We start from the raw sequence: 57226 nt of genomic DNA, 5'->3' as shown, positions 1-57226 counted from the left end.
GCTTGACCGGAATACCCTGGAGCGGCTTCTTCGACGGACGCGACAGGATCTTGCTCTGCAGCTCCTGCGGGGCGACGTACTTCTCGACCTCCCACAGCAACTGCAGGTTGTGGCCGTCCGGGGACTGGAATTCGAAGGTCTTTCCGTAGCCGAACTGATCCTCGCTCCATTTGCCCTCCACGTTGCCCTGCTTCAGGGACGCGACGCGGCGTTCGAGAGCTTCCGACGAGCTGGCGCGCAGCGCAGCATGGCCCATGCCGGGCTCCTGAGCCTCGGTGACCTTCAGGCTCCACTGGTAGGGATCCTCGTACCCGCGCAGGTAGACGGACTGTCCTTCCCGGTGCGTGACGTACATGCCGAGGAACTTCGTGAAGAAGTCGAGGGTTTCCTGAGGCCTCGGGGTGAACAGCTCCGCGCGGGCGAGGTGCGCGATGTCGAAACGGGCGGTCGTGTCCGTCATGATCTCTCCTGATCTGCGCTGGCCGGCGAGGATACCGGCTGTGCTCTTCGTCACGAGCGTGCGCGCACCTCGAGTCCGCTGTGCACGTCGTTCGGAATAGCCGAATCGCCACTCGGGGCATCGGTCCCGCGTTCGAGACCTCCGGACGAGGGGCCGACAAGGGGACCTTCCGCCCTAGCGTGGTCCGCATCACCCCCGAGTTGAGGGAAGGCCCCACAGATGAGTCGTTTGAAAGCCGCGATCGTCGGTTCCGGGAACATCGGCACGGATCTGATGTACAAGCTGCTGCGGTCCGAGCATGTCGAGCCGGTGTACATGGTGGGCATCGACCCGTCCAGCGAGGGACTCGAACGGGCCCGGCAGGCGGGCCTGGAAGCGTCCGCCGAGGGCGTGGACTGGCTGCTGAGCCGCCCCGAACTCCCTGACGTCGTGTTCGAGGCCACCTCGGCAAAGGTGCACGCCGCAACGGCGCCCCGCTACGCGGAGGCGGGAATCAAGGCGATCGACCTGACGCCCGCGTCGGTGGGCCCGTACGTCGTGCCGGCCGTCAACCTCACCGAGCACCTGGACGCGCCGAACGTGAACATGGTCAGCTGCGCCGGGCAGGCCACCATCCCGATCCTGTACGCGATCAACGAGGTCGCCGACGCCTCGTACGGCGAGATCGTGGCGGCCATCGCGTCGAAGAGCGCGGGCCCCGGCACCCGTCAGAACCTCAGCGAATTCAGCGAGAAGACCGGCCGGGCACTCGCGCAGGTCGCCGGCGCGGACCGCGCCAAGGCCATCTCGGTGATCAACCCGGCCGAACCGCCGATGAACATGCGCGACACCGTCTACGCCAAGGTCCGCAACCCCGACCCGGACGCGATCGAACGCGCCGTGATCGACATGGTCGCCAGGGTGCAGCAGTACGTCCCCGGTTACACCCTGCGGCTCGTCGACGTCGACGGCGACCTCGTCACCGTCATGCTCGAGGTCGTCGGCGCCGGCGACTTCCTGCCCACCTACGCCGGAAACCTCGACATCATCACCGCCGCCGCCGTACAGGTCGCCGACGTCCTGGCGCAGCGCAACCTCGTCCAGGGAGCAGCCCAGTGAGCACCACCGACACCACCCCCCACACCGGGCGCCGCAAGGTCACCCTCGTCGACACCACCCTGCGCGACGGCATGTCGTCGGTCTCGCACCGATTCACCCCCGAGAATGTCGCCGACATCGCCCGCGGCCTCGACCGGGCCGGCATCCCCACCATCGAGGTGGCCCACGGCATCGGCCTCGGCGCCTCCTCGATCCAGTACGGCTTCGCCGCCGCCACCGACCCCGAGTACGTACGCGCCGCCGTCAATGCCGTCGACAATGCGGACATCGCAGTGCTGTACGTCCCGGGCATCGCCACCCTCGCCGAACTGAAGTCCGCGATCGACGCCGGCATCAAGACCGTGCGCGTCGCGGTGCACTGCACCGAGGCCGACTGCGCCCAGCAGCCCGTCGAGTGGGCCAAGGAGCAGGGCCTGAACGTGATGACGTTCCTGATGATGAGCCACAAACTCGACCCGGAGCCGCTCGCCGAGCAGGCCGCCAAGCTCGACTCCTACGGCGCCGATGTCGTCTACGTGGTCGACTCCGCCGGCGCGATGGTGCCCCGGCACGCCGGTGAGCGCGTCGCGGCCCTGCGACAGGCGATCTCCGCCGACATCGGTTTCCACGCCCACAACAATCTCGGAGTGGGCATCGCCAACGCGCTCACCGCCGCCGAGAACGGCGCGACGTTCATCGACGGGTCTCTGCGCGGGCTCGGCGCCAGCGCCGGCAACGCCCAGACCGAGGTGCTCGCCGCCGCGTTCGAGCGGGCCGGCTGGGATACCGCCGTCGACCTGTTCCCGCTGATCGACACCGCCGAGCACGTCGTCGCGCCGCTGATGACCGACCCGCAGATCATCGACGAGACCGCGCTGATCCTCGGCTACGCCGGGGTGTACTCGACCTTCTTCCACCCCACCAAGCGGGCCGCGAAGAAGTTCGGCATCTCCACCCGCGAGATCCTGCTCGAACTCGGGCGCCGCGGCGTCATCGGCGGCCAGGAGGACATGATCGTCGACGTCGCCTCCGAACTGGCCGGCCGCACCTACGAGCTCCCGGCCCGCGCCGGAGTCTGACACAGGGAGACTGCCATGACACAGACCCAGAACCCGCCATCGGTCACGCAGGTCCGTCACCTGATCGGCGGCGAATGGAAGCAGGCGTCGGACGGGGCCACCTTCGAATCCCGCGACCCGCACGACGGTGCGCTACTCGGGATCGTACCCGCGGGCACGGCCGAGGACGGTGCCGCGGCGATCACCGCCGCCCGCAGTGCGTTCGACGACGGCCCGTGGCCGCTGCTGTCCCCGAAGGAGCGCGCGAAGATCCTGCACGCGGTCGCCGACACGGTCGACGCCCACCGAGAGGAACTCGCCCTGCTCGAGACCCGCGACGGCGGCAAGAGCATCAATCAGTCCCTGCACGCCGAGATCCCGCGGGTGGCACACAATCTGCGCTTCTTCGCCGACTATGTCGCGATGGCCGCGAACGAGGCATACCCGGACGGGGACCTGCTGTCGTACGTGCTCTACCCACCGGCCGGTGTCGTCTCGGCGATCAGCCCGTGGAACGCGCCGCTGATGCTCGCCACGTGGAAGATCGCTCCCGCCTTGGCATTCGGAAATACCGCTGTTCTCAAGCCCGCGCCGCAGACCCCGCTGACCGCGCACCGCTTCGCCGAGCTCGCCCTCGAGGCCGGGCTGCCCGAGGGGGTGCTCAACGTCGTGCACGGGTTCGGCGGTGAGGCCGTCGCCGGGCCGCTGACCTCGGATCCGCGGGTGGATCGGATCACCTTCACCGGCTCGAGCGCCACGGGCGTGAAGATCCTGCAGGCCGCCGCGGCCCATCACACCCCGGTCTCCGCGGAGATGGGCGGCAAGTCCGCGAACATCGTCTTCGCCGACGCCGACCTCGACGTCGCCGTGCCGATGGCGATCCGGGCGATCTTCGGCGGCAACGGGCAGGTGTGCCTGGCCGGTTCCCGCCTTCTGGTGCACAACAGCATCATGGACGAGTTCCTCGCCCGGTTCACCGAGGAGGCGGACAAGCTCACCGTCGGCGACCCGAAGGACCCGGCCAACTTCCTGGGCCCGCTCATCGAGCAGCGCCACCTCGACAAGGTGCACGGCTACGTCGAACTCGCCCAGGAGGAAGGCGGCAAGGTCGTCACCGGTGGTGCCCGCCTGACCGACGACGCCCGCGCCGCCGGGTTCTACTACCCGCCCACCGTCGTCACCGGGCTGACAAACGACTCCCGCACCGCACGGGAGGAGATCTTCGGCCCGGTCGAGACCGTCCTCGGATTCGATACCGAGGAGGAAGCGCTGCGCATCGCCAACGACTCCCCCTACGGTCTCGCCGGAATGCTGTTCACCCAGAACCTCGACCGCGCCCACCGGATGGCCGCCCGCTGGAAGGCCGGCACCGTGTGGATCAACTGCTTCTTCGAGCGCGACCTGCGCCTGCCGTTCGGTGGCGAGGGCGCCAGCGGCCTGGGACGCGAGGGCGGGCAGTACTCCCGCGACTTCTTCACCGAGCCGCGGGCAGTCACCCTCCGGCTGCGCGGCTGAAACGGAGCAACGGATACGCACGCCGAATCGGAATCCGCCCACGACCATGTCTGGGCGAGTTCCGATTTCGCGTCTCGATTGCGGCCACACCCACGAATCAAGGAGCACAGACATGGCCTCACCCGCACTGTGCGTCGTCGTCGGCGCAACCGGCGCGATGGGCACCGAGTTCACCCGGCGCCTGGTCCGGCGCGGGATGCGCGTCGTCGCGGTCGCCCGAAATGCCGAGGACCTCGACAAGCTCGCGACCGAGGGCGATCTGATCGTTCCGTGTGTCGCCGACATCGCCGACGACAGTGCCATCGGCGCGATCGCCGCCCGTCTCGACGCGCCCGTGCGCCTGGCCGTGTTCGCGGCCGGGCTCCCGGTGCGCGGCTCGGCCGACACCATCGCACCGGGGGACCTCGCGGTAGGCGCGAACATCAAGGTGGGCGGACTGGTGCGGCTGCTGCACGCCGTCCGGGACCACCTCGTACCGGGCTCGCGTTTCGTGACGATCGCCGGTTCGCTCGGACTCGAACCCGGCCCGCTCGACGCCGGGCCGGGGACGGTGAACGCCGCAGTCTTCAATCTCATGCGCCAGCTCAGCGCACTCTACGGCCCGAGCGGCGTCACCACCCACACCATCGCACCGGGACCCGTCGACACTCCACGGCTGCGGAAGTTCGTCGAGACCGAGGCCGCCGAGACCGGGCGCGACCCCGGCGAGATCTGGGATCGCTATCGCGCCGCGACCACGCTCGGCCGGCTACCGACGCTCGACGAGATCGGCTGGACTCTGGAGATGCTCCTCGCTCCCGAGGCCGCCGTGCTGCACGGAAGCGTCCTCAACGTCGACGGCGGGACCCGGCACGGAGTCCAATAATCCTGTACCCCGAAGCGTCACGAAGGAGCATCCATGCCCGTTGCACACTTCCACCTCGTCGACGGCGCCTACACCGCCGGGCAACGACGTCGTCTGCTCGCCGACGCGAGTCGCTGTTATGCGGAGGTCCTCGACTCCCCGATCGAGCGGGTGCGGGCGTTCGTCGTCCGGTACGACCCCGACGACGTCGCGACGTCCGGCACGGTGATCGCCGACGGCGGCACCCCGGCCCCCTACTTCACCGCGATCGTCCTGGCCGGACGCCCCATCGCGCAGCGGCAGGAGCTGGCAGCGCGTTTCACCGATCTGATCGTCGAGATTCTCGGGGCGCCGAGGGAGTCGGTGCGTGGCCGGATCGTGGAGGCGGACCCAGTGAACTGGTTCATCGCAGGCGACCCCGCCGCCGCCGCCCGCGCCGACGAGGTCGCGGCACGGGCGGCAACCACACAGCGGGCGCGCTGATCGCCGCACCTGAGCGAATGTGCCGTCACGTCGGTCTACCCGACACCACGGCACATTCGCTCGGGCGTCCGCCGCGGAGCACTCGCGGCGCCTCCTCCATCCCGCGAGCCACCACGTCCACTTCGGGACACACGACACTGTCGCCGACGACGGTGATCGTGAACCGCCCCGCGTACGAGAACGCGCCCGCACCGAGGCTGGTGTTGCCCACCGGAAGCCGAACGATCATCTGACCGAGCAGGCTTCCGCGGGCCGGCCCCGACTGCTGCCCGTGCAGTGAGACGGGGACGACCGCCCGCAGCACGACGTCGTCGGCCGGTTCGCCCCGGCGACACAGCAGTTCGCGCAAGCCCCCCGGCGAAGACCGAGAGCAGCACGTCGTCGATCTTCTCCTCGTGCCGAGGCGGCGCGGGCGTCAGCGGCACGTCCGGGGCGGCGTCGAGGAGCACGCCGAGCATCGCCACCCCCGCCGGGCCGTCGGCGATCACATGGTGGACCCGCAGGTAGACCGCATGTGAATGCTCTCCGAGCGCCGGGATCACCCACAGCTCCCACAGCGGCCGTGACCGGTCGAGCGGGCGCCGCCGGATCGATTCGACCACCGGGAACAACTCCCCGCCCCGTCCCGCTGCGACCGCACGGATGCGCCCACCTGGCGTCGCGTCCCTCCTGCGAACCAGATGTCCGCAGACAGGGCACGGAGGGATGCCGTCGGATACGCGGGAGGGTGGCCGCGACACCCGCCGCGGCCACCCCCGCTCTACCTCGATCAGAAGCCCCAGGGGTCGTCCCTGCCCTGCAACTCGAGCGACCGGAAACTGCCGGTGTAGAACACCAGGGGGTGCCCGTCGTCGTACCAGAGCTGCTCCACCCGGCCCACGTGCAGCGTGTGGTCACCCGCGGGATGGGAGTCGACCACCGTGCACGCGAGGTGCACCAGCGCGCCCTCGAGGAGGGGCACTTCCTTCCGCCACACGAACCGGACCAGATCCGGCTGGTGTGCCGCACCGGCGAAGTGCAGGGACAACGGTTCCTGGTCCCCGGCGAGGATCGAGATCCCGTACCTACCGGTCTCCCGGATCCGCTCGTTCATCCTGGCGCGGTTGGCGATCGACACGAGCACGAGCGGCGGGTCGAGCGACACCGAGGTGAAGGCGTTGGCGGTCATCCCGTGCACCGAAGCCTCGTCCTCGCACTCGGCGGTGGTGACGATGGTGACGCCGCTCGCGAACCGCCCAAGCGCTTTTCGCATATGTTGTGGAGTGACCTCGAGATCGGCCACAGCAGTGCTCCTCATCGTCTCGCTCCGTTCAGCCCCGGACGATCTTCAGATCGTCGTTGCCGATCAGATCGGGGCGCGTCCAGCCGTCGACGTCGTACTCGGACATGCACTGCTCGGCGAAGCCCTTGAGCTGGTTGTCCAGGCCCTGGGCCTGGTAGGCGAACAGCGTCTGGAAGCGCACGGCCTCGTGGTCACCGCCGTAGTTGCGCTCGTACAACTCGTGCCGGCCGCCGAACTCGGTGCCGACGGCATCCCAGAGCAGCTTGAGCAGCTTGACACGGTCGATGGCCGCGATGCCGTTCGACCCGCGCACGTACTGGTCGAGGTACGGCCGGATGTCGGGGTTGCCCCAGTCGCTCGCATGGGAATTCAGGTAGATCAGACCGCTGCCGAGAGTCTGCTGGATGATCTCCTTGATCCGCGGATAGCCCACACCCATGAAGGTCCGATACGCCAGGCCGTAGTTCAGGTTCGGTTGCACGGCCCCGCCCACCCACGGATCGGGCGTCTTCGCCATCGCGTCGGACAGTCCCCAGAACATGTCGCGCCAGTTGAGGATCTCGCCGACCTGCATCTGCACCCCGCGGAATCCGGCCGAGCCGGTCATCTCCACCGCCTTCATCACACAGCCGGCGATGAAGTCGAGCTTCACGGCGAGACGGGCGCAACCGTGAAACATGAAGCGCGACATGAACCCGGATTTCATGACGAACCCGTTGGTCGTCTCGGCGTCGTAGGCGAAGACGTTCTCCCACGGCACCAGCACCCGGTCGAACACCATGATCGCGTCGTTCTCGTCGAATCGGCTCGACAGCGGGTAGTCGAACGGCGTACCCATGACGGCGGCGTTCATCTCGTAGGACGTACGACAGAACAACTTCAGCCCCGGTGAATCCATCGGAACGGTGAAGATCAGGCCGAACTCCTTCTTGCGGAGCGGCAGGCCGTAGTGCGCGATGAAGTTGGCATTCGTGATCGCCGAACCGGTCGCCACCACCTTCGCGCCCGACACGATCAGACCCGCGTCGGTTTCCTCGACCACGTGCACGCAGATGTCGGCGGTCTCGTCGGCGGGCTTGTCGCGGTCGATCGGCGGGTTGACGATCGCGTGGTTGAGGTAGAGCACCCGCTCCTGGGACTTCTTGTACCAGTCGAGGGCGTTCTGCTTGTACTCGCCGTAGAAGTCGGCGTTGGCTCCGAGGGTGCCGAGGAACGACGCCTTGTAGTCGGGCGAGCGGCCCAGCCAGCCGTACACCTCGCGCTGCCACGTGGCGATCGCGTCGCGGGCGAGGAGCAGGTCGTCGGCGCTGCGTGCCGTCTTGAAGAACGGATGGGTGAAGCCACCGTTGCCGGTGTCGGTCGGCACTGTGAGGATGCCCTTCGCCTCCGGCTTGTGCATCGCGTCGTACATCCGTGCCACCGACCGAACCGAATTTCGGAAGGCCGGGTGCGTGGTGACGTCGTCGACCCGCTCACCACGGAAGTACACCTCGCGACCGTCGCGCAGCGACTCGATGTACTCCTCGCCCGTCATGGGACGGACGGTGTTGGGTGCTCCCACGGCGTCGCCGATGATCGCTGATGTCGTCATGATGTTCACTCCTGGTCTCGGGCGGTGGAGAGTCGTTTCGGGGACCGGCGGGATCGACCGGCGTCGCGCTGCGACGCGGTCGGCACCGATTGCGTTGCCCTGATTGGGGATCCGCTCTCGGATGTCGCCTTCGGCGCGATGTCGGAATATCGTTCCGGACGCCAAGTCCCTGTGATCTGGAACACTAGAAGGCGGAGGTCTGCTGGAACATGGCTGAGCGCGAACAATCGGGTGACTCCGCGCGCAACGGAGCGGCGCCCGCCCTCGTGTCCCTACGCACGCGGGAGCTCGACACCCGCGAAGGCCGCACACAGTGGGCGAGCACCCTCGAGCTGCTGTACGGCGAGATGGACGTGGCGTGGCCCGATCCGCGGCAGCACTTCGACGCCGAGTGGGGTGGACGGCCCTTCGGGGACCTGCACATCAGCACGATCCGCGCCGACGCCCACACCGTGGTGCGGTCCCCCGAGATGATCGCCTCGGACAACTGGGCGGGCTACCTCGTGTGCATCGTGACCGAGGGCCGCGTCGAGGTGCAGCAGTCCGGTCGAGCCACCGTTCTCGAGCGCGGGGGATTCGCGCTGCTGGACTGCTCCGCACCGTTCGTCTTCCACTCCCCCGCGCCGTTCCGGCAGATCGTGGTGCGGTCCCCCGCCGAGCTGCTCACCTCACGTCTACCCGGCCGGATCGTCGAGCACGGCACCGCCCGGTCGATCGGCGGCGACACCGGGGCCGGCGAACTGGTCGGCCGATTCTTCGTCGACCTCTCGACCACGACGGCGCCGATCTCGCCGGGGGCCGCCGTGTCGTTCGCCTCCTCGGCCGTCGACATGCTGGCCACCGCGCTCGCGGAGGGACCGCTCGCGACCAGCGCCTCGCAACTGCATCGCACCGAGGACCTCACCCGCGTCCAGCGGGTCATCGAACAGAAACTGCACGATCCCGAGCTCACGCTGTCGGACGTCGCGGCCGACGCCGGGATGTCGTTGCGTAACGTGCAGAAACTGTTCAGCGCGGCCGGGATCACCCCCCGGGCATGGCTGTACCAGGCCCGCCTCGAACGCGCGCGGAAGTACCTGCTGACGACCGAGATGTCCGTCGCGGAGGTCAGCGAATGCGCGGGTTTCCGGGACGTCTCCCACTTCAGCAGGACGTTCCGCGCCTCCTTCGGCTCCAGCCCCGGTCAGTACCGCAAGGGAAGAACCGACCGCCCACCGGGCCACCGGCACTGACGGCGAACGGCCGGGTGCCCGGGACGAACCCGAACACCCGGCCGCAGAACCGGTCACGTCGGCGACAGCACCGGCGGCGCGGCGCCGACGGTGAACTCCTCCTTGAATATCGACCGGGGCGCCATGCGACGCCGTTTGAGCGCCTTGACCGCCGCGGCGACCATGGCGGGTGGTCCGCACAGGTACGCGCTGCGCCCCCGGCAACTGGCGAAGTCGTCGAGCACGACGTCGGTGACCATGCCGGTCGCGCCGTCCCACTGCTCCTCGCTGAGCACGGGGTGGTAGCGGAATCGGGAATCGGCAGCCTCGAGTGCCCGGAAGAAGTCCACGTCGTACAGATCCGCCTGCCCGCGCCCTCCGTGGTACAGGTCGATGCTCGGGACGAGATCGCTGGAGAGAGCATGGCGCACAATCGACTTCAAGGGGGCTAGTCCCGTCCCGCCGCCGATCAGGATGGCCGGTTCCTCCTGGGGGTGAACCAGGGCGAACTGCCCCAGCGGCCCGCGCAACTCGATCCGGTCTCCCGGGCGAAGCGAGCCGAAGATCCACCCCTCCGTCGCGAGCCCACCGTCGACCTTCTTGATGTGGAACTCGAGCCGGCGCGACTCGGACGGCGGATTGGCCATCGAATATTGGCGTGCCACCACGGAACCCGGCACAACCAGCTCGGCGTACTGGCCGGCGGAGAATTCCATCGGCTCGTCCAGCTCCACGACGAGCCGGCGGGTGCACCGGGCGATGTCGGTCAGCTCGAGCACGGTGCCGGCGTGATCGCGCAACGGATGCCTCGGGCCGACCGGCGCAGTCTCGCTCAACGGCGCGACGGTCAGATCGGTGCGCGGGCTCGCCTGGCAGGCCAGCGCGAGCCCGCTCGCACGCTCCGTCTCGGAAAGGACCGTATCGTCCACCCGCCCGTGGTCCACCTCCCCGCACAGCACGCGGATCTTGCAGGTGCCACACGTGCCCTGCGAGCAGGCATGCGGGAGCCACCGGTTCTCCCGTAGCGCGGATTCGAGGATGGAGCGGTCCGCTGCGGCACGAAAGGGCTGCTCGCCGTCCGAGACGGTCACCGAATGTTCCACTGTCACACCTCCCACCGCACACGCAATCCCTGCGGGCCGCGGAAGGTCCAGCCCCAGAAGTCCGGCGTGTGGTCGAGATCGGGCTCGATGTTCGGGATCGTCTCGAACAGCTCCTCGAGCGCGATGCGGACGATCGCGGTGCCGAGGTAGGTTCCGGCACAGGCATGGTTGCCGGAGCCGAACGCGAGATGCGGCATGACCGGCCGATCCACGTCGTAGGCGTCCGGGTTCTCCCAGGCGGTCTCGTCCCGGTTCGCCGAGCCGTAGGCGAGTATCACGGGTGTACCCGCAGGCAGGTCGACACCGCCGATCGTGACATCGTGGTTCGCGACCTTCACCGCAGCGCTCCAGATCGGCGCCACCCACCGAGCGCCCTCGTTGATCGCGCGCGGCACGAGGGTCGGATCGTCGACGACCCGTTCGAGCTGGTCGGGGTGCTGCAGCAGGCCCGCCAGGGTGGTCGTCATGACGTGGCCCGGCTCCTGCAGAGCACCGAGCAGGAACACGTAGATGTTCGGGTAGATCTCGGCGCGATCGCGCACCTGTCCCTCGGGCATCCCGTCGTGCAGCCAGTGCGAGATGAGGGTGTGGTCGGGGTGGGCGGTCCAGTGGTCGAGCATGGGGTCGACTGTCGCGACGATCTCCTCCTTGACCCTGTCACCGGCCTCGAAGGGTGCCGGATCTGCGAAGTTGCCGTGCTCGTCGACCGCGGCGTTGCCGTAGGACAGGGCGAGCGTCTGGAACCAGCGCACGAGCGTCTCGGACGGGACGTCCGTCAGGCCCATGAGGTCGCCGACGGCGCGGACGCTGACCGGCGCGAAGTATGCCTCCTGGATGTCGGCGGCTCCGAGGTCTTCGATGCGCTCGAGGATCCGCTGCGCCTGCGGCCGGACCAGGGCCTCGACATAGGTGTCGACGGCGGCGGGACGCAGTTGCGGATCGATCCACTCCCGGATCCTGCGGTGCTGCTCGCCGTTGGAGTCGAGAACCGTTCCCTTGCCGAACGTCCGGCCTCCCGAGGGGGCGATCACGGTGGACCACGCCTGCGGGTCCTGCGTGATCTGCAGGCACAACTCGCGGGTCGCCACGACGTGCATCCCCACTGCGGGCACATACGCGACCGGGGCTTCACGGCGGAGGCGCTCATAGATCGGATTCGGGTCGCGATCCAGTTCCTCCATGGTGATCTCGTCGATCCAGGTAGTGGCACTCGCCGTCATGGTCGTATCTCCTTTGTACTCATCCGGATTCGGAGGTAGGAATGCCGACGAGCGGCGGACGCCGTGCGGATTGCCCGTCGCTCGAGCTCTTGTGATCTGGAACACTAGGGTGTGGAGGTGAGTAGGAACATGACCGAGAGTGCACCGATGGTTGACTCCGTCTGCACCGACGATTCCGGCAAGCAGGTCGTGCTCAGCACCCGCGGCCTCGCCTCGACCGAGAGACGCGTGCGCTGGGCGGACACTCTGGAGGCAACCTACTGCGAGATGGATGTCGACTGGCCGGACAAGAAGGGTCCGTTCGAAGCCGACCTGGCGGTCCGGTCGCTCGGGGAGCTGACGGTAAGCCTGGTGCGCGCCGATCCGCACGCCGTGGTTCGCACACCGGCGATGATCAGGTCGGATCCGAGCGACGACTATCTGCTTTGCCTGATCAGGCGCGGATCCGCGGTCCTGCGACAAAACGGGAGGGAATCGGTGCTCGAGCACGGAGCGTTCGCGATCCTCGACGCGACGACGCCGTTCGTGGTCGACGGGACGACTTCGTTCGAACAAGTCGTGGTGCGCAGCCCACGCGAACTACTGGCCACCCGCCTGCCCTCGCACACAATGGACCACATCACCGGGTCCGGCTTCTCGGGACAGGCGGGTATGGGACGGATCGTGTCGCGGCTCCTCGTGGAGCTCGCGACGACCGCCGAGCCATTGTCCCTCCGGTCCTCCCTGTCGGTCGCCGGCTCGGCGCTCGACCTGCTCGCCACCGCGATCGGCGAGTCGGCGCCTCCGACGAGATCCACCAGGCGCGTGCACGCGCAGGACCTGCGGAGCGTGCAGCGTGCGATGGAGCGGCATCTGCACGACCCCGATCACACGACTGCGGAGATCAGCGCCGAGCTGGGGATGTCCGTTCGGTACATCCACAAACTGTTCAGTACCGCCGGCACGACACCGCGCGCATGGCTGTACGAGCTGCGTCTGGAGCAGGCCCGGAACCAACTGCTGACGACCGACCTCACGGTCGCGGAGATCAGCGAGCACGTGGGTTTCCGAGACGTCTCCCACTTCAGTCGCGCGTTTCGCCGCCGCTTCGACAGGAGCCCCGCCCAGTTCCGACGTGACGCTGTCCACGACGGTGGCCCATCGCTCCGTTCGTGATCGATCGACCCTGGCCGGAAGTCGGCCCCCACCCCAATCGAGTGGCGAAACCTCGTGTGGCGGCATCCAGCGAGAAGGCGGGCATACCGCTCCTACCTCGACCGGTTGGTCGGCATGTTCTCGACTGCATCGGCCGTCGTTCGGTAGGCCACCGTCAGTGCATCGCCCTAGCTTCGTCGGCTACCGGTACGGCATCGCGCGAAGATCCCGCGACGGGCTCACTCCGAAAGCTTCCCGATACTCCCCCGCGAAGCGGCCGGCATGTAGAAAGCCCCACCGGCGAGCGATTTCGGTGACCCCCGCCGTTTGCGGATCGGCGTTCACCAGTTCCCTGCGTACCCGCTGCAATCGGATTCGCTTCAGATGCCGCATGGGTGTCGTTCCCAGCGAGGTCTGGAAGCCCAACTGCAAGGCACGGACGCTGACCCCGAGGTGGCGGGAAATCTGCGCCACCGAAAGCGGCTCGTCAGCGTGCTCGTCCATGAAGTCCACCGCTCGCCGCACCACTGCGGGCAGCACCGCTTTCGGTGTGTCAAGCCCGCGTCGATGGTCGTGGTCCGCGGCGACGAGCAACCCGTTCATCAGGCATTCTGCCATCGGAGCGGCCACAATCGGATGCAGTCCTGAGGCCGTCGGGTCGTCGAGGGAGACAGCCAGCGCCCGCACCACCGACAGCCATTGTCGGCCGCGGACGGTGCGTAGATCGAATTCGACACCGAAGGCAATCGGATCGGTGAGCGCGCGACCGATACGCTCGGACAATTGGTCCTCGAGAGCACGCCGGTCGATCTTCACGGCAAGTACCGGTGCCGGATGCGCCGACGACCATCCCCGCAGTATCGTACGGCGATCGCATCGGTACACAGCAGCAACATCCGGGGTAGCAACCATCCGTCCGTCCCCGGAGCCCGTCACCAGCTCACCCCTCAGAGGGATGTTGATCTGATACGCGTCGAGCAGCTCACCCGTGCTGATCTCCACCTCGGTCGAATAGTCCAGCATTCCGAGAGTGATCGGCCCACAGGTCACCGCTCTCAGCTGCATCTCGAATGTGCGCTCGCTCCCGAGGACCCGCACCTCGTGCGGGTAGAACACCCCGCCGCCGATTGTGCGCGAAGCGTCGATGTCGTCCGACCGGAATGCAGTCGTCGCGGACTGCCGGATGCCGGTATCGCTCGATTCCACTGTGCCCATGTTCCGCCCGGATCGTCGCCATGCGTGTGCGCATATTGGCTGTACTTCTACGCGTAGAGGATAGCCGTCGCTGTGACCGAGATCACAGTCTCTTCGAGAAGCTCACGGCAGCTTCGATTCCCGAAACCGGAGGAACCAGATGACCGTCGATCAAGCGCCGCGTGGCGTCACCAGCCCGACCGGATGCCCGGTATCCCGGATGGCCGCCGGATTCGATCCGTTCCAGGGCTCGTATCAGGTGGATCCGTCGTCGTCGCTGAGGCAGGCGCGCGCCGAGGAACCGGTGTTCTACAGCCCCCTGCTCGACTACTGGGTGGTCACCCGTTACGAAGACATCAAGCAGATCTTCAAGAATCCCGAGGTGTTCTCACCGCGGATCACCCTCGATCAGATCACTCCGATCAGCGACGAAGCCCTGCAGATCCTCGGCAGCTACGAGTTCGCTCCCGGCCCGACCATCGTCAACGAGGACGAGCCGATCCACACGCAGCGACGCCGCCTGCTCATGGAGCCGTTCGAAGCCGACAACGTCGCCACGTTCGAGCCGAAGATCCGTCAAGTCGTCAACGCCTACCTCGACCGGGTCGTCAAGACCGGCCGCGCCGACCTCGTCGACGATCTGCTCTACGAGGTGCCCTGCATCGTTGCCCTGATCTTCCTGGGAGTCCCGGACGAGGACATCGAAACCTGCCGCCACTTCGGCATGCAGCAGACATTGTTCACCTGGGGCCGCCCCGACGGCGAAGAACAGGTCCGCGTCGCCACCGGCATGGGCAAGTTCTGGAGGTTCGCCGGTGGACTGGTCGAAAAGCTGAAGGCGGACCCCGACGCCAAGGGCTGGATCCCGCACGCGATCGAGATGCAGCGCCGACATCCCGACCTGTTCGACGACAACTACCTCCAGAACATCATGATGAGTGGCGTCGTCGCCGCCCATGAGACGACCACCAACGCCACCGGCAACGCCTTCCGCACCCTGCTCGAAAACCGCAGTGCCTGGAAGCAGATCTGCGCCGATCCCACACTCGTCCCCAAGGCCGTCGAAGAGTGCCTGCGCTACAGCGGATCCGTCGTCGCCTGGCGCCGTATGGCGGTGACCGACACCACCGTCGGCGGTGTCGACATCCCGGCGGATGGGCGCCTGCTCATCGTCACCGCGTCGGCGAATCGCGACGACGACATCTTCCCCGAGCCGGACGAGTTCGACATCCACCGCGGAAACGCACGCCGGCACTTGACGTTCGGGATCGGTAGCCATACCTGTCTCGGTGCGACACTGGCACGACTGGAGATGAAGATCTTCCTCGAAGAGACCTCCCGCCGTCTTCCACACATGTCGCTCGTACCCGGACAGGAATTCACCTACCTGCCCAACACCTCTTTCCGAGGCCCCGAGCACGTGCTGGTCGAGTGGGACCCTCAGCAGAATCCCGTCCCGGCCGACCGCCCCTGACAACATCGACCAGACAGGACATCATGTACCGCATCACCATCGTCTACAACCAGCCCACCGACTCGGCGGCATTCGACGAGTACTACGCCACCAAGCATCTCCCGCTGGTACGAGAGATACCGAACGTGAAGAAGTTCGCCGTCGGCAGGTGCGAGCCGCTCGACGGCAATCCCCCCGCTGCCTATGCGCTCGCCGAGCTGTACTTCGAGTCCGAAGACGAGGCCGGGCGAGCTTTTGCCTCCCCCCAAGGACAGTCCGCGGCCGGAGATGTCGCGAACTTCGCCACCGGTGGGATCTTGCTGCTGTTCAGCAACGAAGACACGGTTCTGCCCTGACCCACCCGTGGGGTGCCGGGTGCTGCAGCCGCACCCCACGTCACCACCGCTGCATTTTCGTGAAAGAGAGATGACGTGCCTACCGTCACCTATATCGACCCCGATGGAACCAAGCACGAGGTCGAAGTCGCCCCGGGCAAGAGAGTCATGCAGGCCGCCATCGCGGCCGGAATCGACGGCATCGTCGCCGAGTGCGGGGGCCAGGCCATGTGCGCGACGTGCCACGTCTACGTCGAAGGTCCGTGGGCAGAGAAGTTCCCCCCGGTCTCCGAGGAAGAAGACGAGATGCTCGACGACACCGTCAGCCCACGTACTGACGCCAGCCGGCTCTCGTGCCAGCTCGTCGTCACCGACGAGGTCGACGGCCTGATCGTCCGCCTGCCGGAGGAACAGGTATGAGCACCCCCCGCGTCGTGGTGGTCGGGTCGGGACAGGCCGGCTTCGAGGCAGCGGTCAGTCTCCGCGGGCACGGCTTCGACGGAGCCGTCTCCCTCATCGGCGACGAGAGCGGCGTTCCCTACCAGCGCCCCCCACTGTCGAAGGCCTATCTGCGCAGCGAGCCCGATCGCGATTCGCTCGCACTGCGTCCGGCCCGGTACTTCACCGAACACGATATCGAGTTGCGGTGCGGCAAACCCGTCGCGCGACTTCACCGGATCGACCGACGAGTGGAACTGGTGGACGGGTCCACGGCCGACTACGATCACCTGATCCTCGCCACCGGTGCACGCAATCGCCGCCTACCGGTCCCCGGAGCCGACGCCGCCGGCGTCCATTACCTGCGCACCGCCGCCGAGGCCGAGGCGCTGACGGCGCAGATGAAGGCATGTTCGTCGCTCGTGGTCATCGGCGCCGGATTCATCGGTCTGGAGGTCGCTGCCGCCGCCCGCAAGAACGGACTGCCCGTCACCGTCGTAGAGGCGATGGCCCGTCCGATGGCCAGAGCGTTGACCGAAACGATGTCACAGTTCTACTCCTCCCTCCACCTCGCCCACGGTGTCGATCTGCGGCTGTCGACCGGAGTCGAGCGGATCGTGGTGGACGACGGACGCGCCCGGGGAGTGATCACCTGTGACGGGGAGACGATCCCCGCCGATGCCGTCGTGATCGGAATCGGCGTCGTCCCCAATACCGAACTGGCCGAGCACGCCGGATTGCAGGTCGCCAACGGCATCGTTGTCGATGCGCACCTACGTACCTCGGATGAGCGGATTTCCGCCATCGGCGACTGCGCAGCGTTTCCCGGAGTGAGCGACGAAGGGCTCGTCCGACTCGAGTCGGTCCAGAATGCGGTCGACCAAGCCCGCTGCATTGCCGCACAACTCACCGGTACCGAGACGGCGTACCGCAGTGTGCCGTGGTTCTGGTCGGAGCAGTACGAGGCCAAGTTGCAGATTGCCGGGCTCACCACCGGCACCGATACCAGTGTCGTTCGAGGATCGGTCGCGGACGGTGCTTTTTCCGTCTTCTGTTTCCGGCAGGGACGCCTGCTGGGTGTCGAATCGGTGAACAGGCCGCGGGACCACATGGCGGCGCGCAAGATGCTGGCCTGCACGATGCCGCTCACGCCGGAACAAGCCCGCGACGTCGACTTCGATCTCAAACATTCTCTGTCACAGTGCCAGTCACAGACCGATCGTCCTGCCGTCCCTTCCTCCCCGCTGTCGTCGGTCGGTTGACGAAAGGAATGACTCATGTCAGCCGAAGACCGTGAACTCCTCGAGCTCGCCCGCATCTGGCTACCGTATGGGGGTCCACCCGTCGGGGAGATCCTCGTTCGCTTCGGGATGAGCACTACACGGTTCTACGAGAACATCGTTCGCATCCTCCGCAGCCAGGTTCCCAGTCGGCTGTCTCCTTCCGAGCGGGAACAGATCGAACGAGCTGCCGAGCGGTATGTCGGAGCTCAGGTCGCGGCGGGATAGGGCGCGTCCCGGCTCGACCCTGAATCGAGCGGGGACGGCGGAGCTCGAGGCTCGGGCGCACTGTCCATCGGGAGGGGCCGGTCTGATCGTTCGACCAGGTCGCCGGCAAACCGGCACGCCTTACGGTGGAGCCGGCTACCACCGAAGACCCGGGAGGACAGATGCAATCGATGACTGTACGAGGTGCTCCCGTGTGCGATGCGGAGCCGACTGTAGAGCGTATTCCGCGGGCGCAACTCAACATAGGACTGGATACCGATCGGAGACCGCCGCAGTGAGGCAACGGACGGAACGGTCCTGCAGTGGGTAGCCGCTTTCGGATCGAGCGGGTCGACAATCGACGATCACAGCGCTCCGGGCCGCTCCTGTCCGAGCATTGCGAGGCGAACGTCTGGGTGGTCGGCGACGACCGAGATGTGGTGATTGTCGATGCGGGCGGTCGGGCCGTCGATATCGCCGGTGTAGTCGGTGACCGGTGTGTCACGGCAGTGATCTGCACCCAAGGACGCCGAGCCCACGTCTCGGCGGCGGTCGAGGTGGGCATAGGGCTGTGTGCCCCGATCCTGCTGCATCCGGGCGACCACGACCTGTGGCAGGCGGTGCACGGGCAGCGGCAGTACTGGCGACTCGACGACGGGCAACGCATCGCCGTGGCCGGTGACGAGATCCGGGTGCTGCACACCCCGTCGGTGACCGCCGGCTCGGTGGCGTTGCACCTCGCGCGCCGGGGCGTGGTGTTCACCGGCGACGCCCTGCGGCACGGATGTGAACCGCCCGGACATTTCCCGGCACCGGCTCCGGCGCTCGAACCCCTGTCGGGATTGCCGGCCGACACCCGTGTCCATCCGGGGCACGGTGACTGTTTCGTGCTCGGCGAGGCGTTCTCGTCGACCGATCGACGGGTCTCCCGCAATGCATGACCAACACCACGGACCGGCACGTCTTCGACGAGAACGATGTGCAGATCCCGTACTTCCGCCTCCGAAGCGGTCACCATTCGCGTCGAATGCTGTCGAGCGAAGGCACCGGAGCTGTGGGACGAGTGACGACGTGCACTGCGAATCCAGCGTCGACCTGAACCTGAAGTGTCGCTACCAATGTCCTCGACATCGACCCCGCCACGGTGCCCCGGGGCCGGACACCGGCGACCGAATCCAACGTGTCCGCCATCTCCTCCGGCGGGTGCCCGAGAGGGCGTACCTCGGCGCGATCCTGCAAGACACCCACCATTGCCGCGGACGGTCCTGGTCGTCGACACGGCGATCCAGCGCCTTGCGCGGCCCGGTCTTGCTCATGAGCCGGACGGGCTCCTGCGAACGGATCCAGAGCGCCGTCATGGGGCGGCGGTGTCCTAGGCCCACCGCGGTCCATGCACCCTCTGATCTCGGCGGAGGAGTCCGACGCCCCTCATCGGGCTCCGTTGAGGGAACCCGATGAGGGCGACACCTGTCAGCGCGGGTCAGCCTGCCGCATCGTCCGAACCGACGAGTCTCGGACGGACGATGCGGAATCCGAAGTCCTACCCGGTGTGGTCCCGGCCGAAAATCTGCCGGGCGAGCACCCACTTCTGAATCTCGTTGGCTCCCTCGTAGATCTCGCCGATCTTGCTGTCCCGGTAGATCGCCTCGACCGGGCCTTCGGTGTCGTCGGCACCGAGGGACTGCACGAATCCGAGTCCGCCGAACGCCTGCACGGCATCCCGGGCGATGCGCGCCGCCAGGTCGGTGCCGCGCAGCTTTGCCATCGCCGCTTCGGGCTCGGGAAAGTGTTCCCCCGCGTCGAGCCGGAGCGCCGCTTTCAGGTACAGGCTACGGGCGGACTCGAGATCTGCCGCGTAGTCGGCCATCACGAACTGCCAATGCTGTTTGGAGGCCAGCGAACCACCGAACGCGTGCCGCGACTTCAGATGCGCGACGGTCCGGTCGAAGGCGGCCTGCGCCATGCCGACGCCGGCGGCGCCGATTCCGATGCGGCCGTAGGTGAGTGTCCGGAGCGCGACGCGCAGGCCACCGCCGACCCGCCCGAGCACCGATTCCGGCCCGAGCGGAACACGGTCGAGGATCACGTCGGCCGTGATCTGCCCGCGGTTGCCGAGTTTGCGGTCGGGTGTGCCGACGGTGACGCCCGGTGCGGTGGTGGGAACGATGAAGGTGGTGAGGCTGTCGCCGGTCCGGGCGAGCACGACGACGACACCGGCGACGACCGAATTGGTGATCCACCGCTTGCGGCCGGTGAGCACCCACCCGTCGCCGTCCGGGCTCGCGACGGTCTGCACCGCCTCGGGAGACAGATCGCTCGAGGCACCGGGCTCGCTCGTCGCGAACGATCCGACGATCTCCCCGTCGACGACGGCACGCAGCCATCGGCGCCGTTGCTCCTCGGTGCCCTGGTCCAGTGCCGTGCCGGCGAGGATGCAATGGACGTCGTAGATCGCGGCGACGCTGTTGGAGTAGTACGCCAGTTCCTCGACGGCCACTGCGGTGGCCGTGGCGCGGTGCGTGAGTCCGTCGCCACCGACGTCCGCGGTGAAGGGAAGGCGGAACAGACCGTTCGAGGCCATGGCCTCGAACGCGTCCCGGGGGAACCCGTCGAGGCGCTCGTCCCCGCCGGCGATCCGGCCGGCGATCGGCGAGACAGCCCGAGCGGCGAAGTCCCGGACGCGGTCGCGCACCTGTTGCACCTCCGGTGGCGAAAGCAGGTCGTGGTACATCCGGTCCGCCACCCGTTCGCAGCCGGGCTCGGGCTCGGCAACCAGGGTGAGGGCGCGCTGTGGGTTCGACGTCATCGGGTTCTCCAGGGGACGCAGGGGATGGTGTCTCCCTTGTGTATCCCGCTTCCCCGCCCCGATGCGGCTCGATCACGATGCTCGACGTCGTCGCCGGCCGGCGCTGTCGCAGTCCGGGATATCCGGACCGTTCAGGCCCGTGTCTCACGCTCGGCGATCGTCACATCGCCTGCGGCGAAGTGTGTCTTCGGCGTCTCCCGCAGCACCACCCGGATGTTGGGCAGCGGCGCGTCCAGGGCCCGGTGCGCCGCCTGGGTCAGTTCGTGGATCAGCCTCCGGAGCTCGTCCGGGCTGCGCCCCTCCGCGATCGTCACGTCGATGAGCGGCATCGTCAGCCTCCCGCCACGGTGACGGTGCCGAGGGTGGTGAAGTGCGCGGCGATGCGCGCCCCCGGCTGCACCGGCACGGCGTCGGTCATGCCGCCGGTGAGCACCACCCACCCTGCCTCGATGGCGAGTCCCCGCTCGGCCAGGGTGTTCACGGCGAAGGCCAGCGCCTCCGCGGGATGTCCGTGTACCGCAGCGCCCGTTGCCGAATCCACCACCTCGCCGTCGATCTCGAGCAGACACGCCTCGAGGGCGAGATCGAGACCCTCCGGCGCGCGGCCGACCGGACCGGTCACGTACCGTCCGGACGAGTTGTTGTCCGCGACGGCGTCCATCATCGAGAACTGGTAGCCGGAGAAGCGGCTGTCGATGATCTCGATCGCGCCGACCACGTGCTCCACCGCGGCCAGTGCGGTCGCGGCCGAGACGCCCGGCCCCTCGAGCCTGCGGCCCATGACGAACGCGATCTCCGGCTCCGCGCGAGCGTGGATCATCTTCTCGCGCGGGACAGGCTCGCCGATCGGCAGGATCATCCTGTCCGTGAGCCACGCGGTGGACGGCGAGTCCACGCCCACCTGCCGTTGCTTTGCCTTAGACGTGACCCCGAGCTTCACGCCGGTGAGCCGCTCGCCGCGGGCGAGCCGCATGCGCAACGCGATGTCCTGCGCGGCGTACGCGGTCCCCAGGTCCAGTCCGTCCCATTCCGCGAGGATCGACGTCTGCGGGGTCGCCGTGTCCTCCGCCCGCAGAAGCACGTCGGCGACGCGGGCCGCGCTCCACGACTGGTCGCTCATTTCTCGTCCTTTCCGCCGAGCACGGCGGTGACGCTGCCGAGCCCGCTGATGTTCGCCACGATGGAGTTGCCCGCCGCCACGGGAAACGCCCTGGTCATGGAGCCGGGAAGCACCACATGCCCCGGTTCGAGGGTGACCCCGAGCGGGCCGACCGTGTTGGCCAGCCACACCAGCGCGTTGAGCGGGGACCCGAGGACGGCTCCGCCGGCTCCCGTCGCCATGAGTTCACCGCCTATGTGGAGTGTGCATCCGATCAGCCTCAGGTCGACGTCACCGAGGGAGACCGGCCGGCTCCCCAGGATCACGCCGCCGGACGAGGCGTTGTCCGCGATGGTGTCGAAGATGCCGATCTTCCAGTCCCGGATCCGCGAGTCGACGATCTCGAGTGCGGGCAGCACGAAGTCCACGGCCCGCGCAGCTTCGGCGGCGGTGACGCCCGGACCGGCCAGCGGCCTGCCGAGCACGAACGCCACCTCGGGCTCGATCCGCGGCTGCAGGAAGCGGCCGGCGGGGATCGGCTGATGCTCGAGGTGGAACATGCTCGCGGTCAGATGCCCGAAATCGGGTTGATCGACACCCATCTGCCGCTGGATCGCGCGGGAGGCCAAGCCCACCTTGTGGCCCTTGACGACATCGCCGGCCAGCGTCCACTGCTCGACCTGCAGCTGTTGGATCCGGTAGGCGAGTTCGATCGACGCGTCGGGATGATCGGGGGTGAGCGGATCGATCGGCTCCCCCGTGCGATACACCTCGAGCAGTCGGTCTGCGGCCTTGTGGGCGGCGGTGTCCATGGCTCCTCTTTTTCGCTTGTCGTGTTCGTGCAGTCGGATCGTGATCAGGAGGCGCGCGGACTCGCCTCCACGAGAGCGGCGGCACTCGGGTCGTCCCGCAGCGGTACGGGACTGCAGTCGTGGGCTTCGGCGATCGCCCGGGTGATCTCGTGCGCGGCGCCGACCACGGCCCGCTCGAGCTGCGGTCGCCGCTGGGCGAAGCGCGTCGCGGGCACGCTCACGCTCACGGCCGCCACGACGGAGCCCAGGTCGTCGCGCACCGGGGCGGCGACGCAGTGCACCTCGGAGACGGTCTCCCCGAGGTCCGCAGCGAAGCCGGCCGAGCGCACACCGGCCAGAGCGTCCAGAAGTGCCTGGGGGTTCGTGGTGGTCGACGGTGTCAGCCGCCGCAACGGGCGCATGGCCAGATACCGGCGCACCTCGATCTCCTCGAGTTGCGCGAGCAGCACCTTGCCCACCGCCGTGGAATGCGCATCCAGGCGCGTCCCGACCCGGGCGCCCTGCACGGTGATGTTGTGATTGCCGAGGATCTTGTCCACGTAGAGGACGTTCCATCGATCCATGACCGCGAGATGAGTTGTCTCGCCGTACTTCTCCACCAGACGCTCGAGGACGGGGGCGGCACAGGACCGGACGTCGACGGTGCCGCGCAGCGTCTCCCCCAGCTCCACGACGCGCCACCCGAGCCGGTAGCGTCCGCGTGCGCGGCACTGGAGCAGCCCCGTGTCGACCAGGCTCGACAGCAGAGCGTGCGCGCTCGATCGGGGAACGTCGATCGCCGCCGCGACCTCGGAGACCCCCCACTCGGGTTGCTGCACCGTGAACAGGTCCAGCACCGGTCCGATCCTCTGCACCGTCTGCAGTGACGCCACGTCCAGGTCCGTCCTTTCGGTCGCGGCGGAGGCCTCGGATGCGCACGGCCCGCCGCCGGATGCTTGTGATCTGGAACACTAGGTCCCCGGAGTGCGGGCGAACATGGCTGGGAATGCACAGAAGGATGACTCCACGCGCACCGAGGGCGCACATCCCGTGGCGCTGCCTTCGGAATCGGTGCGAGACGTGCGCACGCGCGGGGGCCGGCGGGCTACGCGCCCGACGACATCCGCAGGTGCGACACGACGTGCGCGAGGGTCGGGTCGTCGAGCTGACCGGTGCGCCGCATGGCGACGCCCCCGCGGGCCGTGCGGACCCAGCGCCTCGTCACGGGCACGGCCCTCGGGACCTTCGCGGTGGCGGCGGCCTGCGGCCCGGCGCCGGCCGCCCGGGCGTAGGGCTCAGGCCTCGAGCACGTGCCCCTTGCGCTCCGGCAGCGTGAAGGCGGCGACGGCGGCGAGCGCGAACGCCGCCGCGAACACCCCGAACACGAGGGCGTTGCCGCCGCCGGTGAGCAGCCAGGGCACGAGCAGCGGCGCCACGATCGACGCAATGCGCCCGAACGCGGCCGCCGCGCCGGTCCCGGCGGCGCGCACCGACGTCGGATACAGCTCCGGTCCGATCGCGTAGAGCGCCCCCCAGGCGCCGAGGTTGAAGAACGACAATGCCATTCCGGCGGCGACGATCTCGGTGGGCGTGTCGGCCAGCCCGAACAGGCCCGCGGCCGCGGCCGAGCCGACGAGGAAGCTCGCCAGGGTTGCGCGGCGCCCCCACACCTCGATCAGCCACGCCGCGACGGCGTATCCCGGCAGCTGCGCGAGCGTGATGATCAGCGTGTACTGGAAGGACTTCACCAGGTCGAAGCCCTGGTTCACCAGCAGGCTCGGCAGCCAGATGAAGGCCCCGTAGTACGAGAGGTTGATGCAGAACCACACCGTCCACAGGGCGGCGGTGCGCCGCCGCAACCGCGGCGACCAGATCGACTCGGCGCTCGTCTCCGTGAGCACCGGACGCGACGTCTCCTCCGCGTCCGTCGGCGCCGCGATGCCGGCGGACATCTCGAAGGACCGCACGGCCTTCTCCGCCTCGGCGTAGCGGCCCCGGCGCTCGAGGTATCGCACGGATTCGGGTAGTCCGAACCGCACGACCACCGCGTACAGGGTGGGGACGATTCCCACGGCCAGCGCCCAGCGCCAGCCGTCGTCGCCGAGGGGGATCACGAAGTAGCCGATGAGGGCCGCGAGGATCCATCCGGCCGCCCAGAACGCCTCGAGCGCGACGACCATGCGACCCCGCTGCCGGCGCGGCGCGTACTCACTGACGAGGGTCGACGCGACGGGAAGCTCGGCGCCGAGACCCAGGCCGACGACGAACCGCAACACGATCAGCACCGCGACGGAGCCGGCGAGCGCCGCCGCGCCGGTGGCCAGGCCGTACACCAGCAGTGTCACCGCGAACACCTGGCGCCGGCCGATCCGGTCGGCGAGCAGCCCACCGACCGCGGCTCCGACTGCCATTCCGACGAAGCCGATCGACCCGATCCACGACAGCTGGGTCGTGCTCAGATTCCACTGCACGGCCAGGGCGGCCATCACGAAGGAGATGAGCCCGACATCCATGGCGTCGAGTGCCCAGCCCACACCGGAGCCGAGCAGCAGCCTGCCGTGTCTGCGGGTCAGCGGCAGCTCGTCGAGCCGCTCGGTGCGCGTGGTCATCGACCGAAAGCTATCACCGCCGCCGCGGTGCCCGCTGGGCTCGCCGGTTCAGCCGCGGGCGGCCTCCTCGAGCGGTGCGATCTCGATCCTGCGCATCTGCAGCATCGCCTCGGTGACCCGCCGCCCCACCTCGGGGCCGGTGTCGGAGAGCAGCTCGAAGAGCCGTCGCGGCACCACCTGCCAGGACAGCCCGAACCGATCCTTCAGCCAGCCGCACTGGCTCTCTTCCCCGCCCTCGGTGAGAGCGTTCCAGTAGTGGTCGACCTCGTCCTGGTCGGCGCAGTCGATCTGGAACGACACCGCCTCGGTGAACGAGAACTCCGGGCCGCCGTTGAGCGCGACGTAGCGCTGGCCGTCGAGTTCGAAGTCGACGGTCATGACGGTGCCGGCCGGCTTGGGCCCGGTGTCCTGGTAGTACGTGGTGCTCAGGATGCGCGAGCGGGGAAACACGCTGGTGTAGAACTTGGCGGCCTCTTCGGCCTCGGTGTCGAACCACAGGAACGGGGTGATCTTCGGCATCGCCTTCTCCTTGCTCGGTGGATGACGGCGCCCTGTCGGCGTCACAGATATCGACCCGGGCCGACGCCGGAACTCATCGCGGCCGCGGTCCGGAGCGTGCATCCGTTTCGGGATGCCGACAGCCTTTCCGGCCGGCCGGAACCGGTGTCAGGTTCCGGAAAGAGGTGTCAGGTTCCGGAAAGAGGTGTCAGGTCGCTGCCGTCCGTGAGATCACGGACCTCCGCGTACCGGGCGCGCACGGCCGGGACCGGGTCCGCCTCGTAGCGCCGCACGCCGCCACCCTCCCACCGGGGTGGTTCGGTGCCGCCGGCCAGCACCCAGGCGGCCTGCCGGGCCGCGCCGGCTGCGACGTACTCGCCCGGCTCCGGCACCTCCACCGGGACCCCGAGGATGCCGGGCGCGAGTTCGCGCAGCGCCCGGGAACGGGCGCCGCCGCCGACGAGCAGCACCCGCCGCACCGGCACGCCCTGCGCGGTGATGTGGTCGAGACCGTCCGCGAGCGAGCACAGCAGTCCCTCCACGGCCGCGCGCGCCAGGTGTTCCCGTGTCGAATTCGTCAGGTGCAGGCCGTGGATCGCGCCCGTGGCGCCGGGCCGGTTGGGGGTGCGCTCGCCCTCGAGGTACGGCACCAGCACGAGACCGCCGGCGCCGGGCGGGGCCGACAGCGCGAGCCGCGACAGTTCGTCGTGGTCGACCCCGAGCAGCGCGGCCGTGGCGTCGAGGACCCGCGCCGCGTTGAGGGTGCACACGAGCGGCAGGTGCCGGCCGGTGGCGTCGGCGAATCCGGCGACGAGCCCGGACGGATCGCGGCTCGGGGTGGCCGAGACGGCCGAGACCACGCCCGAGGTGCCGACGGAGACGATCACGTCGCCCTCGTGCGCGCCGAGGGCGAGGGCCGCGGCGGCGTTGTCCCCGGCACCGGGTCCGAGGGCGGCGCCCGCGACCGTCTCCCCGACCCGTTCGGCCGGTCCGGCCACCCGGGGCAGCACGGGCCGGCGGCCACGCAGCGCGAGGTCGAGGAGGTCGGTGCGGTAGGAGCCGTCGGCGGCGCTGTAGTAGCCGGTGCCGCTGGCGTCGCTGCGGTCGGTGACGAGCGCGCCGACGCCGGAGGCTCCCGCGAGCTGCCACGTGAGCCAGTCGTGCGGCAGGCACAGTGCCGCAGCGCGGTCGGCGTGGCCCGGTTCGTGGTCGGCGAGCCAGCGCGCCTTGGCGACGGTGATCGCGGCGAGCGGCACCACCCCCACGGCGTCGGCCCACGCCTGCCCGCCGCCGAGGTCGGCGACGAGGTCGGCGGCGGCCGCGGCCGAGCGGGTGTCGTTCCACAGCAGCGCCGGGCGCACCACCGTCCCGGTCTCGTCGAGGGTCACCAGCCCGTGCTGCTGACCGCCGACCGACACCGCGGCGACGTCGTCGAGCCCGCCCGCGGCGGCGACGGCGCGGTCGAGGGCGTCCGCCCAGGCGCGCGGGTCGACCTCGGTGCCGTCGGGATGCGGGGCACGGCCCTCCCGCACGACGTGACCGGTGCGCGCGTCGCAGACGAGCACCTTGCAGGACTGGGTGGACGAGTCGATCCCGGCGACGAGCGTCACCTCTGCTCCTTCGGGTCGGCGTCCCGCTCCCCGCGGGTCGGCAGGTCCGCACCCGGGCGCGCGACGGTGAGCGCCGCGGTGCGCGCGGCGACGTCGAGGGCCGCGCGCAGCGCGTCCGGTTCGATTCCGTGCAGGCCCTCGCGGTCGCCGAGCAGTTCCTGCGTCCACAGGGCGTCGAGCAGACCGGCCATGAATGCGTCGCCGGCGCCGACGGTGTCGACGACCTCGACGGGGTGCGCGGCGACGTCGACGGCGCCGGACCGCGCGACGGCGACGGCACCGCCCGCGCCGAGGGTCACCGCGACGAGCGCCGGGCCGAGGGCGAGCCACTCCTGCGCGACGTCGCGGGGGTCGCGGTCGGGGGCGAACCAGCGCAGGTCCTCGTCGCTGGCCTTGACGACGTCGGCGCCCGCGACGAAGCGGGTGATGCGGTCGCGGGTGCGCGGGTCGTCGCCGACGAGGGCGGGCCGGACGTTGGGGTCGTAGCTGATGGTCGCGGTGGGCACGTGCCGGTCGAGCAGCGCGGCGACGGCCTCGCAGCCGGGTTCGAGCAGGGCCGCGATCGACCCGGTGTGCACGTGCCCTGCGCCGGGCTCCGGGCGTGGATCCGGCAGTTGCCACTCGAGGTCGAACTCGTAGGTGGCGGCGCCGTTCTCGTCCAGGGTGGCGGTCGCCGTGGGGGTGCGCGGCGCGGTGCTGCTGCCGGCGGCGAGCCGCACCGAGGAGTCGGCGAGGTGGCGAACGATGCGGCGGCCCCGGTCGTCGTCGCCGATGTGGGTGACGAATTCGACGTCGCGGCCCAGGCGGCCGAGGCCGACGGCGACGTTGAGCGGGCTGCCGCCGACGTGTTCGACGGGCCGGGCCGGGCCGCGCCGGACGATGTCGACGAGGGCCTCGCCGAGGACGAGGACGTGCCCGTTCACGATCCGACCCTGCTGCGGAGGGCCTCGAGCGTGGCGCGGGCGCCGTTGCGGTGCAGGGAGTCGAGCGCCCACCGGTAGGCGTCCACGAACCGCGGCTCGTCGGCGAGATCACCGAAGACGGAGCGGTTCTCGAGGAAGGCGGTCGGATTCCCGCGCTGGCTGCGGGCGAGGGGTCCGAGGGTGCCGGCGAGCCGGTCGACGACCTCGATGCGTTCGCCGGCCTCGTCGGTGCCCTCGGCGTAGCGGGCCCAGCTGGCCACGACGGCGGCGGCCAGGCGCACCGACCCGCCCGTCGCGAGGTTCTCCCGCACGACGGGCAGCAGCCATTTCGGGATGCGGTCGGAGGATTCGGCGCACAGCCGGGCGACGGTGTCGCGGATCTCGGGGTTGGCGAAGCGCTCGATCAAGGTGCGCTTGTACTGCGCGAGATCGATGCCGGGCACCGGACGCAAGGTGGGGGTGGCCTCGGCGTCCATGTACTCGAGCAGGAACTCCGCGAACAACGGGTCCTGCGCGGCCTCGTGCACGTAGCGGTAGCCGCACAGGTGCGCGAAGTAGGCCAGTGCCTGGTGACTCGCGTTGAGCAGGCGCAGTTTCATCAGTTCGTACGGGGCGACGTCGTCGACGAGTTGCACCCCGACCTCGTCGAATGCCGGACGGCCGCAGGAGAAGTCGTCCTCGAGCACCCAGGAGGTGAACGGCTCGGCGACGACGGGCCAGCGATCCCGGACGCCGAAGCGGGCGTCGAGTTCGGGGGCGATGTCGTCGGTCGTGACCGGGGTGATGCGGTCGACCATCGAGTTGGGGAACCGGGTGTGCTCGCGCATCCAGTCGGCGAGACCGGGGTCGACGAGCGCGGCGAAGGACGTGAAGGCCCGCCGCGCGACGGTGCCGTTGCCCTCGATGTTGTCGCAGGACATGATCGTCGGCGACGGCAGTCCGCGCTCGCGGCGGCGCGCGAGGGCGGCGGTGACGAGCCCGAAGACGGTGGCGGGCGCATCGGGGTGCTCGACGTCGCGGCGGACGGCGGGGTCGTCGACGTCGAACTCGCCGGTGTCGTGGCGGATGTTGTAGCCGCCCTCGGTGACGGTGAGCGAGACGATGCGCGTGGTGGGCGCCGCGATCAGCTCGATCACCGCCTCGGGATCCTCGGGTGCGTAACGGTAGTCGACGATCGAACCGATCACCCGCGGTTCCCATGTGCCGTCGGGGTGGCGCAGGATCAGGGTGTAGAGGCCGTCCTGGGCGGCGAGGGCGTGGCGCATGCGGCGGTCGCCGGGCATGACGCCGACACCGCAGATGCCCCAGTTGCGGGCGCCCCCGCCTTCGAGCAACCGGTCGACGTACATCGCCTGATGGGCACGATGGAATCCGCCGACCCCGAAATGCACGATGCCGACGCCGATGTCGCGGCGCGGGTACGTCGGGCCGGGGACGGGCAGGGCGGTCAGGGCGTTCTCCCCCAGGTCCATGTCGGGGCTCCTTACGTGTCGTCGCCGGGGTGGACCCGCACGACGGTCTTGATGTTGCCGGGTGTCCGGTCGGATTCGAGTGCTTCGGCCGCCCGCTCGAGCGGGAACCGGGCGGTGACCATCGCGTCGAGGTCGACGCGGCCGGTGGCGGCGAGGGCGACGGCCGTCGGCCAGGTGTGGGCGTACCGGAAGACGCCGGTGAGGACCAGCTCGCGGTTCTGGATCAGCTGGACCGGCAGGTTCATCGTCTCGGCGCCGGAGCCGACGAGGACGACGGCGCCGGCGGGCCGCACGGCCCGCATCGCGGTGGCGACCGCGGCGGGGGCGCCGGAGGCGTCGATGTAGGCGTCGACGTGCAGGTCGGTGACGTCGTCGGTGCGCGGGTCGAGGGCGGTGGTCGCCCCGAACTTCCGGGCCAGCGCGCGACGGTCCGCGTCGAGGTCGGTGACGACGACGTCGGTGGCGCCGAAGGCGCGGGCGACCTGCGCGGTGACGATGCCGATGGGGCCGGCGCCGGTGACGAGCACCCGGGATCCGGCGGTGACGCCCGCCTTGCGGACGGCGGCGATGCCCACGGACAGCGGTTCGCAGAGGGCGGCCGCGTCGTCGGAGACGGCGTCGGGGACGGGATGGGCGAATTCCGCCCCGATGGTGACGTAGTCGCAGAAGGCGCCGTCGACGGGCGGGGTGGCGTAGAACCGCATGTGCGGGCAGAGGTTGTAGCGCCCGCGCCGGGTTTCCTCGGTGGTCGGGTCGGGTCGCTGCGGCTCGATCGACACGCGCTGCCCGATCCGTTCGGCGGGGACGCCGGCACCGACCGCGGCGATCGTGCCGGAGGCCTCGTGGCCGAGGACGAGCGGGGCCTCGACGACGAATTCACCGATGCGGCCCTCGCGGTAGTAGTGCGTGTCCGATCCGCACACGCCGACCGTGGTGACCCGGACGAGCACGTCGCCGGGTGCGGGTTCGGGGACCGGGCGCTCGCGCATCTCGATCCGTCCGGGTTCGACCAGAACGGCGGCGCGCATGCGCTCCGGGATCGACGGGGGTGTTGTGTGGGTCACAGTGCCGATGCTAGCGTACTGAGCAGATGAACGCACCCATGAGCATTTGCTCACGCTCCACCGACTTCGCCGGTTCCCCGGCCCGAGTCCCTCCGACCCAGGAGATGACGTGACCGTCCCCCACGCGACGAACCCGCCCGCGGCCACCGCGGCACCGGAGGATCTGCGCCTGGCGTTGCGCGCCGCGACGCTGTACTACCTCGACGGCCTCACCCAGGCCGAGGTCGCGACGCGCCTGGGCGTCTCCCGCCCGACGGCGGGACGGCTCGTCGCCCGGGCCCGGGCCCAGGGCCTGGTGCGCATCGAGGTGAACGTGCCGGCCAACCTGCGCGACGACCTGCACGCCGACGAGGAACGCGCGCTCGAGGAGCGTTTCGGCCTGCTCGAGGCCGTCGTCGTCGGCGACGGGGTGGACGCAGCCGGCCCGCTCGACGAGGCCGCCAGCTTCGCGGGCGTCGGACGGGCCGCCGCCGCCCTGATCAGCCGGCGGATCCGCGCGACCGACACCCTCGGGTTCACGTGGGGGCCGGAGACCGTGGCCGTCGCGCAGGCCCTCCCGCCGGGCGGGGCCGCATGCGCGACGATCGTCCAGCTCGACGGCGCCGTCACCACCTCCGACTACCAGACCGGCGCCGAGTACGTGCTCGGGCGCTGCGCGGAACAGTTGCAGGCCAAGATGGTCCGGCTCCCGGTCCCCCTGTACGCCGACCCCGCGACGGTCGCGTCCCTGCGGGCCGACTCCATGATCTCCCGCGCCCTGGACGTCGGCCGCCGCGCCGACATGATGATGTTCGGTGTGGGGGCGGTGTCCACGTCGACCACCCTGTTCGAGGGCAGCTATCTCGACACCGCCATGCTCGACACCCTCACCGACCTCGGCGCGGTCGGGGAGATCGCGGGACGGTTCTTCCACGCCGACGGCACGGCCGTGGGCGGGGATCTCGACCGTCGCGCCGTGTCGGTCTCGCTCGACGACATCCGCGCCTGCCCGGCTGCGGTCCTCGTCACCGGCGGGGCCGCCAAACACCAGGCCGCGCTGGGAGCGCTGCGCGGCGGCCTGGTCACCATGCTCGTATGCGACATCGAGTGCGCACGTTGGCTACTCGACCGATGACACCACCGGAGAGACCGGAGAAGAGGCGACGATCGGTGAACAGATCCAGAAGAACCACCCGCATGCTGGCGGCCGGGGCCGGGGCGCTCAGCCTCACGCTCAGCGGCTGCGCCGGCGCCGGCTCGCTCGGCGCCTCCGACCAGACCGTCACCATCGCGATGGTGTCGAACTCCCAGATGCAGGACGCCCAGCAACTCGCCGCCCAGTTCGAGGCCGAGAACCCGGACATCGACCTGCGGTTCGTCACCCTCTCGGAGAACCAGGCCCGCGCGAAGATCACGGCCTCCACCGCGATGGGCGGCGGCGAGTTCGACGTGGTGATGATCAGCAACTACGAGACGCCGCAGTGGGCGGCGAACGGGTGGCTGACCAACCTCTCCGAGTACGCCCGGCAGACGGAGGGCTACGACGAGGACGACTTCATTCCCACCCTGCGCGACTCGCTGTCCTACGAGGGCGACATGTACTCGGTGCCGTTCTACGGCGAGTCGTCGTTCCTGATGTACCGCAAGGACCTGTTCGAGCAGGCCGGGATCGTCCTGTCCCCCACCCCCACCTGGGACGAGGTTGCCGCCGCCGCCGCCCGGCTCGACACCCCCGACACCGCCGGGATCTGCCTGCGCGGCAAGCCCGGCTGGGGTGAGGTGCTCGCCCCGCTGAACACCGTGATCAACACCTTCGGCGGCCGCTGGTACGACGAGGACTGGAACGCGCAGCTCACCAGCCCCGAGGTCGTCGAGGCGGTGCAGTTCTACGTCGACCTGGTCCGCGAGCACGGCCAGCCCGGCGCCGCCACGAGCGGTTTCAGCGAATGCGCCACGCAGCTTGCGCAGGGCCGGGTCGCGATGTGGTACGACTCCACCTCGGCGGTCTCCACCCTCGAGGACCCGGCGTCGAGCAACGTCGTCGGAAAGATCGGGTACGCCCCGGCACCGATCCGGGTCAAGGACGACGCGGGCTGGCTCTACAGCTGGTCGCTCGGCATCCCCGTCGACAGCGACAACGCGGACTCCGCGTGGCGGTTCGTCTCGTGGATGACGAGCAAGGAGTACCTGCGCACCGTCGGGGAGACCCTCGGCTGGGAGCGGGTACCGCCGGGCAGCCGGCTGTCGACCTACGAGATCCCCGAATACCGCGAGGCCGCAGCCGCATACGGGCCGCTCACCCTCGAGTCCATCGAGAGCGCGACGCCGGACGCCCCGACGGTCGAGCCGGTGCCCTACACCGGTGTCCAGTTCCTGGCCATCCCCGAGTTCCAGGACCTCGGAACCCGGGTGAGCCAGCAGATCAGCGCCGCGATCGCGGGCCAGAAGACCGTCACCGAGGCACTGGAACAGGCGCAGGAGTACGCCGACGTGGTCGGCGCCACCTACCGAGAGGATCAGCGATGACAACCCTGGCGGTCGGCGCCTCCACCGCCGACGACTCGGAGCGCATCCGCCGGGTGCGCGACGCCAAGAACGACGCGGTCTCCCGCGCGGAGGGCTGGCGCCGACGCGGGCCCCTGCTGCCTGCCCTGATCTTCATGATCGTGGTGACCCAGATCCCGTTCGCGTTCACCCTCTACTACTCGACGCAGTCGTGGAACCTGGTGCGCCCGGGCTCACGCAGCTTCGTCGGCCTGCAGAACTACGCGGACGTCTTCCGCGACAGTCAGTTCCGCGAGGTGGCGGTCAACACCGTGATCCTCATCGTCGGCACGGTGCTGATCTCCGTCGTGCTGGGCCTGCTGCTCGCGCTGCTGCTCGACCGGGTCTTCCTCGGCCGCGGCATCGTTCGCACCCTGCTCATCACCCCGTTTCTCGTCACCCCCGTCGCCGGCGCACTGATCTGGAAGACCGCGATGTTCGACCCGGTGTTCGGCATCGTCAACTTCGTGCTCTCCCCGTTCGGCGTGGGGCAGATCGACTGGGTCAGCCGCTACCCGCTCGCCGCGGTGATGGCGAACCTGGTGTGGCAGTGGACCCCGTTCATGATGCTGCTCATCCTGGCCGGTCTGCAGTCGATGCCGCGGGACATCCTCGAGGCCGGGCGGGTCGACGGGGCGGGCGCCTTCGCCCTGTTCCGCGAGCTGACGCTGCCGCACCTGCGGCGGTTCATCGAACTCGGCGCCGTGCTCGGCGCGATCCACCTGGTCAACACGTTCGACGCCATCTACATGATGACCCAGGGCGGACCGGGCACCGCGAGTTCCAACCTGCCCTTCTACATCTATCAGCGCGCGTTCCTCGGCTTCGACATCGGCCAGGCCGCCGCCATGGGCGTGGTGGTCGTCGTCGCCACCATCGTCGTGGCCACCGTCGCGCTGCGGCTGATCTTCACATCGTTCACCGGCAAGGAGGAGGCCGCCTGATGAGCACCACCGCCCCCACCGCACAACAGGTTCCCACACCGGAGACCGTCCCGGTTCGAACCCGGAAACGCAAGCACCGCAGGGCCAATCCGTGGGGCGTCGTCGCCTGGATCGCCGCCCTGGGGTTCTTCTTCCCGGTGTTCTGGATGGTGCTCACCGCCTTCAAGCAGGAGGCCGACGCCTATTCCGATCCGCCGAAGTTCTTCTTCACGCCCACCCTCGACCAGTTCCGCGCCGTGTTCGACACCGGAGTCGGTGTCAGCCTGCTCAACTCGGCGTTCGCCACGGGCGTGTCGACGATCCTCGTCCTGCTGCTCGGCGTGCCCGCCGCGTTCGCCCTGTCGCTGCGGCCGGTGCGCAAGACCAAGGACGCCCTGTTCTTCTTCATCAGCACGAAGATGCTGCCGATCGTCGCCGCGATCATCCCGCTGTACGTGATCGTCGCGAACATCGGTCTGCTCGACAACATCTGGGCACTGATCATCCTCTACACCGCGATGAATCTGCCGATCGCGGTGTGGATGATGCGCTCGTTCTTCCTCGAGGTGCCGGGCGAGCTGCTCGAGGCCGCGAGCATGGACGGCGCGAACCTGTGGACGTCGGTGCGGGAGGTGATCCTGCCGCTCGTCTCGCCCGGCATCGCCGCCACCGCCCTGATCTGCGTCATCTTCTCCTGGAACGAGTTCTTCTTCGCCGTGAACCTCACGGCGGTGCAGGCGCAGACCATTCCCGTGTTCCTCGTCGGCTTCATCACCGGCGAGGGCCTGTACTGGGCCCGCCTGTCCGCGGCCGCCACGATGGCGGCGCTGCCCGTCGTCCTGGCCGGCTGGCTCGCCCAGAACAAGCTCGTGCGCGGCCTGTCGTTCGGCGCGATCAAGTAACTCCCCCACTCACTTTCCGAAGGAACCGTCATGGCCGAGATCACCTACCGCAACGCGTCGTGCCTCTACGAGAACTCCGACACCCTCGCCGTCGACTCCCTGAACCTGGACATCCAGGACGGAGAATTCGTCGTCCTGGTCGGGCCGTCCGGCTCCGGCAAGAGCACCGCCCTGCGAATGCTCGCCGGGCTCGAGGACATCGACGAGGGCTCGATCAGCATCGGCGGCCGCGACATGGTCGGCGTGCCGTCGAAGGATCGTGACATCGCGATGGTCTTCCAGAACTACGCCCTCTACCCGAACAAGACCGTCGCCGAGAACATGGGCTTCGCGCTGAAGATGCGCGGCGTCGGCGCCGACGAACGGCGCCGCAAGGTCGAACAGGCGGCGAAGCTGCTCGACCTCACCGACTACCTGGACCGCAAACCCGCCAAGCTCTCCGGCGGGCAGCGCCAGCGCGTCGCGATGGGCCGCGCGATCGTCCGCGAACCGCAGGTGTTCTGCATGGACGAACCGCTGTCCAACCTCGACGCCAAGCTGCGCGTGCAGACCCGCACCCAGATCGCCGCGCTGCAGCGGCGTCTCGGCACCACCACCGTGTACGTCACGCACGATCAGGTCGAGGCGATGACCATGGGCGACCGGGTGGCGGTGCTGCGCGGCGGCAAGCTCCAGCAGTTCTCCTCCCCCACCGAGCTGTACGACCGGCCCGCGAATGCGTTCGTCGCCGGGTTCATCGGCTCGCCCGCAATGAACCTGCTCGACGCGCGGATCGTCGACGGCGGCGTGCAGATCGGCAGCACCGTCGTCGACGTCGAACGCGACCGCATCGCCTCGCTGCACCGCGCCGGCCTCGAGACCGTCACCGTCGGGATCCGGCCCGAACAGCTCGAGATCACGGACGGCGACGGCGTCGAGACCATCGTCGAACTCGTCGAGGAACTCGGCAGCGAGTCGTACGTGTACACCCGCGTCGCGCGCAGCGACACCCCCCTCGTCGCACGCTCGCTCACCCGCACCCCGGCCCGGCTGGCGGACACGATCCGGCTGCGCAAGCGGGAAGGCACGGTGCACCTGTTCCATCCGGGGACCGGCGAACGCGTCGGCGACTGACCCTCCGGCTGTACACCCGCGCCGAAACCGGCGGTGCACCCGCGCCGGAACTGGCGGGGCACCCGCGCCGGAACCGGCGATGAACCCGCGCCGGAACCGGCGATGGTCGGTACGGTCGGGGCGTGCTCTTCTCGACGATCGTTGCCACCTCGCATGCCGTCGGTGCCACCCGGTCGCGGCGTGGCAAGGTGGAGGAACTGCGCGCCCTCCTCGCCGTCCTCGACGCCGGGGAGGTCGAACCCGTGGTGTCGTGGCTGGCGGGTGAGCCACGTCAGGGCCGGATCGGCGTGGGATGGCGCACCCTCGCCGGATCCCGCATCGACCCGTCCGAGGAGCCGTCGCTGACCGTCGCCGACGTCGACCGGACCTTCACCGAGCTCGCCGGTCTGTCCGGGACCGGCTCGACGGGGCGGCGGCGCGAACTGCTCGCCGGTCTGCTCGGCGCGGCCACCGCCGAGGAGCAGGATTTCCTGGTGCGGCTGCTGACCGGCGACCTGCGGCAGGGCGCGCTCGACGGAGTGATGACCGACGCGGTGGCCGCCGCGGCCGGGCTGCCGGCCGAGACGGTGCGCCGGGCGTTCATGCTCTCCGGCCGGTTGCCCGCAACCGCGGCGGCCGGGCTCGGCGGCGGCGCGGACGCGCTCGCCGCCTTCCGGCTGGAGGTGGGCCGGCCGATCCGGCCCATGCTCGCCGCCCCGGCCCAGTCCCTCGCCGGTGCCCACAGCGAGTTCGGCGGCGAGGTCAGCGTCGAGTACAAGCTCGACGGCGCCCGCATCCAGGTGCACCGCCGGGGCGGGACGGTGCGGGTGTTCACCCGCACGTTGCGGGAGATCACCCGCAGCGTCCCCGAACTCGTGGAGCTGGTCGCGACGCTGCCCTGCACGTCGGTCGTGCTCGACGGCGAGACCCTGGCACTCGACCCTGCGGGCCGGCCCCGGCCGTTCCAGGAGACGATGAGCCGGTTCGGTGCCGAGTCCGCGCACGAGCTGATGCTGCACCCGTACTTCTTCGACTGCCTGCACCTCGACGGCACCGACCTGCTCGACGCGCCGCTCACCGAGCGTCTCGACGCTCTGCGGCGGGTCGCGCCGAACCATCGGATCCCGGGCGTGCTGCGGCCGGACGCGGCCACCGCCGACGCCCAGTTCGACGCCGCCCTCGCCGCCGGGCACGAGGGCGTCGTCGTCAAGGACCTCACCGCGCCCTACGCGGCGGGCCGGCGCGGCCGCGCCTGGCAGAAGGTCAAACCGGAGCACACCCTGGACCTGGTGGTACTCGGCGCCGAGTGGGGTTACGGCCGTCGCACCGGCTACCTGTCCAATCTCCATCTGGGCGCGCGGGATCCGGACGGCGGCGAGCCGATCATGGTCGGCAAGACGTTCAAGGGACTGACCGACGCCCTGCTGCAATGGCAGACCGAGGAGCTCCCGCGACACGAACGCAGCCGCGACGCGCACACCGTGTACCTGCGTCCGGAGCTGGTCGTGGAGATCGAACTCGACGGCGTACAGGTCAGCCCCCGCTACCCCGGCGGGGTGGCGCTGCGCTTCGCCCGTGTGCTGCGCTACCGCCCCGACAAGACCGCCGCCGAGGCGGACACCGTCGACGCGGTGCGCGCACTGTTACCGGGGACGGATTCCGTTCCGCAGCAACCACTTCCGTCCCATCACGGAAGTTCGTGACCGGTCAGGCCCGACCCTGGGCGAGTGCGTCGACCGCGGCCGCGTACATGGTGGACTTGATGGCACCGAGGGTGCCGGGGTCCTTCCCCGCGAGCGGGGTGACGAGTTCGACGGCGGCGTCGAGGACGCCGTCCGCGCCCGCCGTGCGGTCGACCAGACCGGCGGCCTCGGCCTCGAGACCGCCGTAGCGGCGACCGGTGGTCATCGCCGTGACCGCGGTCTGCGGGGTCAGCTTGGCCTGGATCAGCGCGGCCATGCCCGGCGTGAACGGGATGTGGATGTCGACCTCGGGGAAGCAGTAGTAGCCCCGGTCCGCGCGCATCACCCGGTAGTCGTGCGCGATCGCGAGCATGGCACCCGCCCCGAACGCGTGCCCGACCACGGCGGCGACCGTCGGCAGCGGGAAGGTGAGGATGCGGCCGAAGAGCGCCTGCACCCGGCCGACGTACCACTGCGCCCGATCACCGTGAGCTGTCAGCCATTCCAGGTCCAGGCCGTTGGAGTAGAACTTCCCCGTCGCCGTGGTGACGAGTGCGTGCGCGTTCTGCTGCACTTCGTCGAGGAGCCGGTCGACGGTGTCGAGCCAGTCGGGAGAGAACCGGTTCTCGTCGTCGCCGAGGTCGAGGACGGCGATCTTGTCCCGGTAGGTCAGAGTGACGGTCATCGCGAGCCTTTCGTGTGGCCGCCGCGCCCGGATGGCGCGGGCGGAGGATCGAGGGCGAGCACCGCGCGGACCGCGGCCTCGAGACGGTGGCGCATGGCCGCGTCGGGGACACGCCCGCGCCGGAGCAACAGACCTGTCGGCAGACCGACGACACAGTCCTCGACGACCGCGACCGCGCGCGCGTCGCCGCGGCCCCACAACGCCCGGGACAGGCGGACGAGCAGCGCGACCACAATCGAATCGAGCCGCCCCAGCTCTGCGGCGACGTCCGCCGGCGGGTCGGACCCGAGCAACTCCTCGCGCCGGACGGTGAGCAGGAGGCGCGAGGACTCGGGGAACAGGGCGGCGAACGCCGCGGGGGCATCGGCGGCGGCGACGACGGCGTCGATCCCCCGGTCCGGCGTCGACGCGGAGCCGAGAACCTCGTCGACCGCCGCGCGCTGCAGGTCGAGGAAGCGGTGGGCCGCGCGCAACCAGGCCCGGCCGACCAGCCCACCGCGGGAGCCGAAGGCGTGATACAGAGCCCCGTTCGACATCCCCGTGGCCGCGGCGACCGCACGCAGCGTCACCGCGCTCGCACCACCGGCCACCACCAGATTCTCGGTGGCGTCGAGAACCTCGTCGAGGTCGTGGATGCGGGGCCGGGGCACAGCGGGACCATAACAGAACGCATGCTCTATTACCAGCGGGTAACCGAACGGGGCGCCCGGCCGGACACGGGACACCGTGCGCCTTCCGGACCGCGGTCCCGGTGAGCGGAACCCGCGCTGCCGTCCCCCGCTTCGGACCGGGAGAATCCGCGTCCGACACCACCGAGGAGGCAAGCATGGAGACCGCCGGCCGTTTCGAGAACAAGGTCGCCTTCGTCACCGGCGCGGCGCGCGGTCAGGGCCGCGCCGAGGCCGTGCAGTTCGCCCGCGAGGGCGCCGACATCATCGCGGTCGACGCGTGCACCGACTTCGCCTCGACCGCCTACCCGGGCGCCACGGAGGAGGATCTCGCGGAGACGGTGCGGTTGGTCGAGAAGACGGGCCGTCGCATCGTCGCCACGACCGCGGACGTGCGGGACTTCGACGCGCTGTCGCGGGCGCTGGCCGACGGCGTCGAGCAGCTCGGCCGCCTCGACGTGGTGGTCGCGAACGCCGGCATCTGCTCGGGCGCGCTGTCGTGGGAGATCACCCTCGAGCAGTGGCGGGAGACCGTCGACGTCAACCTCACCGGCGTGTTCCACACCGCGAAGGCCGCCGTGCCCTACCTGATCGAGCAGGGCGAGGGCGGGGCGGTCGTCTTCACCAGCTCCGTCTCGGGGCTCAAGGGCACCCCCTTCACCGGCCACTACGTCGCGACCAAGCACGGCATCACCGGCCTGGCGAAGACGATGGCGAACGAACTGGGCGAGCACCGGATCCGGGTCAACACCGTCCACCCGGCCGGCGTGGAGACCGGCATGAAGGTCAGCGACCTGCACCCGCTCATCGCGAAGTACGCGACCACCCTGGGCCCGATCTACATGAACTCGCTGCCCTACGAGATCCTGCAGCCCGAGGACGTCGCGGCCGTCGTCGCGTGGGTGTGCTCCGACGAGGCGAAGTACATCACCGGCGCGCAGATCCCCGTCGACCTGGGGAACCTGATCCGCTGAACCCGCTGCCGGTGGGCCGAATGTCACACCGCTTCGATCTGATCGAACGCATGTCACATTCGGCCACCCCCGTCCCCCGGCGGATACCCTCCGGAGGGTGACCTGGTCCCTGGAGTTGGTTCCCACCGCCGTCGGGGTGACCCTGCTCGTCGGGACGACGACCGCGGTGCTGTGGGGCTACCGCGCCCCGCATCACTTCGCGCCGGCGGTCGCGGTGCTGCGGGGCGCCGTGCAACTCGCCCTGATCAGTGTGGTGCTGTCCGGGGTGATCACGAGTCCCGTCTGGGTGGGGGCCGCGCTGCTGGTCATGTTCACCGTCGCCGCTGCCACCGCATCCCGCCGGATCGGCTGGAGCCCGGGGCACGTGGCCCTCGTATCCGGTGCGATGGCGCTCGGGATCGCCGTGACGCTCACGATCGTCTTCGTCACCGGCGCCATCGAGTTCTCCCCGCGGTACGTCCTGGCCATCGGCGGCATCGTCGTCGGCAACGCGATGACCATCGCGACCCTCGCGGGGCGGCGCTTCACGGAACTGACCGGGGACAACTGGGACACGGTCGAGGGCTGGCTCGCGCTCGGTGCGACGCCGCGGCAGTCCACCCGCGAGCTCACGCGACTGGCCGTCCACTCGGCGCTGATCCCGTCGACCGACCAGACCAAGACCACCGGGCTGGTGACGCTGCCGGGTGCCTTCGTCGGCGCGATCTTCGGAGGTGTGTCCCCGCTCGAGGCCGGACGCTTCCAGATCGTGGTGCTCGCCGCGATCATGGCCGCCGGAACGATCACCGCCGTCGTCCTCGTCTCCGGTCTGGCACCGGTCCGTACCCGGCCCGGCCTGCCGGACTGACCTCCCACTGCGCACCCCGGAACCGGAGGCCGGTGGGCGTAGGATCGCAGGCAACCACTCGGTGCACGTTCGGTCGCCGCAGGGAGCGAGGATGGGCACGTCGACGGTGCTCGACCACGCGCGGGCAGCGTTCCACGCGCGGGACTGGACGCGGGCGTTCGACGCGTTCCGCACCGCCGACGCGCACGAGCCCCTCACCGCCGACGACCTCGACCTGTTCGCACGGTCGGCGTATCTGGTCGGCCGGGACGACGACTGCGCGACGCTGTGCGAGCGTGCGTTCTCGGCGCATCTCGACGCCGACGACCCCGAGCAGGCCGGACTCAGTGCGTTCTGGCTCTGCTTCCTGCTGATGAACCGTGGGGAGGTGGCGCGCGCCGGCGGCTGGCTCGCCCGGGCCCAGCACCTGACCGAGCCCGGGCGCCCGGACTGCGCGACACGCGGCCTCCTGATGCTGCCGGCGGCGGTGCAGGACATGCATGCGAACCGGCCGGCCGACGCCCTGCCCTCGTTCACCGCCGCCCAGGCGATCGGCCGAGCCTGCGGCGACGCCGACCTCGTCGCGCTGAGCACCCTCGGCATCGGGCAGTGCCGCATCCTGCTCGGCGACGTCGCCGGCGGTCTCGGCACCCTGGACGAGGTGATGGTCGGCGTGAGCCTCGACGAGGTCTCGCCGGTCGTGGCCGGACTGGTGTACTGCGCGGTCATCGAGGCCTGCCAGGGCACGTTCGAGCTGCAGCGGGCCAGGGAATGGACGCGGGCACTCGGCCGCTGGTGCGACGCCCAGCCCGGCCTCGTTCCCTTCCGGGGACAGTGCCTCGTACACCGCGCGGAGATCCTGCAACTCGAGGGCGCCTGGACGGAGGCCATGGACCTGGCCCGGCTCGCGTTCCGGCGGCTGTCGGACCCACCGGGTCAACCGGCCGTCGGCATGGCCCTGTACGAACAGGGCGAACTGCACCGGTTGCGCGGCGAGTTCGACGAGGCCGAGGACGCCTACCGCCGCGCCGGCCGGCTGGGCCGCGAGATCCAGCCGGGCATGGCGCTGCTGCGTCTGCGCCGGGGCGACACCGACGCGGCGCTCGCCGGGATCCGGCGGGCGCTCGGCGAATCGCTTCCGCTCTATCGTCCGCGGCTGCTGGCGGGCCACGCGGAGATCGCGCTCGCCGTCGGCGACGTCGCGGCCGCGCGCCGCAGCGCCGACGAACTCGCGGCGCTGGCCGGGGAACAGGACGCTCCGGCGTTGAGTGCGATCGCCGAGCAGGTCACCGGCGCCGTCCTGCTCGCCGAGGGCGCACCGCGCGCCGCCCTCGACCGGCTGCGCCGCTCGTGCGGGCTCTGGCGCGGCTTCGAGGCGCCCTACGAGTGCGCGCGGGTGCGGGTGCTGCAGGGCCGGTGCTGTGACGCGCTCGGCGACGCCGAGACGGCGCGGCTCGAGTACGAGGCCGCGGCGGCGACGTTCCGGGACCTGCACGCCGAGCCGGACCTGCGGGACCTCGCGCGGAGGCCGGGGCGCCCGGCCGCGCGGGGCCGGCTGACCACCCGCGAGATCGAGGTGCTGCGGGCCGTCGCCACGGGGAAGACCAACCGCGCCGTGGCCCGTGAACTCGTGTTGAGCGAGAAGACCGTGGCGCGGCACCTGAGCAACATCTTCACCAAGCTCGACGTGTCGTCCCGGGCGGCCGCGACGGCATACGCGTACGAGCACCACCTGCTCTGAGCTGCACAGAACTACCCATCCGGGTCCGCGGACGGCTGCGTACTTCGCCCGACGCGGCCGATGCCGGCGGCGCCTAACGTCATCCGTCCAGTCCCCTCGAGCCCGGGAGTTCCGATGACCACCGACAGTGCACCCCGACGGATCGACACCGTCGTGATCGGCGCAGGCCAGGCGGGGCTGTCCGCCGGCTACCACCTCGCCCGGCACGGGCGCCCCTTCCTGATCGTCGACGCGAACCGGCGGATCGGCGACAACTGGCGCAGCCACTGGGATTCGCTGCGCCTGTACAGCCCCGCCGGATACGACGGCCTGCCCGGCATGCCGTTCCCCGGCGATCCGCACCGGTTCCCGACGAAGGACGACGTCGCCGACTACCTCGAGGCGTACGCCGCGCGGTTCGAGCTGCCCGTTCGCGGCGGCACCCGCGTGCGACGGCTGTCGCGCGACGGCGATCGCTTCGTCCTCGACTGCGGCGAGATGCGGATCGAGGCCGGCAACGTCGTCGTCGCCACCGGCACGTTCGGCCGCACCCCCAGCATCCCGGACTTCGCGGCCGAGCTGGACCCGCGGATCGTGCAGCTGCACTCGAGCGAGTACCGCAATCCGGCGCAGCTGACCGACGGCCCGGTGCTCGTGGTGGGCGCGTCCCACTCCGGCGGCGACCTCGCCTACGAGGTGGCGACGTCCCATCCGACGATCCTGTGCGGCCGCGACACCGGACAGCTCCCGGTGCGGCTCGAGAGCCGCCGGATGCGGGTGCTCTTCCCGATCGTGTGGTTCGCGTGGGGCCACGTGCTCTCCGTACGCACCCCGCTCGGCCGGAAGGTACGTGAACTCGAACGCCGCCACGGCGCACCGCTGTTGCGGGTCAAGCGGGAGGACCTCGCCGCGCTCGGCGTCGAACGGATCACCGAACGGGTCACCGGGGTCGTCGACGGCCGCCCGGTCCTCGCCGGCGGTCGCGTCCTCGACGTGACGAACGTGTTGTGGTGCACCGGCTTCCGTCAGGCCTACGACTGGATCGAGCTGCCGGTGCTCGGCCCGGACGGCTGGCCGCTCGAGGAGCACGGGGTGGTGACCACCATTCCCGGCCTGTACTTCACCGGCCTGTGCTTCCAGTCGTCGTTCCGCTCGATGCTCGTCGGCGGGGCCGGCGCGGACGCCGGGCACGTCGTCCGGCACCTCGTCGAGCACCGCGCGCCGGTCGGCCCGATGTCACATCGCTTCGATCCGATCGAACCGATGTGACATTCGGCCACCCGCGCGGGAGTCAGGCGCGCGGCTGCCGGCGCAGTCCGCTGGCTCGCAACACCCGCCGCCCGACCCCGGCGCGGACCGCCTCCTCGGTGCCGATCAGGCGCACGTGACCGCGCGCCCGGGTGATCGCGGTGTACAGCAATTCGCGGGTCAGCAGCGAGGATTCGGGTGGGGGCAGGATCACCGAGACCGTGCCGTACTGGCTGCCCTGGCTGCGGTGGATCGTCATGGCGTACACCGTCTGCACGGCCGACAGCCGACTGGGGTGGAGCCGGAACGGCTCCTTGCCGCGCGCGAACGCCGCGACGGGTTCGCCGTCCGCATCGACGACCACGACGCCGGTGTCGCCGTTGTAGATGCGGGTCTCGTGGTCGTTGGCGGTGACGAGCAGCGGCTGCCCCGGGTACCAGCGCTCGGTGTCGAGCCGCCGGCCGGTGTCGGCGGCGATCCACTCCATCGCCCGCCGCGCCCACCACTGCACCCCGTACGGCCCCTCCCGGTGCGCGCACAGCAGGCGGTGCGTCTCGAACTTCTCGAGCGCGGTCACGTCGTCGCCCGCGACGGCGGCGGCGGTGACGGTCGCGGCGGTGGAGACGACGTCGCGCCGCAGGGCCTCGAGGTCGTCCGGCGCGTGGAAGGACACCTCGGGGCCACCACCGTCGAGGATCCGCATCACCGCGTCGGCGTCGCCCTCCCGCACGGCGACGGCGAGGTGCGCGATGTCGCCGCCGAACCGCCGGCCGCGGCTGAGCCGGATCACGCCGCCGCGCAACCGGTTCCGCTCACCCGCGGAGAGCGACGCCTCGGCGGGGTCGTCGCCGGCATCGAGGTCGGCTGCGACGACGCGCCCGAGGACGGGGTTTCCCGCCGCGGTCACGGGACGGGCGACGAGGTCGGCCAGGACGGCGCCGGCGTCGACCGACGTCAGCTGGTCCGGGTCGCCCACCAGGATCAGCCGGGTGCCGGAGCGGACGGCCTCGAGCAGCCGGCACATCATGGTCAGCGACACCATCGACGTCTCGTCGACGACCACGACGTCGTAGGGCAGGTGGTTGCCGGCGTGGTAGCGGTACCGGGTGCGGCCGCGCTGCCAGCCGAGCATGCGGTGCAGGGTCATCGCGGTCAGGTCGGCGCGCAGGCCCAGCGGCCCGGCCTGCTCGCGGACGGATTCCTGCAGCCGGGCCGCGGCCTTGCCGGTGGGCGCGGCCAGTCCGATCCGCAGGGCGGGACCGTGCAGCGCGGTCAGCAGCGCGAGTATCCGGGCGACGGTGTGGGTCTTGCCGGTGCCCGGCCCGCCCGCGATCACCGTGGTCCACCCCGTGGCGGCCAGCGCCGCGGCGATGCGCTGCCGGTCCGGTGCGGCGGACGGACGACCGGGGTCGTGCTGGTCGCGGAACAACTCGCGCAGTCCCCGCTCGAGCGCCGGCTCGTCGACGACGGGATGACCGAGCCCGCGGGCGTCGAGGATCCGCCGGACCGCCTCCTCCTGACGGAAGTAGCGGTCGAGGTACAGCAGCGGACCGTCGGCGGTCTCGACCAGGCGCAGCGGACGCAGCGGGCCGCGGTCGCCGCCGACGACGAGCGGGCTGCGCCGCAAGCCGGCGACGACGGCGTCGTCCTCCGGCCACGGCAGCGCCGCGAGATCCACCTCGGCGGACTCGTCGACGGTGATCTCGCGCAGCCGGGTCAGGTCCAGGCACACCGAACCGGCGCGCACGGCGCGCACGGCCAGCGCAGTGGCGAGGTGCACCTCCTCGGCGGTCTCCCCCGCCAGCTGGGCGAGCCGCAGCGCGACGTGCACGTCGGCGGCCGCGAGCACCCCGGCCTCGTTGAAGACCCGCAGGGCACCCTTGCCGCGCTGGGCCACCTGGGCGTTGGTCACGGAATCTCCTTGCCTGCCAACAGATCGGACAGTGCGGCGACGAGGGCGGGCGGCGGCGTCCAGTCGAACACACCGCAGCCCGCCGGGGTCTCCGGACCGACCATGCCGCGCACGAACAGGTACTGCACGCCGCCGAGATGCACCGCCGGGTCGTAGCCGGGCAGCCGCCACCGCAGGTACCGGTGCAGGGCGGCGGCGTACAGCAGCGCCTGCATCGGATAGTGGGCGCGCAGCATCTCCTGCGCCATCCGGTCCCGGGTGTAGTGGGCGGTGGTGAGTTCCTCCGGTCCGAGGCGGTTCGTCTTGTAGTCGACGATCACGAACCGCGGCTCGGTGCCGTGGATCCGCAGCACCGAATCGATGCTGCCGGTGAGATAGCCGCGCAGCGGGGTGGGCTCGAGAGTTGCGACGAGATCGGCGTAGGAGACGAACGGGTCGTCGGCGGGCAGGTGCGCACGCAGCAACCGGGCGACACCGTCGAGGGTGACGGTGGTGGCGACCGGATCGTCCCCACCGGCGAGGGGCAGCTCGAAGTCGAGTTCGGCGAGGCGGTCGGCCGGGGCGATGTCGGCGAGAGTGCCCGCGTCCCCGCCGAGCGGGGTACGCAGGACCGGCAGCAGTGCCGTCGCCAGCTCCTCGGGGTCGACGTCGGAGAACTGTTCGGCGACGGTGTCGCGGCAACAGCGCAGCAGTTCCGCGCCGAGGTCGGCGGCAGCGGTGTCGACGACCTCGAGCACCGCGTGCACGAGTGTGCCGAACACCGCCCCGCCGGGCAGGGAGTTCATCGGGGACACGATGCCGTCACTCGGCACGTCGGCCGGCAGCAGCGGCGGTTCCTCCGGTTCGTCGACGTGCACCGGCTGCTCCGTCTCCGCACGCACCTGGGGTTCGTCGTGGGCGGCGGCGGTGAGGGCGGTGTACGAGGTGCGCCGCCAGGCGTCGTCGAGCTCGCGGTCGAAGCGTGCCGCCTCGAGGTCCACGACGGTCTCACGCGGACGCACCCACGTGACGGTGGGGATCGGCGCCGATCCGACGGCCTCGACGGACACCGATCCGGCAGCGCGGTCGGCCCACGCGTCGAGTTGCTGCGCCACGATCGGGTCCTCGGGCACGCGTGCCTTGGGAGCGATGTCGGACGTGCCGGGTGCCCGGCCGAACAGCAGGCGGTGCAGCGGGGCGCCGGGGGTGCCGTACCCGGGCGCCCACCACAGCACCAGGTGACAGCGGGCGCGGGTAAGCGCGACGTACAGCAGCCGCAGTTCCTCCCCGGCCACCTCGTCGTCGTGGCGCCGGCGACGATCGCCGTACCCGGGGCTGCCCTCCCCGCCGACGTCGAGGATCCGGCGTCCGGAGTCGTCGTGGAGCAGGAGCCGGTCGGGTTTCGGCCGCACGCCCGACTCCCATGCGAACGGCACGTAGACCACGGGAAATTCGAGTCCCTTGCTGGCGTGGACGGTCAGCACCTGTACCGCGGCGGCGTCGCTGTCGAGCCGGCGGCTGCGGTCGGCGCGGGCCGTGCCCGCCTCGGCGATCCGTTCGGTCAGCCAGCGGGTCAGGGCGGTGACACCGAGCGCCCCGGCCGCCGCGGTCTCGTCGAGCAGCTGCGCGAGGTGCCGCAGATCGGTCAGTTCCCGTTCACCGCCCGGCCAGCCCAGCAGCCGCGGCTCGAGGGCGCAGGACGCGGCGAGGCGCTCGAAGAGGGCGGCGAAGCCGGATCGCTCGAACACGAGGTCCAGCTCGCGCAGCAGGGTGCCGAGCGCGGCCACGAGCTCGTCGCCCCGGGTGTCGACATCCACGGCGGTGTGCCCCATCAGGGAGGTCAGGGCGGCCAGACGTACCCGGTCGGGGCGGTGCGGCTGCTCGAGCGCCTGCAGCACCCGCAGCCATTCCTGCGCGGCGGGGGTCGCGAAGACGCTGGTTCCTCCCGCGAGCACGGCCGGGATCCCGGCGCCGGTGAGGGCACGGTGCACGAGGGCGACCTGCGCGTTGGTCCGGACCAGGACTGCGACGTCGCCGGGTTCGACGGATCGCCGGCCGCCGCCGAGGTCGACCGTGACCTCGCCGCCGAGCAGTGCCGCGATGTCGGCCGCGACGTCGCGTGCCACCCGGGCCTGCAACGCCGGGGCCTTCGGGAAACCGGAGGCGCCGCACGGACCGGCCCCGGCACGCGGCAGGTGCCGCAGCCGCAGCGGCACCGCCCCGGTGATCCGGGACGGCGGCTGCGCGGCCTCGACCCGATGCGCCACGATTCGCGGATCCCCCAGGGCCGCACCGCCGTACAGGTGGTCGAGGGCCGCGAGCAGGTTCCCGTCGCTGCGCCAGTTGCGGACGAGTTCCTGGTGCTCGTCGGCGAACTCCATCGCGCCGAGATAGCTGAGCACCTCGGCGCCGCGGAACGCGTAGATGGCCTGTTTCGGGTCGCCGACGAGGACGAGGGTCGTGCGCCGGTGGAACGCGCTGCGCAGGATCTCCCACTGCAGCGGGTCGGTGTCCTGGAACTCGTCGACGAGCACGACCCGGAATCGGGAGCCGATGCGGCGGCACGCGGCCTCGCCGTGCCCGGGATCGGTCAGCACCGCGTGCAGCAGCGAGAGCTGGTCGTCGTAGTCCCGCAGACCCGCGAGGCGTTTGCGGCGGTCGACCTCGGCCCGCACGGCCCGGGCGAACTCGACGCGTTCACCCGCGGGCGTGCCGTCGGCGCCCTCGGGGGCGAGCGTGGCCTGCGGGTCGAAGATCGCGGCACGCGCGGCCTCCGCCGCCTCCGCGTGTGAGATCGGTGCCGCATCCGCGCGGCCGTACCGCCGCAGGTACAGGTCCGCGACGACCTCGGCGGTCAGGTCGTCGACGTCCTCGACGAGTACCGCGGCGGAGTCGCGTTCCCCGGCGGTGCCGAGCTCGTCGAGCATGCGCTGGCAGAACCCGTGCGTGGTGGCGATGGTGGCGGCATCGAAGTCGGACAGCGCCCGCAGCAGCCGGCGCCGGTGCGTGGCCACGTCGCCGGCGGCGAGGTGCCGGATCAGCTCGTCGGGATGGCGGCGGGCGGCGTCCGGATCGGCCAGCGCCCGCGCGGCGGCGGCGAACCGGTCCCGGGTGCGTTCGCGCAGCTCCTGCGTCGCGGCGCGGCTGAACGTCACCAGCAGCAACTCCGACAACTCCGCCGTGCCCTCGGCGACGAACCGGGTGGCCAGGCCGACGAGGGCGTAGGTCTTGCCGGTTCCCGCGCTGGCCTCGAGCACGGTGGTGCCCGTGGGAAGCGTCCCCAGCAGGTCGAACTCGGACACGGTTCGGGTCACGGCCGCCCCTGGATCTCGTTGGACAGCAACGGCTCCCACAGGCTTCGCGCGAGGGCGCCGAATCGGGTGGGCTCGCCGTGCCACGTCTGCTCGTCGTCGCGGGCGGCGACGGAGGTCAGGTCCCGCAGCGTCACGTCGGGGCCGTACAGGTAGGCGAGGTGGCGGTCGGTGCGTTCGCCGTAGGTGGATCCGAACTCCTGGGCGGCGGCGTCGAGTCCCATCTCGACGGAGTCGCCGCGGTGGCGGCGCTCGGCGTACTCCGCGGCGGCGGCGGTGGCGGTCGGCAGCGGCTCGTGCAACCCGCGGTCGCGCAGGTCCACGAGGCGGGCGAGTTGCTCCACGGGGTCGGCCGGGGCGTTGATCGTGGACCGCCAGGCCGGGGTGCCGCGGAACCGCCCACGGCCGGTGGTGACGGCCTGCCACGGCCCCGGCCGGTCCGACGCGGCGACGGCGAGCAGGTGCACCCAGGCGGTGAGGCGGTGTTTCGGCGCCAGGCGGGAGAAGGTGCTGCGGGCGACGACGGCGCCGTGGACCCCGCCGACCGTCCCGGTCAGGCGCCGGCCGTCCCCGAGGTCGACGTTCACGTCGACGGTGTCGGCCGGTCCCGTGTAGATCGGCCGGCACACCGCCACCAAGGTGTCCACGGTGGCGGCGACGTCGTCGAGCGCGAGTTCACCGAGCCGGTACGGCGGCAGGGTACCGCGCCGCCATTCGGCGGCCCGGAAGTCCGCGGGGTCCGTGCCGGCGAGCAGCGCCTCGAGCATGCGGTCGCCGAGGTCCCACCGGGCGAGCGGGTCGAGGCCGACATCGAGGGCGTCGGCGATGTCCTCGTCGCGATCGGGCACCCGCACCCCGAGGCGCTGCCGCAGGAACGCCTGGGTGGGGTGGGTGACGAACGCGACGAGGTCGGCCAGGTCGACGTCGGTGCGCGCGGCGGGCGCGAGCGGCCGCTGCAGCAGTCCGGGACGCTGTTTCGCCGGGTGCTGCGCGGCGCGCGCCCCCGCGAGTGCGGCCCGGTCGAAGCTCAGCGGGCGGTCGGGCCGGAAGTTGCGCGGATCGAACGGCTGCAACGGATGCCGGGTGAGGAGCTCGGCCATGCCGTCGGGACCGACCATCGTCTCGACCACGTCGCGCAGTTCGCTCAGCGGGATCGCCGGGGGGCGGCGGGCACCGGTGACCGGGTCCGCACCGGTGTAGAACAGCAGCAGCGTCTCCCCCGCCGACATGACGGCGTCGAGCAGCAACTGCCGGTCCTCGCTGCGCGGATCACGTTCCCCCAGGCAGGGATTCACTGCCAGCACGTCGTCGCCGTCGATGTGGGCGGAGCGGGGGAAGCTCTCGTCGTCGAGGCCGAGCAGGACCACGACGCGGTGCGGCACCGACCGCATCGGCACCATCGTGCACACGGTCAGCTCGCCGGTCCGGAAGTTCGCGCGCGTCGGGCGTGCCGCGAGCCGGGCTGTCAGCATGGCCCGCACGTCGGCCAGCCGCAGCGGCGCCGGCCCGGCGTGCTCGACGGCGGCGGCGAGTTCCCGGTGAGCCTGGGTGAGCTGCCAGGCGTCGGCGGGATCGACATCGGTCAGCAGATCCAGTGCGCGGGTGAGGGCGTCGGCCCACTGCGCGGCCGGCTGGGGACCGCGCAGGCCGTGCAGTGCCACCGTGAGCCGGTCGATGTACTCGGCGAACCGTCCCGTCAGGTCGATGTCGTTGCTCTCGACGTCGTCGAGCGGGAGCGTGAGTCCGAGCCACTCGCTCTGCGACTCGTCGGCGGCCGTGCCGAGGAGGATCCGGTCCAGGGCCGTGCCGAACGTGTTCTGCGGGAAGTCCCCGAGGCCGAAGGTGTTCCGCTGCCCTTTGCCGATGCCCCAGCGGGCCCCGGCAGCGGCGGTCCATTCCTGCAGCCGTTCGAGGTCGTCGTCGACGAAGCCGAACCGCCGGCGCACCGGCGCGGCCCCGGCGAGGTCGAGGACCTCGCTGGCGGTCACCCGCGCGTCGGCGAGACCCACGAGCGTCGCCACGACCGCCAGCACCGGGTTGGTTCGGCGCAGGCCGCGGTCGGCGAGGCGCACCCGCAGCCGGTGTCCCGGGTGCCCGGAGGTGTCGTGCCGGGCGGCACCCTGGCCGAATGCGGCCTGCACGAGCGGCGCGTAGGTCTCCACATCCGGGCACATGACGACCACGTCGCGGGGTTCGAGACTCGGATCGTCCGCGAACAGGTGCAGCAGGCACTCGCGCAGCACCTCCACCTGCCGCGCCGGACCGTGACAGGCGTGGATGCGGATCGTGCCGTCGGCGGCGGCGGAGCGGGCCGGGGGCCGGTCGGCCCGGAGGTCGTCCTGCAGGCGCCCCAGGAGCGTGTCGGGGCCGGTCCCGCCGGGGTGGTGCACGTCGGCGACTCCGGGACCGGCGAGGTGCGCGCGTAGTTCGCGCACGTCCCGGGCCAGGCTCGCCAGGAGGGGGTGCTGCACCGCGAGGGCACTGCGGTCGTCGGCGCGACGACGAACCGGCGCCGCGGCCGCCTGCCCTTCCCACATCGCCGGACTCGGATGCGGAATCCACAGGTGCACATCACGGTTCGCGGCAACCGCGGACAGCACCGCGCACTGGGCGACGGTGAGCCGGGTGGGGCCGAACAGCGACAGCCGAGCCGGCCAGTCCACGAGCTCCGGGTCGGTGCGCAACCGCGTGCAGGCGGCGGTGAGCCGCTCGGCGGGACTGTCGTCGCCGAGGCGCTCGCGCAGCCGCCGCCACAGCCGGGCCTGCCACACGAGGTGTTCGGCGAGGTCGTGGCCGGTGCCGTCGGTGTCGCGCCCGGCGGCCCAGTCGACGAGCATCTCCGGGCGCTGCGACGCGTAGCTGCGGAACAGGTCGGCCAGGTGGGCGGCGGTGGCGTAGCGTCGACCGGCGCGGTGATCGACGCCGTCGCGGCCGAGGTGCCGAGCGAGGACGGTGCACCACGGTTCGTCGAGGCAGTCGTCGACGACGTCGAGCAGCGTCCACCGCATCCGGTCGGGGTGCCAGGGGTCGTCCGCCGCCGTCCGGCCGGTGGCAGCGGCCAGCGCCTCGTCCACCAGCCGTGCCGGCGACGGGTGGTCGATGTTGGCGGCGACACCGTCACCGCAGGTGCCGCCGAGCACCGTCGACAGCCGCTGCGTCAGCCACCGCTCGACCCCCTTGGCGGGGACGGCGACGATCTCGCGGGCGAACGGGTCGGCGAGGGGCACGACGAGCAACTCGGCGAGAGCGGCGGCCAGGGTGTCGGCGCGCTCGGCGCGGTGCAGCGTCAGCACGCGGGTCCCCTCGTCGCTCGGTGTGTTCCGGTCCTGCACCGGCTTATCACATCCCGGCGACAGCGCTCGCCGCGGCGGCCGCGCGACGCGCGCTGCCGGACCGGTCGGGGCAGGTCAGCGCGACAGCCACGCCGCGATCGCGATCCGATCGTGCTCGACGATCTGCCGGACCATCCCGTGCACCATCGACTCGATCCGGCCGCCGAGGAGCGGGACCCGGACGACGACCTGCCCCTGCACGTCGACGTACGTCCCACCGGTGCGGCTCGTCCGCAGCCGGGATCGTCCTTCGAGGGCGACCGGCAGGCCGGTGGCGCCTCCGGACAGCAGCCCGTCGGCGACGTCGTCGACCAGCGGACCCCATTCGTCGGTGCGCTCGACGATCAGCGGCCCGCGCAGCACGCCGCGCACGATCGACGGCAGATCCGAGGGTTCGGACCGGTCCGTGACGGTCACCCGCACACTGCCCGGACCGTGCGGTTCCTCGACGATCGCGGTGGCACTCGCCCGGTCCGCCACCCGGTCGAGCCAGTACCGCTCGTCGAGCAGCACCGCGTGCACGTCGCGGACGTGGTGGTCCAGCTCGGTGGTGAAGGCGAAGGACTTCGGCATGAACTGCACAGTATCGGCCGGTCGGGACCGTTGACAGGGCTCCGCAGCCCTGCAACACTGAACCTGATGGTTCAGTATTCGAGTCTCGATGCCACGTTCGCGGCGCTGTCGGACCCGACCCGGCGCGGGATCCTCCAGGATCTGCGCGCCGGACCGGCCTCGATCAGCGACCTGGCCGCCCGGTACCGGATGACACCGACCGGGATCACGAAACACGTCCGGCTCCTCGAGGAGGCAGGTCTCGTCGTCACCGAGAAGAAGGGCCGCGTGCGCCACTGCCGGCTCGGCATCAACCGACTCGAGCACGAAGCGGACTGGATCCGCGACCACCAGCAGATGATCGAGGGCCGCATGGACCGCCTTGCGGAGTTCCTCGACCGAACGAAAGGAACGCCATGACAACCACGAATCCCTCTGCCCCGCTTACGGTCACGACTCCCCACGAGCGGGAGATCCGGGTCGAGCGCGTCTTCGACGCCGACCGCGACCGCGTCTGGGCCGCCTACACCGACCCCGAGCTGCTCGCCCGGTGGTGGGGCCGGGGCAACCGCCTCGACGTCGAACGCTTCGAGTTCGAACGGGGTGGACACTGGCGGTTCGTCGAGCACAGCGACGGTGAAGCCCACGGATTCGAAGGGCGATTCCGGGAGATCACCCCCAAGGACCGCATCGTCCAGTCCTTCGAATGGGACGGCATGCCGGCGTACGTCGCCATCGACACCGCGACGTTCGAAGACCTCGGCGACGGCCGCACCCGCGTGGTCACCGTCTCGCAGTTCCACACCTCCGAGGAACGCGACGGCATGCTGAACTCCGGCATGGCCGAGGGTCTCGGCCAGAGCTACGCGGCACTGGACGCACTGCTCGCCCGGACGTGACCGCGCCCGGCACCCGCAGTGCGGGTGCCACGGCCTGCGGGCATCACCGGCCGGGGGCGGTGTCGCCCTCCTCGTCGACCTCGTCGCTCCCCGTCTCGACGATGTCGGCGAACGCCGTGCCCGACACCGTCCCCCCGGTTCCGGGCAGCGTCACCGTGGGGCGCGCCCCCGGCTCGTACCGGCGCTGCATCTCCTCCGCCTGCTCCGATGCCCGGCGCTTCGTGTCCTCGTCGATGTTCTCCAGTGGGTCCTCGGACCTGGGCTGAGTACTCAACTGCTCCGCTCCGTTCCCCTCGCAGTGCGCATCTGTCCGCCGGTCACCCGGCACCCCTCACCATCCTCCGCATCGGCACCCGGCACCACCCCCGACGACGAATCGGCCGAGCCGGACCGCGCAGACCCCGCGCGCCAGTAGGCTCGTGCGCATGGCTGTAACGCCGAGCCGAACTCCGATGTAGGTGGCGCCATGGCAGAACTCGTCCTGGGTCCGGTCCTGCGGCACGTCGGTCGCCGCGACGCCACCGTGTGGGTGGAGACGTCGGACCCGTGCACCGTCGAGATCCTCGGCCACCGGGAACACACCTGGACCGTTGCCGGTCACCACTACGCACTGGTGGTGATCGACGACCTCGAGTCCGGCTCGACCACTCCGTACGAGGTCCGCCTCGACGGACATCCGGTCTGGCCGCCCCCCGACTTCCCGGCGTCCGTCGTCCGCACCCTCGGCACCGGCCGCCCCCTCGAACTGATCTTCGGTTCGTGCCGGTTCGCCACCACGGCCGCCACCGAGAACGACGACAAGCTCGGCGCCGACGCGCTCGACGCGTACGCGCAGCGCATGACGACCCGGGCACCGGACCGCTGGCCCGACGCGCTGCTGCTCCTCGGCGACCAGGTCTACGCCGACGAACTGTCCGCCCAGACCCTCGAGCGGGTCCGCGAGCGCCACGACCTCGACGAGCCTCCCGGCCCGCAGGTCCGCAACTACGAGGAGTACACCTGGCTCTACGCCGAGTCGTGGTCCGACCCCCACGTGCGCTGGCTGCTGTCCACCGTCCCCACCTCGATGATCTTCGACGACCACGACGTGCACGACGACTGGAACACCTCGCAGTCCTGGCGCGACGAGGTCGAAGCCACCTCGTGGTGGGAGGAACGCATCGTCGGCGCCCTCGCGTCGTACTGGGTGTACCAGCACCTCGGCAACCTCGATCCCGCCGAGCTCGCGGGCAACGAGCTGTACCAGCGCGTCCGCAAGTGCGACGGGGATGCTGAGCCGCTGCTGCGGGAATTCGCGTCGGCCGCGGACGAGGAGGCCGACGGCGCGAAGGGCACCCTGTGGTCCTTCCGGCGCGACCTCGGGAACGTCCGGTTGCTGGTGATCGACTCGCGCTGCGGCCGGATCCTGGCCGGCGGGCGTCGCGAGATGGTCTCGGACCCGGAGTTCTCCTGGATCGAGCGGCAGACGGAGGGCGACTACGACCACCTGCTCGTCGGGACGTCGCTGCCCTGGCTGCTGCCGCGGGCGCTGCACGACCTCGAGTCCTGGGACGAACGGCTCGCCGCGGGAGTGCGCGGAAAACGGGTCGCCCGCTGGGCGGAGATCGTCCGCCGCGGCGCGGACCTCGAACACTGGGCGGCCTTCCGCGACTCGTTCGACCGGCTCGGCCGGCTCTTCGCGGATATCGGCCGGGGCCGTTGCACCGGACCGTCCGGCCGTCCGCCCGCCACGATCTGCGTGCTCTCGGGCGACGTGCACCACGCCTACGTCGCGCAGGCGTGGTTCCCGGATCCGATGTCGACCCGGGTGTACCAGCTGACCTGCTCGCCCTTGCACAACTATGTGCCCGCCGCGGTCCGGGTGGTGTTCCGCATCTCGTGGAGCCGGGCGATGGAACGGGCTGTGCGCTTCGTGCTCGGTCGGGTGTCGGAGGTGCCCCCGGTGCCGGTCGAGTGGACCCGCGCGACCGGCCCGTTCTTCGGCAATCAGATCGCGACGCTGCGCCTGGCCGGCCGGGCCGCGCATCTGATGCTGGAACGTTCCGGACGGGCTCCGCGCGGACCCGTGGGCTTCACCACCACCGCCGACCTCGTGCTGTCGGCGCCCGAGGCCACGTCGTGAGACCGCGCACCGCGATGCGGGCGTCATGACGCGGACGCGTTCGTGGTGGGGCTGGGGCACCGTCGAGGACGCGGTACGCGGCGCGGAACTGCAGGAGCTGATCGCACGTGCCTCGGCCCTGTTGCCCGGCGCCGACCTGACGGACCACCCACCACCCGACGTCCGGTCGCTCGGACTGCCGCCCGCGCGCATCGCCGCGCCCGATTCCCTTGCACCGCTGTGTTCCTCCGACCCGATGGACCGGGCTGCCCACACCCACGGCCGCGCGTTCCGGGACGTGGTCCGGAACCTGCTCGGCGACCTGCGCCATCCGCCCGATCTCGTCGTGCGGCCGACCACCGAAACCGAGATCGTGGACGTGCTGGACTGGTGCGCCGGGGCGCGCGTCGCCGTGATCCCGTTCGGCGGCGGCAGTTCCGTCGTCGGTGGTGTCGAGCCACGGCTCGACGGCGACTTCACCGGTGTGGTGAGCATGGATCTCACCGGCCTCGCCGGGGTCCGGGAGATCGACGCCACGAGCCGGGCGGCCCGCATCGGAGCGGGCACCCTGGGCCCGGCACTCGAGGACGGCCTGCGCCCGTCCGGTCTGACGCTGCGGCACTTCCCCCAGTCCTTCGAGTTCTCCACACTGGGCGGCTGGCTGGCCACGCGGTCGGGAGGCCACTTCGCGACCGGGTACACCCACATCGACGATCTCGTCGAGTCGATGCGGATCGTCACCCCCGCGGGCACGTGCGAGTCGCGGCGCCTGCCCGGCTCGGGAGCGGGTCCGTCACCGGATCGCCTGTTCCTCGGCTCCGAGGGGACGCTCGGAATCGTGACCGAGGCCTGGATGCGGCTGCAGCCTCGCCCCCGGTGGCGAGCCGACGCCTCGGTGCACTTCGCCGACTACGGCGCGGCGGTGGCCGCGACGCGCGCCGTCGCCCAGTCGGGGCTGCAGCCCGCCAACTGCCGGCTGCTGGACCCCGTCGAGGCGTTCGTCAACGCGGGCACGGCGTCCCCCGGCGGTGTCCTCCTGCTCGCCTTCGAGTCCGCCGATCACCCCGTGGACGCGTGGTCGGACCGCGCAGTCGACCTGTGCCGCGAGCACGGCGGCACGCTGCCGGAACCGCCGCGGCA

At 70.6% G+C, this 57226-nt stretch carries 53 protein-coding genes and 1 pseudogene (2 of these 54 running past the window's edge); 27 read left to right on the top strand and 27 right to left on the bottom strand.

Translation table 11 applies throughout. The annotated features are described in order from the left end of the window. Nucleotides 1-460, bottom strand: the 5' end (the start) of a protein-coding gene (locus LZP97_RS02495) for a VOC family protein (protein WP_010592503.1). 635 nt of this gene lie to the left of the window's left edge; the window shows 460 of its 1095 coding nt (coding positions 1-460); it begins with the start codon at nucleotides 458-460; the stop codon falls past the left edge of the window. Between the two features lie 219 nt (nucleotides 461-679). Between LZP97_RS02495 and LZP97_RS02490 the strand changes: the two genes are divergently transcribed. The 5 genes from LZP97_RS02490 (at nucleotide 680) to LZP97_RS02470 (ending at nucleotide 5437) form a co-directional block, all read left to right on the top strand. Then, nucleotides 680-1558 carry an acetaldehyde dehydrogenase (acetylating) gene (locus LZP97_RS02490; protein ID WP_010592504.1) on the top strand — a complete coding sequence of 293 codons (879 nt, stop codon included), beginning with the start codon at nucleotides 680-682 and terminating at the stop codon, nucleotides 1556-1558. Next, nucleotides 1555-2616, top strand: a complete 1062-nt coding sequence (gene dmpG, locus LZP97_RS02485) for a 4-hydroxy-2-oxovalerate aldolase (protein WP_048771791.1) — start codon at nucleotides 1555-1557, stop codon at nucleotides 2614-2616. The genes LZP97_RS02490 and dmpG overlap by 4 nt, the downstream gene beginning before the upstream one ends. Before the next feature lie 15 nt (nucleotides 2617-2631). Next, on the top strand, nucleotides 2632-4110 hold the full coding sequence (locus LZP97_RS02480; RefSeq protein ID WP_010592506.1) for an aldehyde dehydrogenase: 1479 nt from the start codon (nucleotides 2632-2634) through the stop codon (nucleotides 4108-4110). A 112-nt stretch (nucleotides 4111-4222) separates the two neighbouring features. Beyond that, on the top strand, nucleotides 4223-4975 hold the full coding sequence (locus LZP97_RS02475; RefSeq protein ID WP_010592507.1) for an SDR family NAD(P)-dependent oxidoreductase: 753 nt from the start codon (nucleotides 4223-4225) through the stop codon (nucleotides 4973-4975). Nucleotides 4976-5008: 33 nt separating this feature from the next. Continuing rightward, nucleotides 5009-5437, top strand: coding sequence for a tautomerase family protein (locus tag LZP97_RS02470; protein WP_010592508.1), 429 nt, complete (start codon nucleotides 5009-5011; stop codon nucleotides 5435-5437). 25 nt (nucleotides 5438-5462) lie between these two features. On the opposite strand, the gene LZP97_RS02465 is transcribed toward LZP97_RS02470, so the two are convergent. From LZP97_RS02465 to LZP97_RS02450, 4 genes and pseudogenes are all read right to left on the bottom strand, one after another. After that, nucleotides 5463-5786, bottom strand: a complete 324-nt coding sequence (locus tag LZP97_RS02465) for a hypothetical protein (RefSeq protein ID WP_040275359.1) — start codon at nucleotides 5784-5786, stop codon at nucleotides 5463-5465. 91 nt (nucleotides 5787-5877) lie between these two features. Next, nucleotides 5878-6039 (bottom strand): annotated as a pseudogene (locus tag LZP97_RS02460) (wax ester/triacylglycerol synthase domain-containing protein); the annotation flags it as partial. Between the two features lie 167 nt (nucleotides 6040-6206). Beyond that, nucleotides 6207-6734 carry an NADH-dependent flavin reductase gene (nphA, locus tag LZP97_RS02455; RefSeq protein ID WP_192811057.1) on the bottom strand — a complete coding sequence of 176 codons (528 nt, stop codon included), beginning with the start codon at nucleotides 6732-6734 and terminating at the stop codon, nucleotides 6207-6209. Between the two features lie 13 nt (nucleotides 6735-6747). Then, complete coding sequence (locus LZP97_RS02450) at nucleotides 6748-8310, bottom strand: 4-hydroxyphenylacetate 3-hydroxylase family protein (RefSeq protein ID WP_010592511.1); 1563 nt, start codon at nucleotides 8308-8310, stop codon at nucleotides 6748-6750. A gap of 209 nt (nucleotides 8311-8519) precedes the next feature. Between LZP97_RS02450 and LZP97_RS02445 the strand changes: the two genes are divergently transcribed. Next, entirely contained in the window at nucleotides 8520-9542 is a 1023-nt protein-coding gene (locus LZP97_RS02445; RefSeq protein WP_010592512.1) for an AraC family transcriptional regulator, read from the top strand. Nucleotides 9543-9595: 53 nt separating this feature from the next. On the opposite strand, the gene LZP97_RS02440 is transcribed toward LZP97_RS02445, so the two are convergent. Both LZP97_RS02440 and LZP97_RS02435 read right to left on the bottom strand, forming a co-directional pair. After that, entirely contained in the window at nucleotides 9596-10624 is a 1029-nt protein-coding gene (locus LZP97_RS02440; protein WP_010592513.1) for an NADH:ubiquinone reductase (Na(+)-transporting) subunit F, read from the bottom strand. A gap of 2 nt (nucleotides 10625-10626) precedes the next feature. Next, nucleotides 10627-11844 (bottom strand): cytochrome P450, encoded by a 1218-nt coding sequence (locus LZP97_RS02435; protein WP_048771796.1) that lies wholly within the window; start codon nucleotides 11842-11844, stop codon nucleotides 10627-10629. A 129-nt stretch (nucleotides 11845-11973) separates the two neighbouring features. On the opposite strand from LZP97_RS02435, the gene LZP97_RS02430 reads away from it, so the two are divergent. Beyond that, a complete protein-coding gene (locus LZP97_RS02430) occupies nucleotides 11974-12999 on the top strand; it encodes an AraC family transcriptional regulator (RefSeq protein WP_048771799.1) in 1026 nt (341 codons plus the stop codon). A 180-nt stretch (nucleotides 13000-13179) separates the two neighbouring features. Here the strand turns inward: LZP97_RS02430 and LZP97_RS02425 are convergent, their stop codons facing one another. Next, nucleotides 13180-14193 (bottom strand): AraC family transcriptional regulator, encoded by a 1014-nt coding sequence (locus tag LZP97_RS02425; RefSeq protein WP_200903445.1) that lies wholly within the window; start codon nucleotides 14191-14193, stop codon nucleotides 13180-13182. Nucleotides 14194-14332: 139 nt separating this feature from the next. On the opposite strand from LZP97_RS02425, the gene LZP97_RS02420 reads away from it, so the two are divergent. The 6 genes from LZP97_RS02420 to LZP97_RS02400 all read left to right on the top strand — a co-directional run bounded on the left by LZP97_RS02420 (nucleotide 14333) and on the right by LZP97_RS02400 (nucleotide 18826). Beyond that, nucleotides 14333-15646, top strand: a complete 1314-nt coding sequence (locus LZP97_RS02420) for a cytochrome P450 (RefSeq protein ID WP_048771802.1) — start codon at nucleotides 14333-14335, stop codon at nucleotides 15644-15646. 23 nt (nucleotides 15647-15669) lie between these two features. Further along, on the top strand, nucleotides 15670-15981 hold the full coding sequence (locus LZP97_RS02415; protein ID WP_048771804.1) for an EthD family reductase: 312 nt from the start codon (nucleotides 15670-15672) through the stop codon (nucleotides 15979-15981). 75 nt (nucleotides 15982-16056) lie between these two features. Further along, on the top strand, nucleotides 16057-16380 hold the full coding sequence (locus LZP97_RS02410) for a 2Fe-2S iron-sulfur cluster-binding protein (RefSeq protein WP_048771807.1): 324 nt from the start codon (nucleotides 16057-16059) through the stop codon (nucleotides 16378-16380). Continuing rightward, the gene (locus LZP97_RS02405; RefSeq protein ID WP_048771809.1) at nucleotides 16377-17660 is read left to right on the top strand and encodes an NAD(P)/FAD-dependent oxidoreductase; all 1284 of its coding nucleotides are present in this window, start codon (nucleotides 16377-16379) and stop codon (nucleotides 17658-17660) included. Before LZP97_RS02410 ends, LZP97_RS02405 begins: the two co-directional genes overlap by 4 nt. 15 nt (nucleotides 17661-17675) lie before the next feature. Beyond that, on the top strand, nucleotides 17676-17906 hold the full coding sequence (locus LZP97_RS27465; RefSeq protein WP_048771812.1) for a DUF3263 domain-containing protein: 231 nt from the start codon (nucleotides 17676-17678) through the stop codon (nucleotides 17904-17906). A 488-nt stretch (nucleotides 17907-18394) separates the two neighbouring features. Next, a complete protein-coding gene (locus tag LZP97_RS02400) occupies nucleotides 18395-18826 on the top strand; it encodes an MBL fold metallo-hydrolase (RefSeq protein ID WP_234574958.1) in 432 nt (143 codons plus the stop codon). A gap of 599 nt (nucleotides 18827-19425) precedes the next feature. Here LZP97_RS02400 and LZP97_RS02395 read toward each other — a convergent pair. From LZP97_RS02395 to LZP97_RS02345, 12 genes are all read right to left on the bottom strand, one after another. Further along, a complete protein-coding gene (locus tag LZP97_RS02395; RefSeq protein ID WP_010592516.1) occupies nucleotides 19426-20691 on the bottom strand; it encodes an acyl-CoA dehydrogenase family protein in 1266 nt (421 codons plus the stop codon). A gap of 131 nt (nucleotides 20692-20822) precedes the next feature. Beyond that, nucleotides 20823-21020, bottom strand: a complete 198-nt coding sequence (locus LZP97_RS02390) for a tautomerase family protein (RefSeq protein WP_010592517.1) — start codon at nucleotides 21018-21020, stop codon at nucleotides 20823-20825. Nucleotides 21021-21022: 2 nt separating this feature from the next. Beyond that, complete coding sequence (locus LZP97_RS02385) at nucleotides 21023-21811, bottom strand: 2-keto-4-pentenoate hydratase (RefSeq protein ID WP_048771818.1); 789 nt, start codon at nucleotides 21809-21811, stop codon at nucleotides 21023-21025. Continuing rightward, nucleotides 21808-22602: a 2-keto-4-pentenoate hydratase gene (locus LZP97_RS02380; protein WP_010592519.1), complete on the bottom strand. Its 795-nt coding sequence runs from the start codon at nucleotides 22600-22602 to the stop codon at nucleotides 21808-21810. Before LZP97_RS02380 ends, LZP97_RS02385 begins: the two co-directional genes overlap by 4 nt. A 44-nt stretch (nucleotides 22603-22646) precedes the next feature. Further along, on the bottom strand, nucleotides 22647-23474 hold the full coding sequence (locus LZP97_RS02375; protein WP_010592520.1) for an IclR family transcriptional regulator: 828 nt from the start codon (nucleotides 23472-23474) through the stop codon (nucleotides 22647-22649). A gap of 212 nt (nucleotides 23475-23686) precedes the next feature. After that, nucleotides 23687-23812, bottom strand: a complete 126-nt coding sequence (locus tag LZP97_RS27245) for a hypothetical protein (protein WP_255325545.1) — start codon at nucleotides 23810-23812, stop codon at nucleotides 23687-23689. 64 nt (nucleotides 23813-23876) lie between these two features. Beyond that, nucleotides 23877-25190, bottom strand: a complete 1314-nt coding sequence (locus tag LZP97_RS02370) for an MFS transporter (RefSeq protein WP_048771821.1) — start codon at nucleotides 25188-25190, stop codon at nucleotides 23877-23879. A gap of 48 nt (nucleotides 25191-25238) precedes the next feature. Further along, nucleotides 25239-25709, bottom strand: a complete 471-nt coding sequence (locus LZP97_RS02365; protein ID WP_010592522.1) for a VOC family protein — start codon at nucleotides 25707-25709, stop codon at nucleotides 25239-25241. A gap of 167 nt (nucleotides 25710-25876) precedes the next feature. Next, the gene (gene xylB, locus LZP97_RS02360) at nucleotides 25877-27298 is read right to left on the bottom strand and encodes a xylulokinase (protein ID WP_048771824.1); all 1422 of its coding nucleotides are present in this window, start codon (nucleotides 27296-27298) and stop codon (nucleotides 25877-25879) included. Beyond that, the gene (locus LZP97_RS02355) at nucleotides 27295-28221 is read right to left on the bottom strand and encodes a carbohydrate kinase family protein (RefSeq protein ID WP_010592524.1); all 927 of its coding nucleotides are present in this window, start codon (nucleotides 28219-28221) and stop codon (nucleotides 27295-27297) included. Before LZP97_RS02355 ends, xylB begins: the two co-directional genes overlap by 4 nt. Further along, nucleotides 28218-29693, bottom strand: a complete 1476-nt coding sequence (locus tag LZP97_RS02350) for a mannitol dehydrogenase family protein (RefSeq protein WP_048771826.1) — start codon at nucleotides 29691-29693, stop codon at nucleotides 28218-28220. The genes LZP97_RS02355 and LZP97_RS02350 overlap by 4 nt, the downstream gene beginning before the upstream one ends. Nucleotides 29694-29704: 11 nt before the next feature. Next, nucleotides 29705-30721 (bottom strand): NAD(P)-dependent alcohol dehydrogenase, encoded by a 1017-nt coding sequence (locus tag LZP97_RS02345; protein ID WP_048771828.1) that lies wholly within the window; start codon nucleotides 30719-30721, stop codon nucleotides 29705-29707. 145 nt (nucleotides 30722-30866) lie between these two features. On the opposite strand from LZP97_RS02345, the gene LZP97_RS02340 reads away from it, so the two are divergent. From LZP97_RS02340 to LZP97_RS02315, 6 genes are all read left to right on the top strand, one after another. Next, nucleotides 30867-31871, top strand: coding sequence for a sugar-binding transcriptional regulator (locus tag LZP97_RS02340; RefSeq protein ID WP_010592527.1), 1005 nt, complete (start codon nucleotides 30867-30869; stop codon nucleotides 31869-31871). Between the two features lie 62 nt (nucleotides 31872-31933). Next, nucleotides 31934-33262 carry an ABC transporter substrate-binding protein gene (locus LZP97_RS02335; protein WP_010592528.1) on the top strand — a complete coding sequence of 443 codons (1329 nt, stop codon included), beginning with the start codon at nucleotides 31934-31936 and terminating at the stop codon, nucleotides 33260-33262. After that, nucleotides 33259-34224 carry a carbohydrate ABC transporter permease gene (locus LZP97_RS02330; RefSeq protein WP_048771830.1) on the top strand — a complete coding sequence of 322 codons (966 nt, stop codon included), beginning with the start codon at nucleotides 33259-33261 and terminating at the stop codon, nucleotides 34222-34224. Before LZP97_RS02335 ends, LZP97_RS02330 begins: the two co-directional genes overlap by 4 nt. Then, nucleotides 34224-35105, top strand: a complete 882-nt coding sequence (locus LZP97_RS02325; RefSeq protein ID WP_040275335.1) for a carbohydrate ABC transporter permease — start codon at nucleotides 34224-34226, stop codon at nucleotides 35103-35105. Before LZP97_RS02330 ends, LZP97_RS02325 begins: the two co-directional genes overlap by 1 nt. 30 nt (nucleotides 35106-35135) lie before the next feature. After that, nucleotides 35136-36218, top strand: coding sequence for an ABC transporter ATP-binding protein (locus tag LZP97_RS02320; protein WP_040275333.1), 1083 nt, complete (start codon nucleotides 35136-35138; stop codon nucleotides 36216-36218). A gap of 122 nt (nucleotides 36219-36340) precedes the next feature. Next, entirely contained in the window at nucleotides 36341-37900 is a 1560-nt protein-coding gene (locus tag LZP97_RS02315; RefSeq protein ID WP_048771833.1) for an ATP-dependent DNA ligase, read from the top strand. A 4-nt stretch (nucleotides 37901-37904) separates the two neighbouring features. Here LZP97_RS02315 and LZP97_RS02310 read toward each other — a convergent pair whose 3' ends face one another. Beyond that, nucleotides 37905-38564, bottom strand: coding sequence for an enoyl-CoA hydratase-related protein (locus LZP97_RS02310; RefSeq protein ID WP_010592533.1), 660 nt, complete (start codon nucleotides 38562-38564; stop codon nucleotides 37905-37907). Continuing rightward, nucleotides 38561-39214, bottom strand: a complete 654-nt coding sequence (locus tag LZP97_RS02305) for a TetR/AcrR family transcriptional regulator (protein ID WP_010592534.1) — start codon at nucleotides 39212-39214, stop codon at nucleotides 38561-38563. The genes LZP97_RS02310 and LZP97_RS02305 overlap by 4 nt, the downstream gene beginning before the upstream one ends. A gap of 176 nt (nucleotides 39215-39390) precedes the next feature. Between LZP97_RS02305 and LZP97_RS02300 the strand changes: the two genes are divergently transcribed. The 4 genes from LZP97_RS02300 (at nucleotide 39391) to LZP97_RS02285 (ending at nucleotide 44021) form a co-directional block, all read left to right on the top strand. Beyond that, nucleotides 39391-40206 (top strand): mycofactocin-coupled SDR family oxidoreductase, encoded by an 816-nt coding sequence (locus tag LZP97_RS02300; protein WP_017680253.1) that lies wholly within the window; start codon nucleotides 39391-39393, stop codon nucleotides 40204-40206. 97 nt (nucleotides 40207-40303) lie between these two features. Further along, complete coding sequence (locus tag LZP97_RS02295) at nucleotides 40304-41053, top strand: ABC transporter permease (protein WP_010592536.1); 750 nt, start codon at nucleotides 40304-40306, stop codon at nucleotides 41051-41053. A 91-nt stretch (nucleotides 41054-41144) separates the two neighbouring features. Further along, nucleotides 41145-42773, top strand: coding sequence for a LuxR C-terminal-related transcriptional regulator (locus tag LZP97_RS02290; RefSeq protein WP_048771836.1), 1629 nt, complete (start codon nucleotides 41145-41147; stop codon nucleotides 42771-42773). Nucleotides 42774-42887: 114 nt separating this feature from the next. Then, nucleotides 42888-44021: a flavin-containing monooxygenase gene (locus LZP97_RS02285; RefSeq protein ID WP_017680255.1), complete on the top strand. Its 1134-nt coding sequence runs from the start codon at nucleotides 42888-42890 to the stop codon at nucleotides 44019-44021. Nucleotides 44022-44043: 22 nt separating this feature from the next. On the opposite strand, the gene recD is transcribed toward LZP97_RS02285, so the two are convergent. The 4 genes from recD to LZP97_RS02265 form a co-directional block, all read right to left on the bottom strand. Continuing rightward, the gene (gene recD, locus LZP97_RS02280; protein WP_010592540.1) at nucleotides 44044-45912 is read right to left on the bottom strand and encodes an exodeoxyribonuclease V subunit alpha; all 1869 of its coding nucleotides are present in this window, start codon (nucleotides 45910-45912) and stop codon (nucleotides 44044-44046) included. Beyond that, entirely contained in the window at nucleotides 45909-49205 is a 3297-nt protein-coding gene (locus LZP97_RS02275) for a UvrD-helicase domain-containing protein (protein ID WP_200903446.1), read from the bottom strand. The genes recD and LZP97_RS02275 overlap by 4 nt, the downstream gene beginning before the upstream one ends. Beyond that, complete coding sequence (gene recC, locus LZP97_RS02270) at nucleotides 49202-52495, bottom strand: exodeoxyribonuclease V subunit gamma (protein WP_048771843.1); 3294 nt, start codon at nucleotides 52493-52495, stop codon at nucleotides 49202-49204. The genes LZP97_RS02275 and recC overlap by 4 nt, the downstream gene beginning before the upstream one ends. 114 nt (nucleotides 52496-52609) lie before the next feature. Beyond that, complete coding sequence (locus LZP97_RS02265) at nucleotides 52610-53107, bottom strand: DUF2505 domain-containing protein (RefSeq protein WP_029539880.1); 498 nt, start codon at nucleotides 53105-53107, stop codon at nucleotides 52610-52612. Between the two features lie 66 nt (nucleotides 53108-53173). On the opposite strand from LZP97_RS02265, the gene LZP97_RS02260 reads away from it, so the two are divergent. Both LZP97_RS02260 and LZP97_RS02255 read left to right on the top strand, forming a co-directional pair. Continuing rightward, nucleotides 53174-53506, top strand: a complete 333-nt coding sequence (locus LZP97_RS02260) for an ArsR/SmtB family transcription factor (RefSeq protein WP_010592545.1) — start codon at nucleotides 53174-53176, stop codon at nucleotides 53504-53506. Further along, the gene (locus LZP97_RS02255; protein WP_010592546.1) at nucleotides 53503-53985 is read left to right on the top strand and encodes an SRPBCC family protein; all 483 of its coding nucleotides are present in this window, start codon (nucleotides 53503-53505) and stop codon (nucleotides 53983-53985) included. Before LZP97_RS02260 ends, LZP97_RS02255 begins: the two co-directional genes overlap by 4 nt. A 43-nt stretch (nucleotides 53986-54028) precedes the next feature. Here the strand turns inward: LZP97_RS02255 and LZP97_RS02250 are convergent, their stop codons facing one another. After that, nucleotides 54029-54259, bottom strand: a complete 231-nt coding sequence (locus LZP97_RS02250) for a hypothetical protein (protein WP_026137637.1) — start codon at nucleotides 54257-54259, stop codon at nucleotides 54029-54031. A 192-nt stretch (nucleotides 54260-54451) separates the two neighbouring features. Between LZP97_RS02250 and LZP97_RS02245 the strand changes: the two genes are divergently transcribed. Together LZP97_RS02245 and LZP97_RS02240 are read left to right on the top strand one after the other, a co-directional pair. Beyond that, nucleotides 54452-56107 carry an alkaline phosphatase D family protein gene (locus LZP97_RS02245; RefSeq protein ID WP_048771846.1) on the top strand — a complete coding sequence of 552 codons (1656 nt, stop codon included), beginning with the start codon at nucleotides 54452-54454 and terminating at the stop codon, nucleotides 56105-56107. A 25-nt stretch (nucleotides 56108-56132) separates the two neighbouring features. Further along, on the top strand, nucleotides 56133-57226 hold the 5' portion of the coding sequence (locus LZP97_RS02240; protein ID WP_048771849.1) for an FAD-binding oxidoreductase. 529 nt of this gene lie beyond the right edge of the window; 1094 of the gene's 1623 nt are visible here — the first part of the coding sequence; it begins with the start codon at nucleotides 56133-56135; the stop codon falls past the right edge of the window.

It is taken from the genome of Rhodococcus sp. DMF-1, assembly GCF_021441945.1.
Lineage (GTDB): Bacteria > Actinomycetota > Actinomycetes > Mycobacteriales > Mycobacteriaceae > Rhodococcus > Rhodococcus ruber.
This window is presented reverse-complemented; position numbering and strand designations above follow the sequence as displayed.

Bases quoted from the DNA above. Each gene is read 5' to 3' on its own strand.
- LZP97_RS02490 (WP_010592504.1), top strand. From the start codon at position 680: ATGAGTCGTTTGAAAGCCGCGATCGTCGGTTCCGGGAACATCGGCACG.
- LZP97_RS02480 (WP_010592506.1), top strand. From the start codon at position 2,632: ATGACACAGACCCAGAACCCGCCATCGGTCACGCAGGTCCGTCACCTG.
- LZP97_RS02475 (WP_010592507.1), top strand. From the start codon at position 4,223: ATGGCCTCACCCGCACTGTGCGTCGTCGTCGGCGCAACCGGCGCGATG.
- LZP97_RS02470 (WP_010592508.1), top strand. From the start codon at position 5,009: ATGCCCGTTGCACACTTCCACCTCGTCGACGGCGCCTACACCGCCGGG.
- nphA (WP_192811057.1), bottom strand. From the start codon at position 6,734: ATGAGGAGCACTGCTGTGGCCGATCTCGAGGTCACTCCACAACATATG.
- LZP97_RS02450 (WP_010592511.1), bottom strand. From the start codon at position 8,310: ATGACGACATCAGCGATCATCGGCGACGCCGTGGGAGCACCCAACACC.
- LZP97_RS02445 (WP_010592512.1), top strand. From the start codon at position 8,520: ATGGCTGAGCGCGAACAATCGGGTGACTCCGCGCGCAACGGAGCGGCG.
- LZP97_RS02435 (WP_048771796.1), bottom strand. From the start codon at position 11,844: ATGACGGCGAGTGCCACTACCTGGATCGACGAGATCACCATGGAGGAA.
- LZP97_RS02430 (WP_048771799.1), top strand. From the start codon at position 11,974: ATGACCGAGAGTGCACCGATGGTTGACTCCGTCTGCACCGACGATTCC.
- LZP97_RS02425 (WP_200903445.1), bottom strand. From the start codon at position 14,193: ATGGGCACAGTGGAATCGAGCGATACCGGCATCCGGCAGTCCGCGACG.
- LZP97_RS02420 (WP_048771802.1), top strand. From the start codon at position 14,333: ATGACCGTCGATCAAGCGCCGCGTGGCGTCACCAGCCCGACCGGATGC.
- LZP97_RS02415 (WP_048771804.1), top strand. From the start codon at position 15,670: ATGTACCGCATCACCATCGTCTACAACCAGCCCACCGACTCGGCGGCA.
- LZP97_RS02405 (WP_048771809.1), top strand. From the start codon at position 16,377: ATGAGCACCCCCCGCGTCGTGGTGGTCGGGTCGGGACAGGCCGGCTTC.
- LZP97_RS27465 (WP_048771812.1), top strand. From the start codon at position 17,676: ATGTCAGCCGAAGACCGTGAACTCCTCGAGCTCGCCCGCATCTGGCTA.
- LZP97_RS02395 (WP_010592516.1), bottom strand. From the start codon at position 20,691: ATGACGTCGAACCCACAGCGCGCCCTCACCCTGGTTGCCGAGCCCGAG.
- LZP97_RS02390 (WP_010592517.1), bottom strand. From the start codon at position 21,020: ATGCCGCTCATCGACGTGACGATCGCGGAGGGGCGCAGCCCGGACGAG.
- LZP97_RS02385 (WP_048771818.1), bottom strand. From the start codon at position 21,811: ATGAGCGACCAGTCGTGGAGCGCGGCCCGCGTCGCCGACGTGCTTCTG.
- LZP97_RS02380 (WP_010592519.1), bottom strand. From the start codon at position 22,602: ATGGACACCGCCGCCCACAAGGCCGCAGACCGACTGCTCGAGGTGTAT.
- LZP97_RS02370 (WP_048771821.1), bottom strand. From the start codon at position 25,190: ATGACCACGCGCACCGAGCGGCTCGACGAGCTGCCGCTGACCCGCAGA.
- LZP97_RS02365 (WP_010592522.1), bottom strand. From the start codon at position 25,709: ATGCCGAAGATCACCCCGTTCCTGTGGTTCGACACCGAGGCCGAAGAG.
- LZP97_RS02350 (WP_048771826.1), bottom strand. From the start codon at position 29,693: ATGGACCTGGGGGAGAACGCCCTGACCGCCCTGCCCGTCCCCGGCCCG.
- LZP97_RS02345 (WP_048771828.1), bottom strand. From the start codon at position 30,721: ATGCGCGCCGCCGTTCTGGTCGAACCCGGACGGATCGAGATGCGCGAG.
- LZP97_RS02335 (WP_010592528.1), top strand. From the start codon at position 31,934: ATGCTGGCGGCCGGGGCCGGGGCGCTCAGCCTCACGCTCAGCGGCTGC.
- LZP97_RS02330 (WP_048771830.1), top strand. From the start codon at position 33,259: ATGACAACCCTGGCGGTCGGCGCCTCCACCGCCGACGACTCGGAGCGC.
- LZP97_RS02325 (WP_040275335.1), top strand. From the start codon at position 34,224: ATGAGCACCACCGCCCCCACCGCACAACAGGTTCCCACACCGGAGACC.
- LZP97_RS02320 (WP_040275333.1), top strand. From the start codon at position 35,136: ATGGCCGAGATCACCTACCGCAACGCGTCGTGCCTCTACGAGAACTCC.
- LZP97_RS02310 (WP_010592533.1), bottom strand. From the start codon at position 38,564: ATGACCGTCACTCTGACCTACCGGGACAAGATCGCCGTCCTCGACCTC.
- LZP97_RS02300 (WP_017680253.1), top strand. From the start codon at position 39,391: ATGGAGACCGCCGGCCGTTTCGAGAACAAGGTCGCCTTCGTCACCGGC.
- LZP97_RS02290 (WP_048771836.1), top strand. From the start codon at position 41,145: ATGGGCACGTCGACGGTGCTCGACCACGCGCGGGCAGCGTTCCACGCG.
- LZP97_RS02285 (WP_017680255.1), top strand. From the start codon at position 42,888: ATGACCACCGACAGTGCACCCCGACGGATCGACACCGTCGTGATCGGC.
- LZP97_RS02265 (WP_029539880.1), bottom strand. From the start codon at position 53,107: ATGCCGAAGTCCTTCGCCTTCACCACCGAGCTGGACCACCACGTCCGC.
- LZP97_RS02260 (WP_010592545.1), top strand. From the start codon at position 53,174: ATGGTTCAGTATTCGAGTCTCGATGCCACGTTCGCGGCGCTGTCGGAC.
- LZP97_RS02255 (WP_010592546.1), top strand. From the start codon at position 53,503: ATGACAACCACGAATCCCTCTGCCCCGCTTACGGTCACGACTCCCCAC.
- LZP97_RS02245 (WP_048771846.1), top strand. From the start codon at position 54,452: ATGGCAGAACTCGTCCTGGGTCCGGTCCTGCGGCACGTCGGTCGCCGC.